This is a genomic window from Rhizobium sp. TRM96647 (genome assembly GCF_025780115.1).
Classification (GTDB): domain Bacteria; phylum Pseudomonadota; class Alphaproteobacteria; order Rhizobiales; family Rhizobiaceae; genus Mycoplana.
The window spans coordinates 224,720-279,863 of record NZ_JAOXHF010000001.1; the positions used below are offsets into that span (position 1 = coordinate 224,720).

General features: G+C 66.0%; 57 protein-coding genes, 1 tRNA gene and 1 riboswitch (2 of these 59 cut by a window edge). Of the genes, 32 read left to right on the forward strand and 26 right to left on the reverse strand.

Annotated features, from left to right (window positions below):
• A protein-coding gene (locus tag OCK02_RS01050; RefSeq protein WP_263811424.1) for a DUF475 domain-containing protein crosses the window boundary here: on the forward strand, positions 1-225 show its final stretch. The gene continues 864 nt to the left of window position 1, outside the view; 225 of the gene's 1,089 nt are visible here — the last part of the coding sequence; the start codon falls outside the window, past its left edge; its stop codon occupies positions 223-225.
• A gap of 175 nt (positions 226-400) precedes the next feature.
• On the opposite strand, the gene OCK02_RS01055 is transcribed toward OCK02_RS01050, so the two are convergent.
• The 5 genes from OCK02_RS01055 to OCK02_RS01075 all read right to left on the reverse strand — a co-directional run bounded on the left by OCK02_RS01055 (position 401) and on the right by OCK02_RS01075 (position 4,968).
• Entirely contained in the window at positions 401-562 is a 162-nt protein-coding gene (locus OCK02_RS01055) for a hypothetical protein (RefSeq protein ID WP_263811425.1), read from the reverse strand.
• A gap of 175 nt (positions 563-737) precedes the next feature.
• The gene (locus OCK02_RS01060; protein WP_263811426.1) at positions 738-2,255 is read right to left on the reverse strand and encodes a tripartite tricarboxylate transporter permease; all 1,518 of its coding nucleotides are present in this window, start codon (positions 2,253-2,255) and stop codon (positions 738-740) included.
• A gap of 13 nt (positions 2,256-2,268) precedes the next feature.
• Complete coding sequence (locus OCK02_RS01065) at positions 2,269-2,760, reverse strand: tripartite tricarboxylate transporter TctB family protein (protein ID WP_263811427.1); 492 nt, start codon at positions 2,758-2,760, stop codon at positions 2,269-2,271.
• Positions 2,757-3,701 carry a Bug family tripartite tricarboxylate transporter substrate binding protein gene (locus OCK02_RS01070; protein WP_263811428.1) on the reverse strand — a complete coding sequence of 315 codons (945 nt, stop codon included), beginning with the start codon at positions 3,699-3,701 and terminating at the stop codon, positions 2,757-2,759. Before OCK02_RS01070 ends, OCK02_RS01065 begins: the two co-directional genes overlap by 4 nt.
• Positions 3,702-3,921: 220 nt before the next feature.
• Entirely contained in the window at positions 3,922-4,968 is a 1,047-nt protein-coding gene (locus OCK02_RS01075; protein WP_263811727.1) for an ABC transporter substrate-binding protein, read from the reverse strand.
• A 194-nt stretch (positions 4,969-5,162) separates the two neighbouring features.
• On the opposite strand from OCK02_RS01075, the gene OCK02_RS01080 reads away from it, so the two are divergent.
• A complete protein-coding gene (locus tag OCK02_RS01080; RefSeq protein ID WP_263811429.1) occupies positions 5,163-5,837 on the forward strand; it encodes a response regulator transcription factor in 675 nt (224 codons plus the stop codon).
• Positions 5,834-7,219, forward strand: coding sequence for a sensor histidine kinase (locus OCK02_RS01085; RefSeq protein WP_263811430.1), 1,386 nt, complete (start codon positions 5,834-5,836; stop codon positions 7,217-7,219). The genes OCK02_RS01080 and OCK02_RS01085 overlap by 4 nt, the downstream gene beginning before the upstream one ends.
• 25 nt (positions 7,220-7,244) lie before the next feature.
• On the opposite strand, the gene OCK02_RS01090 is transcribed toward OCK02_RS01085, so the two are convergent.
• Both OCK02_RS01090 and OCK02_RS01095 read right to left on the reverse strand, forming a co-directional pair.
• Complete coding sequence (locus tag OCK02_RS01090) at positions 7,245-7,886, reverse strand: LysE family translocator (protein WP_230806036.1); 642 nt, start codon at positions 7,884-7,886, stop codon at positions 7,245-7,247.
• A 167-nt stretch (positions 7,887-8,053) separates the two neighbouring features.
• On the reverse strand, positions 8,054-9,277 hold the full coding sequence (locus OCK02_RS01095) for an argininosuccinate synthase (protein WP_263811431.1): 1,224 nt from the start codon (positions 9,275-9,277) through the stop codon (positions 8,054-8,056).
• Positions 9,278-9,457: 180 nt separating this feature from the next.
• On the opposite strand from OCK02_RS01095, the gene OCK02_RS01100 reads away from it, so the two are divergent.
• On the forward strand, positions 9,458-10,108 hold the full coding sequence (locus tag OCK02_RS01100; RefSeq protein ID WP_263811432.1) for a LysE family translocator: 651 nt from the start codon (positions 9,458-9,460) through the stop codon (positions 10,106-10,108).
• Between the two features lie 38 nt (positions 10,109-10,146).
• On the opposite strand, the gene OCK02_RS01105 is transcribed toward OCK02_RS01100, so the two are convergent.
• From OCK02_RS01105 to OCK02_RS01135, 7 genes are all read right to left on the reverse strand, one after another.
• The gene (locus OCK02_RS01105) at positions 10,147-10,941 is read right to left on the reverse strand and encodes an ABC transporter ATP-binding protein (protein WP_263811433.1); all 795 of its coding nucleotides are present in this window, start codon (positions 10,939-10,941) and stop codon (positions 10,147-10,149) included.
• Positions 10,938-11,819 carry an ABC transporter permease gene (locus OCK02_RS01110; protein ID WP_263811434.1) on the reverse strand — a complete coding sequence of 294 codons (882 nt, stop codon included), beginning with the start codon at positions 11,817-11,819 and terminating at the stop codon, positions 10,938-10,940. The genes OCK02_RS01105 and OCK02_RS01110 overlap by 4 nt, the downstream gene beginning before the upstream one ends.
• 124 nt (positions 11,820-11,943) lie before the next feature.
• Positions 11,944-12,897 (reverse strand): ABC transporter substrate-binding protein, encoded by a 954-nt coding sequence (locus tag OCK02_RS01115; RefSeq protein WP_263811435.1) that lies wholly within the window; start codon positions 12,895-12,897, stop codon positions 11,944-11,946.
• 180 nt (positions 12,898-13,077) lie between these two features.
• Positions 13,078-14,250 (reverse strand): 23S rRNA (adenine(2503)-C(2))-methyltransferase RlmN, encoded by a 1,173-nt coding sequence (gene rlmN / locus OCK02_RS01120; protein WP_412178745.1) that lies wholly within the window; start codon positions 14,248-14,250, stop codon positions 13,078-13,080.
• Between the two features lie 288 nt (positions 14,251-14,538).
• Positions 14,539-15,042: an invasion associated locus B family protein gene (locus OCK02_RS01125; RefSeq protein WP_230806050.1), complete on the reverse strand. Its 504-nt coding sequence runs from the start codon at positions 15,040-15,042 to the stop codon at positions 14,539-14,541.
• A gap of 327 nt (positions 15,043-15,369) precedes the next feature.
• A complete protein-coding gene (locus OCK02_RS01130; RefSeq protein WP_263811437.1) occupies positions 15,370-15,753 on the reverse strand; it encodes a YkvA family protein in 384 nt (127 codons plus the stop codon).
• 79 nt (positions 15,754-15,832) lie between these two features.
• Positions 15,833-16,132, reverse strand: a complete 300-nt coding sequence (locus tag OCK02_RS01135; RefSeq protein ID WP_230806053.1) for a 4a-hydroxytetrahydrobiopterin dehydratase — start codon at positions 16,130-16,132, stop codon at positions 15,833-15,835.
• Between the two features lie 72 nt (positions 16,133-16,204).
• Between OCK02_RS01135 and OCK02_RS01140 the strand changes: the two genes are divergently transcribed.
• The gene (locus OCK02_RS01140; protein ID WP_263811438.1) at positions 16,205-16,711 is read left to right on the forward strand and encodes a low molecular weight protein-tyrosine-phosphatase; all 507 of its coding nucleotides are present in this window, start codon (positions 16,205-16,207) and stop codon (positions 16,709-16,711) included.
• On the opposite strand, the gene thpR is transcribed toward OCK02_RS01140, so the two are convergent.
• The gene (gene thpR / locus OCK02_RS01145) at positions 16,630-17,211 is read right to left on the reverse strand and encodes an RNA 2',3'-cyclic phosphodiesterase (protein ID WP_230806058.1); all 582 of its coding nucleotides are present in this window, start codon (positions 17,209-17,211) and stop codon (positions 16,630-16,632) included. The genes OCK02_RS01140 and thpR overlap by 82 nt on opposite strands.
• A gap of 87 nt (positions 17,212-17,298) precedes the next feature.
• Positions 17,299-17,907, reverse strand: coding sequence for an arylesterase (locus OCK02_RS01150; RefSeq protein WP_263811728.1), 609 nt, complete (start codon positions 17,905-17,907; stop codon positions 17,299-17,301).
• 161 nt (positions 17,908-18,068) lie between these two features.
• Here OCK02_RS01150 and OCK02_RS01155 point away from each other — a divergent pair, with 161 nt between their 5' ends.
• The 5 genes from OCK02_RS01155 to OCK02_RS01175 all read left to right on the forward strand — a co-directional run bounded on the left by OCK02_RS01155 (position 18,069) and on the right by OCK02_RS01175 (position 24,590).
• Positions 18,069-18,782: an ABC transporter ATP-binding protein gene (locus tag OCK02_RS01155; protein WP_263811439.1), complete on the forward strand. Its 714-nt coding sequence runs from the start codon at positions 18,069-18,071 to the stop codon at positions 18,780-18,782.
• Positions 18,779-21,337, forward strand: a complete 2,559-nt coding sequence (locus tag OCK02_RS01160) for an ABC transporter permease (protein ID WP_263811440.1) — start codon at positions 18,779-18,781, stop codon at positions 21,335-21,337. Before OCK02_RS01155 ends, OCK02_RS01160 begins: the two co-directional genes overlap by 4 nt.
• 253 nt (positions 21,338-21,590) lie before the next feature.
• Positions 21,591-22,337: a Bax inhibitor-1/YccA family protein gene (locus OCK02_RS01165; protein ID WP_263811441.1), complete on the forward strand. Its 747-nt coding sequence runs from the start codon at positions 21,591-21,593 to the stop codon at positions 22,335-22,337.
• Between the two features lie 154 nt (positions 22,338-22,491).
• Positions 22,492-23,337 carry a DeoR/GlpR family DNA-binding transcription regulator gene (locus tag OCK02_RS01170; RefSeq protein WP_263811442.1) on the forward strand — a complete coding sequence of 282 codons (846 nt, stop codon included), beginning with the start codon at positions 22,492-22,494 and terminating at the stop codon, positions 23,335-23,337.
• Between the two features lie 62 nt (positions 23,338-23,399).
• A complete protein-coding gene (locus OCK02_RS01175) occupies positions 23,400-24,590 on the forward strand; it encodes an MFS transporter (RefSeq protein WP_230806067.1) in 1,191 nt (396 codons plus the stop codon).
• A 54-nt stretch (positions 24,591-24,644) separates the two neighbouring features.
• On the opposite strand, the gene OCK02_RS01180 is transcribed toward OCK02_RS01175, so the two are convergent.
• Complete coding sequence (locus OCK02_RS01180) at positions 24,645-26,921, reverse strand: xanthine dehydrogenase family protein molybdopterin-binding subunit (protein WP_263811443.1); 2,277 nt, start codon at positions 26,919-26,921, stop codon at positions 24,645-24,647.
• Positions 26,922-26,923: 2 nt separating this feature from the next.
• Positions 26,924-27,382 carry a (2Fe-2S)-binding protein gene (locus OCK02_RS01185; RefSeq protein WP_263811444.1) on the reverse strand — a complete coding sequence of 153 codons (459 nt, stop codon included), beginning with the start codon at positions 27,380-27,382 and terminating at the stop codon, positions 26,924-26,926.
• A gap of 320 nt (positions 27,383-27,702) precedes the next feature.
• Here OCK02_RS01185 and ispG point away from each other — a divergent pair, with 320 nt between their 5' ends.
• Complete coding sequence (gene ispG, locus OCK02_RS01190) at positions 27,703-28,956, forward strand: flavodoxin-dependent (E)-4-hydroxy-3-methylbut-2-enyl-diphosphate synthase (protein ID WP_263811445.1); 1,254 nt, start codon at positions 27,703-27,705, stop codon at positions 28,954-28,956.
• A 1-nt stretch (position 28,957) separates the two neighbouring features.
• Here the strand turns inward: ispG and OCK02_RS01195 are convergent, their stop codons facing one another.
• The 3 genes from OCK02_RS01195 to OCK02_RS01205 all read right to left on the reverse strand — a co-directional run bounded on the left by OCK02_RS01195 (position 28,958) and on the right by OCK02_RS01205 (position 31,686).
• Positions 28,958-29,599: a LysE family translocator gene (locus OCK02_RS01195; protein ID WP_263811446.1), complete on the reverse strand. Its 642-nt coding sequence runs from the start codon at positions 29,597-29,599 to the stop codon at positions 28,958-28,960.
• Between the two features lie 109 nt (positions 29,600-29,708).
• Positions 29,709-30,764: a histidinol-phosphate transaminase gene (gene hisC / locus OCK02_RS01200; RefSeq protein WP_263811447.1), complete on the reverse strand. Its 1,056-nt coding sequence runs from the start codon at positions 30,762-30,764 to the stop codon at positions 29,709-29,711.
• A 4-nt stretch (positions 30,765-30,768) separates the two neighbouring features.
• Positions 30,769-31,686, reverse strand: coding sequence for a polyprenyl synthetase family protein (locus tag OCK02_RS01205; protein ID WP_263811448.1), 918 nt, complete (start codon positions 31,684-31,686; stop codon positions 30,769-30,771).
• 147 nt (positions 31,687-31,833) lie between these two features.
• Here OCK02_RS01205 and mtgA point away from each other — a divergent pair, with 147 nt between their 5' ends.
• The 3 genes from mtgA to rpmF all read left to right on the forward strand — a co-directional run bounded on the left by mtgA (position 31,834) and on the right by rpmF (position 33,705).
• Positions 31,834-32,610: a monofunctional biosynthetic peptidoglycan transglycosylase gene (mtgA, locus tag OCK02_RS01210; RefSeq protein WP_412178734.1), complete on the forward strand. Its 777-nt coding sequence runs from the start codon at positions 31,834-31,836 to the stop codon at positions 32,608-32,610.
• 79 nt (positions 32,611-32,689) lie between these two features.
• Entirely contained in the window at positions 32,690-33,337 is a 648-nt protein-coding gene (locus OCK02_RS01215; RefSeq protein WP_263811449.1) for a glutathione S-transferase family protein, read from the forward strand.
• Positions 33,338-33,519: 182 nt separating this feature from the next.
• Complete coding sequence (gene rpmF, locus OCK02_RS01220; RefSeq protein WP_097137963.1) at positions 33,520-33,705, forward strand: 50S ribosomal protein L32; 186 nt, start codon at positions 33,520-33,522, stop codon at positions 33,703-33,705.
• Positions 33,706-33,865: 160 nt separating this feature from the next.
• Here rpmF and phaR read toward each other — a convergent pair whose 3' ends face one another.
• Positions 33,866-34,444, reverse strand: coding sequence for a polyhydroxyalkanoate synthesis repressor PhaR (phaR, locus tag OCK02_RS01225; protein ID WP_230806083.1), 579 nt, complete (start codon positions 34,442-34,444; stop codon positions 33,866-33,868).
• 330 nt (positions 34,445-34,774) lie between these two features.
• On the opposite strand from phaR, the gene OCK02_RS01230 reads away from it, so the two are divergent.
• The 6 genes from OCK02_RS01230 (at position 34,775) to OCK02_RS01255 (ending at position 40,592) form a co-directional block, all read left to right on the forward strand.
• A complete protein-coding gene (locus OCK02_RS01230) occupies positions 34,775-35,956 on the forward strand; it encodes an acetyl-CoA C-acetyltransferase (protein ID WP_263811450.1) in 1,182 nt (393 codons plus the stop codon).
• Positions 35,957-36,067: 111 nt separating this feature from the next.
• Positions 36,068-36,793: a beta-ketoacyl-ACP reductase gene (locus OCK02_RS01235; RefSeq protein ID WP_263811451.1), complete on the forward strand. Its 726-nt coding sequence runs from the start codon at positions 36,068-36,070 to the stop codon at positions 36,791-36,793.
• 103 nt (positions 36,794-36,896) lie between these two features.
• Positions 36,897-36,975: riboswitch (SAM riboswitch) on the forward strand.
• 58 nt (positions 36,976-37,033) lie between these two features.
• On the forward strand, positions 37,034-37,957 hold the full coding sequence (gene metA / locus OCK02_RS01240; protein ID WP_263811452.1) for a homoserine O-acetyltransferase MetA: 924 nt from the start codon (positions 37,034-37,036) through the stop codon (positions 37,955-37,957).
• A gap of 4 nt (positions 37,958-37,961) precedes the next feature.
• Positions 37,962-38,411 carry a GNAT family N-acetyltransferase gene (locus OCK02_RS01245; protein ID WP_263811453.1) on the forward strand — a complete coding sequence of 150 codons (450 nt, stop codon included), beginning with the start codon at positions 37,962-37,964 and terminating at the stop codon, positions 38,409-38,411.
• Between the two features lie 129 nt (positions 38,412-38,540).
• A complete protein-coding gene (locus OCK02_RS01250; protein ID WP_263811454.1) occupies positions 38,541-39,557 on the forward strand; it encodes an aldose epimerase family protein in 1,017 nt (338 codons plus the stop codon).
• Positions 39,558-39,701: 144 nt separating this feature from the next.
• Positions 39,702-40,592, forward strand: coding sequence for an NAD(P)-dependent oxidoreductase (locus OCK02_RS01255; protein ID WP_263811455.1), 891 nt, complete (start codon positions 39,702-39,704; stop codon positions 40,590-40,592).
• A gap of 136 nt (positions 40,593-40,728) precedes the next feature.
• Here OCK02_RS01255 and OCK02_RS01260 read toward each other — a convergent pair.
• A tRNA-Gly gene (locus OCK02_RS01260) sits at positions 40,729-40,803 on the reverse strand.
• A 302-nt stretch (positions 40,804-41,105) separates the two neighbouring features.
• Here OCK02_RS01260 and OCK02_RS01265 point away from each other — a divergent pair.
• The 4 genes from OCK02_RS01265 (at position 41,106) to OCK02_RS01280 (ending at position 43,633) form a co-directional block, all read left to right on the forward strand.
• Complete coding sequence (locus tag OCK02_RS01265) at positions 41,106-41,627, forward strand: prolyl-tRNA synthetase associated domain-containing protein (protein WP_412178736.1); 522 nt, start codon at positions 41,106-41,108, stop codon at positions 41,625-41,627.
• 58 nt (positions 41,628-41,685) lie between these two features.
• The gene (trxA, locus tag OCK02_RS01270) at positions 41,686-42,639 is read left to right on the forward strand and encodes a thioredoxin (protein ID WP_263811456.1); all 954 of its coding nucleotides are present in this window, start codon (positions 41,686-41,688) and stop codon (positions 42,637-42,639) included.
• A 116-nt stretch (positions 42,640-42,755) separates the two neighbouring features.
• Positions 42,756-43,436: an LON peptidase substrate-binding domain-containing protein gene (locus tag OCK02_RS01275; protein WP_263811457.1), complete on the forward strand. Its 681-nt coding sequence runs from the start codon at positions 42,756-42,758 to the stop codon at positions 43,434-43,436.
• Between the two features lie 8 nt (positions 43,437-43,444).
• Positions 43,445-43,633 carry a Trm112 family protein gene (locus OCK02_RS01280; protein WP_230806104.1) on the forward strand — a complete coding sequence of 63 codons (189 nt, stop codon included), beginning with the start codon at positions 43,445-43,447 and terminating at the stop codon, positions 43,631-43,633.
• A gap of 32 nt (positions 43,634-43,665) precedes the next feature.
• Here OCK02_RS01280 and OCK02_RS01285 read toward each other — a convergent pair whose 3' ends face one another.
• Positions 43,666-44,886: a ubiquinone biosynthesis hydroxylase gene (locus tag OCK02_RS01285; RefSeq protein WP_263811458.1), complete on the reverse strand. Its 1,221-nt coding sequence runs from the start codon at positions 44,884-44,886 to the stop codon at positions 43,666-43,668.
• 83 nt (positions 44,887-44,969) lie between these two features.
• On the opposite strand from OCK02_RS01285, the gene OCK02_RS01290 reads away from it, so the two are divergent.
• From OCK02_RS01290 to OCK02_RS01315, 6 genes are all read left to right on the forward strand, one after another.
• Positions 44,970-45,854 carry an acyl-CoA thioesterase gene (locus tag OCK02_RS01290; RefSeq protein WP_263811459.1) on the forward strand — a complete coding sequence of 295 codons (885 nt, stop codon included), beginning with the start codon at positions 44,970-44,972 and terminating at the stop codon, positions 45,852-45,854.
• A 227-nt stretch (positions 45,855-46,081) separates the two neighbouring features.
• Positions 46,082-46,420: a P-II family nitrogen regulator gene (locus tag OCK02_RS01295; RefSeq protein WP_183803423.1), complete on the forward strand. Its 339-nt coding sequence runs from the start codon at positions 46,082-46,084 to the stop codon at positions 46,418-46,420.
• Between the two features lie 27 nt (positions 46,421-46,447).
• Positions 46,448-47,806, forward strand: coding sequence for an ammonium transporter (locus tag OCK02_RS01300; protein WP_412178737.1), 1,359 nt, complete (start codon positions 46,448-46,450; stop codon positions 47,804-47,806).
• 251 nt (positions 47,807-48,057) lie between these two features.
• Positions 48,058-50,700, forward strand: coding sequence for an FtsK/SpoIIIE family DNA translocase (locus tag OCK02_RS01305; protein ID WP_263811460.1), 2,643 nt, complete (start codon positions 48,058-48,060; stop codon positions 50,698-50,700).
• Between the two features lie 93 nt (positions 50,701-50,793).
• On the forward strand, positions 50,794-51,456 hold the full coding sequence (locus tag OCK02_RS01310; RefSeq protein ID WP_412178738.1) for an outer membrane lipoprotein carrier protein LolA: 663 nt from the start codon (positions 50,794-50,796) through the stop codon (positions 51,454-51,456).
• Between the two features lie 200 nt (positions 51,457-51,656).
• Positions 51,657-52,463: an exodeoxyribonuclease III gene (locus OCK02_RS01315; protein ID WP_263811462.1), complete on the forward strand. Its 807-nt coding sequence runs from the start codon at positions 51,657-51,659 to the stop codon at positions 52,461-52,463.
• A gap of 80 nt (positions 52,464-52,543) precedes the next feature.
• Here the strand turns inward: OCK02_RS01315 and OCK02_RS01320 are convergent, their stop codons facing one another.
• Complete coding sequence (locus tag OCK02_RS01320; RefSeq protein WP_263811463.1) at positions 52,544-52,999, reverse strand: cyclic nucleotide-binding domain-containing protein; 456 nt, start codon at positions 52,997-52,999, stop codon at positions 52,544-52,546.
• Positions 53,000-53,140: 141 nt separating this feature from the next.
• Positions 53,141-53,824 (reverse strand): response regulator transcription factor, encoded by a 684-nt coding sequence (locus OCK02_RS01325; protein WP_263811464.1) that lies wholly within the window; start codon positions 53,822-53,824, stop codon positions 53,141-53,143.
• A 158-nt stretch (positions 53,825-53,982) separates the two neighbouring features.
• Here OCK02_RS01325 and OCK02_RS01330 point away from each other — a divergent pair, with 158 nt between their 5' ends.
• Positions 53,983-54,531, forward strand: coding sequence for a L,D-transpeptidase family protein (locus OCK02_RS01330; RefSeq protein ID WP_263811465.1), 549 nt, complete (start codon positions 53,983-53,985; stop codon positions 54,529-54,531).
• A 161-nt stretch (positions 54,532-54,692) separates the two neighbouring features.
• Positions 54,693-55,144, forward strand: the 5' portion of a protein-coding gene (locus tag OCK02_RS01335; RefSeq protein ID WP_263811466.1) for an aldo/keto reductase. It continues 379 nt past the right edge of the window; 452 of the gene's 831 nt are visible here — the first part of the coding sequence; its start codon is at positions 54,693-54,695; its stop codon lies beyond the right edge, outside the window.

Sequence of the window (55,144 nt, forward strand, 5' to 3'; positions counted from 1 at the left end):
GACAAGGGCACGCTCGCCGAATACCGCTACCTGGAGCACGGCGCCTTCTACGCGATCCTGATCCTGTCGGTGATCATGTACTGCCAGACGCTGGTGCATATTCCAGAGGTCATCACCGGCCTCGGCGGTGCCGGCCTCATCGGCATCTCGCTCTGGTCCTCGATCCGCTATAACCGGCGGGAACTGGCCGAGGCACACGGCGCCCAACCGGTCGAAAACGTCTGACCCGGACGGCGGCGCCATCGCGGAGCCGCCGTTCCTTCACCGAGACAAGAAAAGGCCCGGCGATCTCGGATCGTCGGGCCTTTTGCTGAATATTGCTGTCACTGCCATGTGCCTCACGGGGCACAGGATCCGCCGTTGAGACCGGCCGGATCCTCCCGTCCTTTGCGGACGATGCTTACTTCGGGAAGTTCGCCGGGTCGATGCCGAGGGTCCGCAGGTCGCGATCCTTCGGACGACGGTTGCCTTCGACCGCTGCTGCAGCTGCACTTGCCGCGCCGAGAACCGCGAATGCGCGGCCCAGGAAACCGTGGCGAACACCATTGCGATTCTGGTTCATGGTCTTGCTCTCTTTTCTAGGGTTACAACCCTGTTGCGATGCACAATAGATGATACCAAACAGCCTTGCGTTCAATGGATAGATCAGCAGGGCAGCCATGCAACGAAAGCAGGCCGCAATCGATTGCGGCCTGCTTCTTGTGCAGATTCCTGTTTTTGCCGATGAGGCGGGCGGCTCAGTCCTCGCTCGCCGCCAGCTGCGACAGCACCTGTCCGCGGCCCCGCGCCCGCAGGATCAGCGGGATGACGAGGGCCGCAGCGGCGATCAGGAGCAGCACGACGGCCACCGGGGAGGCGACCAGCGTCGTAAGGTCGCCCTGGCTGATCGCCAGCGCCCGGCGCAGCTGCTGCTCGGCCAGCGGCCCGAGGATCAGCCCGACCACGACCGGCGCGATCGGGTAGCCGAAGATCCGCATGACATAGCCGAGCAGGCCGAACGCCAGAAGCATGCCGAGCTCGAACACCGACGGGTTGGCGCCGATCGTCCCGAGCGTGGCAAACAGCAGGATGCCCGCATAGAGCCAGGGCTTCGGGATCGTCAGAAGCTTCACCCAGAGCCCGATCAGCGGCAGGTTCAGCACCAGCAGCATGAAGTTGGCGATCAGGAGGCTTGCGATCAGGCCCCAGACGAGCTGCGGATTGGTCGCAAACAGCAAGGGACCGGGCTGCAGGCCGTATTGCTGGAAGCCGGCCAGCATGATCGCGGCCGTCGCCGTCGTCGGCAGGCCGAGTGTCAGAAGCGGCACCAGCGTACCGGCGGCAGACGCGTTGTTGGCGGCCTCCGGACCGGCAACGCCCTCGATCGCACCGTTGCCGAATTCCTCCGGATGCTTGGTCAGCCGCTTCTCGGCGGCATAGGACAGGAAGGTGCCGATTTCCGCACCGCCGGCCGGCATGGCCCCGATCGGAAAACCGATCGCAGTTCCACGCAGCCACGGCTTCCACGAACGCGCCCAGTCGGCGGCGTTCATCCACACCGATCCCTTGACCGCCTCGACCTTGTCCGGCCCCTTGTCGCCCTGCGCGGCGATGTAGAGCGTCTCGCCGATGGCGAACATGGCGACCGCGAGCGTGGTGACCTCGATACCGTCCAGCAGGTCCGGGATGCCGAACGACAGGCGCGCCTGGCCGCTCAGCTGGTCGATGCCGATGATGGCGAGCGTCAGGCCGACGAAAAGCGAGGTCAGCCCCCTAAGGGTCGAATCCCCGAAGGCCGAGGACACGGTGACGAAGGCGAGAACCATCAGCGCGAAATATTCGCGCGGCCCGAACACCAGCGCGACCTTGACGATGAAGGGGGCCACGAAGGCGAGCGCCAGTGTCGCGATCAGGCCGGCAACGAAAGAACCGATCGCAGCCGTCGCCAGCGCCGGTCCGCCGCGGCCGGCGCGCGCCATCTTGTTGCCCTCCAGCGCCGTGACGATCGACGCGCTCTCGCCGGGCGTGTTGAGCAGGATCGAGGTCGTCGAGCCGCCATACATGCCGCCATAGTAGATGCCGGCGAACATGATCAGCGAACCCGCCGGGTCGAGCTTGTAGGTGACGGGCAGCAGGAGCGCCACCGTCAGCGCCGGGCCGATACCCGGCAGCACGCCGACAGCCGTTCCGAGCGTGACGCCGATCAGGGCATAGAGCAGGTTCATCGGCTGGGCGGCGACCAGCAGGCCCTGCATGAGAAATTCGAAAGTACTCATTGGCTACCGCCCCTCAGAAGAACAGGTGCTCGAGCGGCCCGGCGGGCAGGGAGAGCTGCAGAAGCTTGGCGAAGATCGTCCAGACGACGAAGGAGAGAACGATGCCGACGGGAATGGTGATCCAGAGCTTGCGCTTGCCGAAGCCGGCGGCCGTCAGCGCGAACAGCAGGCCCGTCGCGATCGAGAAACCCGCGACTTTCAGGAGCAGCATCTGCGCGGCGAGCCCGCCGACGATCCAGACGACCGGGGCGACTTCCTGTCGCTCGCGTTCCGGAAACTCGCCGCGCCAGGCCTCGATCGCCGTCCAGATCGCAAGGCCGAGGAGACAGCAGGCGATCGCATAGGGCACGGTCGTCGGCCCGACCTGCGAATAGCCGGCCGCGCCCGCCAGGCGCGAAACGTCCCAGAAGATGAGGCCGGCGATCGCAGCCAGCACCACGGCGATGACGAACGCCGCCCCATCGGGGCGGCGCTTTGCGCTTGCGGGTTTCGTCCCGTCCGTCATTCGACCAGTCCGATGTCTTTGAGGATGCCCTCGGTGGCGGACACGTCCTTGGCCAGCTGTTCGTCGAAGGCTGCGCCGGAAAGATAGGTATCCTGCCAGCCCTTGGTCTTCAGCTGTTCCTGCCAGGCGGCCGACTTGACGAGCTTTTCGATATCGGCCGAAACGGCGGCCTTCTGCTCGTCGCTCAGCCCGGGGGCGGCGGCGACCATGCGCCAGTTCTCGACGACGACGTCAAGCCCGCTTTCCTTGATCGTCGGGGCGTCGATGCCTTCGAGCCGGTCGGCGCTGGAGACGGCGAGCAGCCGCAGCGTGCCGGCCTTCACCTGGGATTCGAACTCGCCATAGCCGGAAATGCCGGCGCTGACCTGGGCGCCGAGGATCGCAGTCAGCGCCTCGCCGCCGCCCGAATAGGCGATGTAGTTGATCTTCTTCGGATCGACGCCTGCCGCCTTGGCGATCAGGCCGACGGCGATGTGGTCGGTGCCGCCGGCCGAGCCGCCGGCCCAGGACACTGCGCCCGGATCCTTCTTCAGCGCCTCGACGAGATCGCCGAAGGTCTGGAACGGCGAGGACGCCGGCACGACGATCGCCTCGTATTCACCGGTCAGCCGCGCGATCGGGGTGACGTCCTTCAGGGTGACGGGCGACTTGTTCGTGAGGATGGCGCCGACCATGACGTAGCCGCCGACGATGAGCGCGCCGGCATTGCCCTTGTCCTGGCTGGCGAACTGGGCGAGGCCGATCGTTCCGCCGGCGCCCGGCACGTTGATCACCTGCACGTTGCCGGAAATGCCTTCGGACTGCATGACCGTCTGCAGCGTGCGGGCCGTCTGGTCCCATCCGCCGCCGGGATTGGCCGGTGCGATGATCTTGTAGTCGGCCGCAAACGCAGGCAGCGCCATGGCGCCGGCAAGAATGGAAGCAAGGAAAAACTGTTTCAAGGCATACCCTCCGTCAGGCGCGGCTACCGTGGCCGCGCATCGTTGCAATCTGTCGAGGGAGAAAACGCTCCGTGCCGGCATTCATGCCGGCCGCGCCGTGACGGCGGTTCTCCTCCCATTGCCCCGGCGCCGCCTCCACGGAACCACCGGGCTTTGCAAGCCACCACAAAAACCTGTCATCTAGCTGACATCCTAGCACAGTCTCGCCACGATCCTGCCCCTATTGCGTTCGCAGCACCTCGTTCCATCGGGCAATCAGCCGCGCCCGCTTCACCTGGTCGAGATAGACCATCAGCCCCGGGCTGACGGGCACCGGCTTGAGCTGCGCCCCCAGGAGCGCCTGCATCCCCGTCGCGGTATTGTCGCCGGCGACGTCGGGCGAGACGGCGGCGATCTGCAGTTCCCGGGCCATGATCGTCTGACCCTCCTTCGACATGAAGAACGACAGGTAGCGGCGACCGAGTTCGGGCGAGGCCGCCGCCTCCGGCACCAGCCCGATGCGCGACATGACGACCGTGTAGTCCTCCGGCAGGACGATGCCGACATCCGGGTGCCTGGACACCCAGTCGGCGGCATAGGAGCCGAGGATGTTGTAGCCGAGCACGAAGCGCCCGTCGGCGACCCGCTCGAGGATCGCCGAACTCGTCGAATAGAGCTTCACCCCGGCAGCCCCCATGGCCCGAATCACCGTCCAGATGTCGCCGAACTGCTCCTGGTCGCGCGCCATGAACAGGAAGCCGACGCCGGAGCGCTCGATGTCGTAGGTGCCGATCCGGCCGTAGATGTCGTTGCCATGGCGGTTGAGATAGTCGAGGAGTTCGGCGCGCGAGGCCGGCGGCTTCTCGTTCTTGAAACTCGGCTTGTGGTAGACGAAGACGGCAGGCTCGAAGGTCAGCGCATAGGCCGTGTTGCGCCAGTTGGCCCATTGCGGCCAGCGCTCGCTCATCGGCAGGTCGCTGCGCTGGGCGTAACCGTCGTTGCTGAGCTTCACCTGCAGGTCCATCGCCGAGGAGAACGCGAAGTCGGCCGTCTTCTGCCCGGCGTCGGTCTCCCTGACGACGCGGTCGTAGACCTCGCCGGTCAGCATCTCGTCGTAACGCACCGCCACATCGGGGTTGGCCGCCTGGAAGCCCTTGATCATCGGCCGCGCCAGGGGCTCGTCCAGCGAGGAATAGACGACGAGGACGGGGGCGTCCGGCCGGCCCTCCGGCGCGGGATAGAACGTCTCTCCTGCCATGGCGGGAGAACAGAGGACGGCTGCAAGCATGAAGGCATGAAGGGTGCGCATGGCCGCGAGATTGCCTGACCGCGGCGGCGTTCTCAAGCCGGATCGGGCAAGCTGCGGAAAGCTATGAAGTTCGGTATCGATTTTCCGCAAGGTTTGTGCACAAGGTCAAGGCGTGGCCACCCGCAGCACCGCCACCGTCGGCATGGAAGGGTGAGCCGGGAGGAAGGGACCAGGTGCGCATACTGCTCGTCGAAGACAACCGGACCCTGGCCGACGGCCTCTCCGCCATCCTGCGCGGTACGGGACACGCCGTGGACGTCGTCAGCGACGGTGCCTCCGCCGATGCCGCGATCTCGGCGGAAACCTTCGATCTGGTGATCCTCGACCTGACCCTACCGGAGATGGACGGGCTGGAGGTATTGCGCGCCATGCGCGCCCGCCAGAACCGGGCGGCCGTGCTGATCCTGACCGCGCGCGACGCGGCGGAAGACAAGGTGAAGGGCCTCGATCTCGGCGCCGACGACTACATGAGCAAGCCCTTCGACATCTCCGAATTCGAGGCGCGCGTGCGGATGCTGCTCCGCCGGCAGGCCGGCTTGCGCACCTCCGCACTCAGTTTCGGCAAGGTGGAATTCGACCTCAACTCGCGAACCTTCTCCGCCGGCGGCGTGCCGCTCGACATCCCGGCAAGGGAGCTCGGCCTGCTGGAGATCCTGTTCATGCGTGCCGGCAAGGTGGTGTCCAAGGAGGCGATCATGCAGTCGCTCGCCGCCTTCGACGACGATCTCAGCGCCAACGCCATCGAGCAGTATGTCAGCCGCCTGCGCAAGCGCCTTGCCCCGCACGAACTCACGGTGCGCACCGCCCGCGGCATCGGCTACTATCTGGACAAGGCGGCCCCGGCTTGACCCGCAATCCGGCTCCATCGCTGCGCCGCCAGCTTCTCGTCTGGCTCCTCGTCGCCACCGCCGTCTTCGGCGTCCTGGCCCTGATCGACACCTATCGCGAGGCGGTCAAGACGGCGAACACGGTCTCCGACCGCGTGCTCGCCGGCTCTGCGCTCGCGATCGCCGAGCGGGTCGTGGTCAACGAGAACGGCGCCCTGGAGGTGGACATTCCCTATGTGGCGCTGGAGATGCTGACCTCGGCTGCACAGGACCGTGTCTTCTATCGCGTCGAAGGCCCTCCCGGCCATTTCATCACCGGATACCAGGCGCTTCCGACGATCACGGGGGCGGGCAACCGGCCGACGGCCTATGCGGATGCGAGCTTCCGCGGCGAGGCGATCCGGGTGGCGGTGCTGCACCGCTCCGCCTCCACCGGCGTCAATTCGGTTCCCTTCGTCGTCACGGTCGCCGAGACCACGATCGCGAGGCGCCAGCTCGCCCAGGCCATTCTCTTCCGCTCCGCGCTCCGCCTCTCCCTCATGATCACGGGGGCCGCGGCCATCGTCTGGATCGCCGTCACGCTCGCCCTGCGCCCGCTCTACCGTCTCAGCGATGCGATCGCCGAACGCAGCCCCGACGACCTGCACCCGATCGAGCAACAGGTGCCGCAGGAGGTCGAGGGCCTTGTCGAGACTGTCAATTCCTTCATGGTCCGCCTGCAATCGGCGCTGAATTCGCTGCGGCATTTCTCCGGCAATGCCAGCCACCAGCTCCGTACGCCGCTGGCCATCATCCGCACCCAGCTCGCGCTCGCCACCCGGGCCGGCACGCTTCAGGAGGCACAGGATGCGGCGCGCAAGGGTGATGCGGTGGTGGCGCATGCCGAGCGCATCCTCGCCCAGCTCCTGCTGATGGCGAAGATCGACGCGGCAGGATCGGCAGAGCCGCGCCCGCTGGCACTGACCGACATCACCGCACTCGCCCAGGCGACGACCGCCGACTACGTGCCGCTCGCCGCCCAGGCCGGCATCGACCTCGGCTTCGAGGGCGAGCTGCCGGCGCCCGTGCGCGCCGAACCTCTGTTGTTCGGCGAGATGCTGCGAAACCTGATCGAGAATGCGATCGCCTATGCGGGAGCGGGTGCCGAGGTGACCGTCTCGGTCCGGGCGAAGGCGGGCGGGACCAGCCTGCAGGTGGTCGACAACGGCCCCGGGATTCCCGCCGACCGCCGCGCCGAGGTGCTGCAGCGCTTCGCCCGCGGCGGGAATGGAGATGCCCCCGGCATGGGGCTCGGCCTGCCGATCGTCCAGGACATCGCCGCCCTTTTCGGCGCGACGCTGTCACTGGAGGACAATCCGGGCGGACGGGGCCTGTGCGCCACCATCACCTTCCCTGCCGACTGATGCCGGGGCCGACCCGAGAAGTCCGCTATGCCCTGCGCCAGCCTGCAAGCCCCGGCGCCGCATGCCAGACGGCCTGCACGGCAAAACCCATGAACAGCACGCCCGACATCCGCACGATCGCCAGCTCGTGCCGGCGATAGAACCTGCGCACGAACGAAGCCCCGATGATCATGATCAGGACGATATCGGCCACCAGAAATCCCAGCAGCGAAACGGCAAGCAGCATGGGCAGGGACGAGAAGTCCAGCGCGCTGGAAGAGCCGGCGAGCAGCGCCGTGAAGGTCGCGAGCGCCACCGGATAGCCCTTGGGATTGGTCAGCCCGAAGATCAGCCCGCGCCGCAGCGGCCGCTCCACCGTCACGAGCGGCCTGTCCGCCCCGCGCGGCTTTGCCCTGAGCGCCGTCCAGCCGATCCAGGCGAGGTAGATCCCGCAGAGGAGGCCGAGCACGTCGAACACCAGCGTGCCGATCGCCCTTGCCCCGACGATTGCCACAAGGGCGAGCGTCGACCAGACGATATCGCCTGCCAGATGACCGCCCATGAACATCGCGCCCGCCTTCCGACCCTGGCCGGCGCCGATGCCGAGCAGCGCCAGAAAGGCCGGGCCGGGAATGAGGACATAGAACAGCGCGGCGAGAAAGGCGCCGAACAGCATCGAACCGGTCATGGGAATCTCCGCGGGAAAGAGCCCATCTGAGCCTGTCTCCCCGGCGCCGTCAAGCGTGGTCGGAGCGTCGTCCACCTTCGCACGGGCGGCCTCTGGCGCCAGCCAGAGAAAAGCCCGCCGAACCAAGTTCGGCGGGCTTTTCAGAGTAGCATCGTGGCCGGTTGCGCTTAGCCCTTGCGGTCGCGCGCGGCGAGCGTGCGCAGGCGCAGCGCGTTGAGCTTGATGAAGCCGGCGGCGTCCTTCTGGTCGTAGGCGCCCTGGTCGTCCTCGAAGGTGACGAGCTTGTCGGAATAGAGCGACTTGTCGCTCTGGCGGCCGGTGACCATGACGTTGCCCTTGTAGAGCTTCAGCGTCACCTCGCCCTCGACGTGCTTCTGGCTGAGGTCGATCGCCGCCTGCAGCATCTCGCGTTCCGGCGAGAACCAGAAGCCGTAGTAGATCAGCTCGGCATAGCGCGGCATCAGCTCGTCCTTGAGGTGCGCGGCTCCGCGGTCGAGCGTGATGCTCTCGATCGCGCGGTGCGCGGCCAGCAGGATGGTGCCGCCGGGGGTCTCGTAGACGCCGCGGCTCTTCATGCCGACGAAACGATTTTCGACAAGGTCGAGGCGGCCAATGCCGTTGTCACGGCCATAGGTGTTGAGCGCCGACAGCAGCGTGGCGGGCGACATGCGCACGCCGTTGATCGAGACGGCGTCGCCGCGCTCGAAGCCGACGGTGATGACGGTCGGCTTGTCGGGTGCACTCTCCGGTGAAATGGTGCGCATGTGCACGTATTCCGGCGCCTCGACGGCCGGGTCTTCCAGCACCTTGCCTTCCGAGGAGGAGTGCAGGAGGTTGGCGTCGACCGAGAACGGCGCCTCGCCCTTCTTGTCCTTGGCGACCGGGATCTGGTGCTGCTCGGCGAACTCCAGAAGCTGCGTGCGGCTCTTGAACGACCAGTCGCGCCAGGGTGCGATGATCTTGATGTCGGGGTTCAGCGCATAGGCCGACATCTCGAAGCGGACCTGGTCGTTGCCCTTGCCGGTGGCGCCGTGGGCGATCGCGTCCGCGCCGGTCTTCCTGGCGATCTCGATCAGGTGCTTGGAGATCAGCGGCCGGGCGATCGAGGTGCCGAGCAGGTAGACGCCCTCGTAGACGGCATTGGCGCGGAACATCGGGAAGACGAAATCGCGGACGAACTCCTCGCGCACATCCTCGATGAAGATCTCCTTGATGCCGAGCATCTCCGCCTTCTTGCGCGCCGGCTCGAGCTCCTCGCCCTGGCCGAGATCGGCGGTGAAGGTGACGACTTCGGCGCCGAGTTCGGTCTGAAGCCACTTCAGGATGATCGAGGTGTCCAGGCCGCCGGAATAGGCGAGAACGACCTTCTTGACTTGCTTGGGAGATGCCATGGTTTCTGTCCGTCTGTGTCAGGAAAAGCGGCCGGGCCGCACAGGATGCCGGCCGGCATCTTTTAGTCAGAACGCGCGCGGATACAAGCGCCCCCGCATCGCGGCGTGTCGATTTGCCTTTTCAAGAGGGACGCGGCGGAGTATCGAACGCAGACACCCGGTAAAATGCGGATCGGCCCGATGGACTACCTGCCCTCGCTTGCAACCCTGGTCGCCTTCACTGCCGCGAGCCTTCTGCTCGCCGCCACCCCCGGCCCGGACATGACCCTGTCGATCAGCCGCGCCCTGTCGCAGGGCCGCGGCCCGGCGCTGTTCGTCGTGCTCGGCACCTCGATGGGCATCGTGGTGCACACGCTGCTCGTCGCCTTCGGCATCTCGGCCTTGATCACCGCCTCGCCGACCGCCTTCATGATCCTCAAGACCGGTGGCGCGGGCTATCTTCTGTGGCTGGCGATCCAGGCGATCCGGGTCGGCTCCAGTTTCTCCGACAGGACCGGCGAGGCCCCGGCCATGCCGAAGGTCTCCGCGCTTGCCAACATCTCCACCGGCTTCTGGGTCAACCTCCTGAACCCGAAGGTCATCATCTTCTTCATGACCTTCCTGCCGCAGTTCGTCTCCGCCGGCGATCCCGATGTCACGGGCAAGCTCATCGTGCTCGGCATGCTGTTCATCATGATCGGCATGCCGGTGAACACGCTCGTGGTGCTGGCCGCAGACCGGCTGTCGGCCTGGCTGAAGGACAACAGGCGCTTCCTGCGCGGCCTCGACTACACCTTCGCCGGCGTCTTCTCGATCTTCGCCGTGAAGATCTTCATGACGCAGACGCGCTGAACGCCCGCAGAGGCGACAAGCCCGCGGGCGAGCACGCGTCAGCCGATCAGCAACGCGTCGTCGTCCAGCGTCTGGCCGCGCATCTTGCGGAACATGGCGATCAGGTCCTCCACCTGCAGCGTCTTGCGGCTGTCGCCGGTGACGTCGAGCACGATCTCGCCGCCATGCAGCATGATGGTGCGATGGCCATAATCCAGCGCCTGGCGCATGGAATGGGTGACCATCAGCGTCGTCAGCTTGCGCTCGGAAACGATCTTCTGGGTCAGGGTCATGATGAATTCCGCCATGCCCGGGTCGAGCGCCGCCGTGTGCTCGTCGAGCAAAAGCACGTCGGAACCAGCGAGCGTCGCCATCACCAGCGACACCGCCTGGCGCTGGCCGCCGGACAGAAGGTCCATGCGGTCGCCCATGCGGTTCTCCAGGCCGAGGTTCAGTTCGGCGATGCGTGCGCGGAACAGTTCGCGCCTGCGGGCGCCGAGCGCGGCGGCAAGGCCACGCCGCTCGCCGCGGCGGGCTGCCAGCGCCAGGTTCTCCTCGATCGACAGCGCGCCGCAACTGCCGGCAAGCGGATCCTGGAACACCCGCGCCACCCGGCCGGCCCGCGCCGCCGTCCCCTGCCGGGTCACGTCGACGGTGCCGATCCGCACCTGGCCCGATGTCGCGATCACGTCCCCGGCCAGGACCCCGAGAAGCGTCGACTTGCCGGCGCCGTTCGAGCCGATGACGGTGACGAAGGAGCCTTCCTCGATCGTCAGGCTGACGCCGTTCAGCGCCTGTTTTTCCAAGGGCGTACCGCGGCCGAAGACGACCTTGATGTCGGACAGCGCGATCATGACGTGGCTCCTCCCCGGCGCAGGCGCGGCAGCACGAGCGCCACGGTCACGAGCACGGCCGTCACCAGGTTGAGGTCGGACGCCTGCAGGCCGAGCACGTCAGACGACAGCGCAAGCTGGATGGCGATGCGGTAGAGGATCGAGCCGATCACGCAGCCGATCAGCGCTATCAGGATGCCGCGCGTGCCGAACAGCGTCTCGCCGATGATGACGGCAGCAAGGCCGACGACGATGGTGCCGACGCCGGAGGTCACGTCCGCAAAACCGTTGGTCTGCGCGAACAGGGCGCCGCCGAGGGCGACGAGCGCATTGGAGAGCGCGATGCCGAGATAGATCTGCCTGTCGGTGTTCACGCCCTGCGCCCGCGCCATGCGCGGGTTGGCGCCGGTCGCACGCATCGACAGCCCCGCATCGCTCTCGAGGAAGCGCCACACCAGAAACAGCGCGGCGACCACCAGCACGCCGATGAACAGCGGGCGAACATAGAAGTCGCGCAAGCCCAGCCCGAAGAACGGGCTCAGCATGGTGTCGGCATTGATCAGCGCGACATTCGGCTTGCCCATAACCCTGAGGTTGACCGAGAACAGCGCGATCATCGTCAGGATCGAGGCCAAAAGGTTGAGGATGCGGAAGCGGACGTTCAGCATCGCCGTGACGAGGCCGGCGCCGGCGCCGGCCATCATGGCGACCGCAGCCGCAAGCCAGGGATTGACGCCGGCGATGATCAGCACGGCCGTGACGGCGGCGCCGAGCGGAAAGGACCCGTCCACCGTCAGGTCCGGAAAGTCCAGCACGCGGAAGGCAAGGTAAACGCCGATCGCGACGAAGGCATAGACCAGCCCCAGTTCGACGGCACCCCAGAAGGCAATCAGGCTCACGGCTCTTGGCTTTCTTTTCTCACCCGTTCCGCAGTCTTCGCGGGAAGGGCCTTTCTAACAGATCAACCGCTGCCGGGCGATCCGGCAGCGGTTGATTCCGGTTTCAATTTTCCGGCGAACGGGATTATTCGATCACGCGTGTCGCGCGGCCGACGACGGCTTCCGGCAGGGTCACGCCCATTTTCGCCGCGGCCGCCTTGTTGACGACGAGGTCGGTGCCTGCGGCAACCTTCACCGCGATGTCGCCCGGGTTTTCGCCCTTGAGGATGCGCACGACGACTTCGCCCGTCTGCCGGCCGACGTCCTTGTAGTTGAAGCCGAGTGCAGCAACGGCGCCGCGCGAGACGGAATCCGTGTCGGCGGTGAACAGCGGGAGCTTGGCTTCCTCGGCAACGGCGACGGCGCCTTCCAGCGCGGAGATGATCGTGTTGTCGGTCGGAATGTAGATCGCATCGGCGCGGCCAACGAGCGCGCGGGCGGCACCCTGCACTTCAGCCGACTTCGTGGCAGCGGATTCGACGACGGTCAGGCCGGCCTTTTCGGCCTCGGCCTTCAAAACGGCGAGCAGCGAGACGGAGTTCGCCTCGCCGGAATTGTAGAGGTAGCCGATGGTCTTGGTCTCAGGGAGGATTTCCTTGATCAGCGCCAGGTGCTCGGCGACCGGCGACATGTCGGAAAGGCCGGTGACGTTGCCGCCCGGCTTGTCCATGTCCTTGACGAGCTGCGCGCCGAGCGGGTCGGAAACGGCGGTGAAGACGACCGGAATATCCTTCGTCGCGGAAACGACGGCCTGCGCCGACGGCGTCGAGATCGGCACGATGACATCAGGGCCTTCGCCGGCGAACTGGCGGGCGATCTGCGCGGCCGTCGCCGGGTTGCCCTGGGCCGACTCATAGAGGAACTTCAGGTTCTCGCCTTCCTTGTAGCCGGCCGCTTCCAGCGCCTCCTTGACGCCGTCGCGGGCGGCGTCGAGTGCGGGATGTTCGACGATGGCAGTCACGGCAACGGTGACGTCTTCCGCCCTGGCGGGCAGCGAAATCGCGACAGTGGCGGCAAGGGCGAGCAAGAGTGAGCGCATGAATGAACCTCCCAGAATGAATTGCGGCCAGCTTCTAGGCAAAACGGCCGGTCAAATCAATTCTTGGATTGCACTTGTTCAATCACACTTTCTGATGAGAGCGCTCGGACAACCCGGTTCAGGCTGCCCCTGCGGCCGGGGTCCAGCAACGAGCCCGCGCCGTGCCTCGGGCCAAGCCGCTCAGTCGTCCTCGCCGTGGCCGGCGATCATCATCGCCTCGTAGGCCATGCGGTCGACCTTGCGCATGCGCTCCGATTCCGACTTCAGCTGGCCGCAGGCGGCGAGGATGTCGCGACCGCGCGGGGTACGGATCGGCGAGGCATAGCCGGCCTGGTTGATGAAGTCGGCGAATTTCTCGATCTGCTCCCAGTCCGAACACTGGTAGTTCGTGCCCGGCCAGGGGTTGAAGGGGATCAGGTTGATCTTGGCCGGAATGCCCTTCAAGAGCTGCACCAGCAGCTTGGCATCCTCGAGACTGTCGTTGACGTCCTTCAGCATCACGTATTCGAAGGTGATGCGGCGGGCATTCGACAGGCTCGGATAGGCGCGGCAGGCCTCCAGCAGGTCCTTCAGCGGATACTTCCTGTTGATCGGCACCAGCATGTCACGCAACTCGTCGCGCACCGCATGCAGCGAGATCGCCAGCATCACGCCGATCTCCTCGCCGGTGCGGTAGATCTCCGGCACGATGCCGGAGGTTGACAGCGTCACCCGACGCTTGGACAGCGACAGCCCGTCGCCGTCGGTGGCGATCAGGAGCGCCTGCTTGACGTTCTCGAAATTGTAGAGCGGCTCGCCCATGCCCATCATCACGATGTTGGACACCTTGCGCCCGTCGCTCGGCACGATCGCGCCCGCCGGCGTCTCGCGGTCCGGGAAGTCGCCCAGCCGGTCGCGCGCCAGCAGCAGCTGCGCCAGGATCTCCTCGGCCGTCAGGTTGCGCACCAGCTTCTGCGTGCCGGTGTGACAGAAGGAACAGGTGAGCGTGCAGCCGACCTGGCTGGAGATGCAGAGTGTGCCGCGGCCTTCCTCGGGGATATAGACCGTCTCCACCTCGACCGGCCGGCCGGCGCCACGGGCGGGAAAGCGCAGGAGCCATTTGCGGGTGCCATCGTTGGAGACCTGCTCCTCGACGATCTCCGGACGGGCGATGGTGAAATGCGTCTTCAGCATTTCCCGCATGTCCTTGGAGACATTGAGCATGTGATCGAAGTCGGAGACGCCGCGCACGTAGAGCCAGTGCCAGAGCTGGCTGACACGCATCTTCACCTGCCGCTCGGAGACGCCCTTGTCGACCAGCGCCTTGCCCATGTCTTCGCGTGACAGGCCGATCAGCGACGGCTTTTCGGCCATCGGCGCCGTGCGTGTCGGCCGGGCCGTTGCAGGCTCCGCACCGTTGAGAAAATCCAAGCTCGCCATTCGTGCAATCCCGTTGCGCGTTCATGCTGCCGGGCTGCCCGCCCGATAGATCTGCCGCGTCTCGATCATGAAATCCAAGGAGCGCCCGGCGCATCGTCCTGCGCGCGTCTCCAGCCGTTGCCCGCGCCTTTAGCATCCTTCGGCGCGGAAGTCACGCCCGGCCCGAAAAGCGAAAAGGCCGGTCACAGGGACCGGCCTCTCGAAAAGGAAACGAGGGGTTGCCTACTTGCAGGTCTCGATCTGCTTCAGCGCTGCCGAGATGCCCGAAAGCGAATAGGAATAGGTCGTCCCCGTGCCGCGGCGCGAGGTCGCCTTGACCGACATGTCCCTGCCCGACTTCATCGCCGCGACCAGGGCCGGTTCCTCGGCGGCGTTTTCCACCCATGCCGAATTGCCCTTGGTGAACATGACGAAGGTGCGACCGTCGATCGTGACGTTGACCTTGGAGTTCTCCTGCAGCGGATAGCCCATCATCGCCTGCGGCTCGTAGGAAATGTTCTGGCCAGGGCGCTGGGAGACGAGGAAGAAGATGTCGCCGTGGTCGACGCCCGCCGGCGCCTTTTCCTTCGGCACGGAGAGAACGTAGCAGACCTTGCCGTTGTTGGCCTGGTAGGAGTAGGCGCCCCACGCGTTGAACTGCTGAATGCGCGTCGGAGACTGCGCCATTGCAACGCCGGCCGTTGCCACAACGAGGGTAAGTGCGGTTACGAATTTTCTTACAAACATGATTCCCTGCCGGTTGTCTTGCTGTCGTCGCCCGAGCGCGGACGTAACGGCTCGAATGATCACGATTTGATTTAATTTGACTTAATTCTGGTTACCAAATCGTCAACAAACCCTCATCCCGTCGATGCGGCGGTTACTATGAAACGGGCGGCAATGCAAATTGCCGCCGGACTTCGAGGCCGGATCGCCGAGGTGCCGATGAAGAAGCCCATCCCATCAGGGTGATGATGTCGGCAAAGATTCAGGCAAGAGTTTGACAATGCACCATCCTGGCACGAGCCTCCCGCCCCGGGAGGCTGCCGCGCAGGAACGCGCGCCGGCCAGGCTTCAGCCGGCTTCCTCGAGCCCGTCCACCAGGGCGCGATCCGCCTGGACGTAGTGATCCTCGCGGATATGGCCGCGGATGGCCGCGAAGGCCGCCGTCAGCACGGCGATGTCGTCGGAGAAGCCGACCACGGCCAGGAAATCCGGGATGCCGTCGATCGGCAGAACGAAATAGGCAAGCGCCGCAAGCAGGATGCCGCGCACGCGCGTCGGGGTGCGCCGGTCGAGCGCGCAGTAGTAGGCGGCAACGAGATCGCGGCTGAACGGGACCTGCCGGAAAGCGCGCCTGAGCACGGGCCAGAAGCGCTTGCGAACCCGCTCGCGCTGGCTCTCCTGCTCCTCTTCGTCACCCGGCAGCAGAATCTCTCCGATCTTCACATCGTCCATTCCGATACTCCTTGCGCAGCCCGACAATCCAGTCGGCGCGGTCCCTGATATGGGAAGTCCCGGCCCCGGCGGCAAGCGCTCAGCGCGTCCGCGCCGCCTTCTCCATCGCCTCCGCCAGCCGGAAGTCGAGCGCGGTGACGCCGCCGGCCGAATGGGTGGTGAGGCGGACATCGACCTTGTCGTAGACGTTGAACCATTCCGGGTGATGGTTCAGCCGCTCCGCCGCCTGTGCAGCCTCCGTCATGAACGCGAACGCCGAAGCAAACGTCTTGAACCTGAACGATTTCGCAATCGCCGCCCCGTCATCCGCGAGCTTCCAGCCCTCGAGCATGGCGAGACTGGAGGTGATCGCCTCGGTGCTGAGCTTGTCCTGCTTCATCGACAGTGTCCTCCGTTGCAGGCCCACCTCTTAGCAGATAATTTGCGGGCCATCACCTTTGCGGAGCCCTCCTTGTCCCAGATCTCGATCCTGTTCGTCTGCCTCGGCAACATCTGCCGCTCGCCGCTGGCCGAGGGAATCCTCCGCCATCTCGCGGCAAAGGCGGGTCGTGCCGACGAGTTCCTGATCGATTCGGCGGGAACCGGCGCCTGGCATATCGGCGATCCGCCGGACAGCCGCGCCATCGCCGTTGCCGCCGATCACGATATCGACATTTCGGGACTGAGGGCGCGCAAGGTCACGCCGGCGGACTTCGATCGCTTCGACCTCATCCTGGCGCTGGACCGCAACAACCTGCAAAGCCTTCGGGAACGGGCGCCCGCCGGCGCCACGGCCCGGATCGCGCTCTTCTCCGAGCACGCCTTCGCAACCGCGGAAGACGTGCCCGACCCCTATTTCGGCGGAAGGGACGAATTCGATGCCGTCTATCGCATGCTCTACCGGGGATGCGCTTCCATCGCCGAAAGCCCGAAGGAGGAGCCGCCCTCGTATAGCGGGAAGACCTCTTCCGTCACGTAGGGCCCGCCGCCGACCGATTCCTTGGACGACATCAGCACGAAGCGGTTGACCATGAACGGGGAGGAATAGAAGTTCCCGCGCCCGGAGAGATAGGACACCACGTCGTCCAGCCGGGCGTTCCTGAGCCGCGCCAGCGTCACATGCGGGGTGAACTTGCGCGGATCGGCCGGAAGTCCGAGCCGCTGGCAGATGCGCTCGATCTCCGCCTGGAGCGCATACATTTCAGGTGCTTGCGAGACGCTTGCGAAGATGGAATGCGGCTTCTTGGACCCGAAGGAGCCCACGCCCGACAACGACAGCTGGAACTCGGGCCTCTCGATGCGATCGAGCCGGTCGACGACCTCATCGGCGGTGCGGCCATCGATGTCGCCGATGAAGCGCAACGTGATGTGGAAGTTTTCGACGTCGATCCAGCGTGCTCCGGGCAGACCGCCGCGGAGCAGAGACAGGCTCATGGCGGCATTACGCGGCACTTCGAGGGCAACAAAAAGTCTCGGCATGGCGAGCTCCCCGAATCTGTGATCGTTTGCTCAGGGAATCACGCATTACCCGCATGCGCAACCCCAATTTCGCACCCGCGAAATCCCTCAGCCGCTTTCCCCCAGGCTTTTTAGGAACCGCTCAACTGTCGGCAGCATTCGCTCGACCATGACGGCGACGCCCTTGCTGTTGGGATGCATCCCGTCTTCGAGCTGCAGGTCGGCATGTGTCACGACACCGTCCAGGAAGAACGGGTAGAGCGGCACCTGGTGCTTCTCGGCGAGCCTTTCGTACATGGCGTTGAAGCGCTCGCCATACTCGCCGCCCATGTTGGGCGGTGCGAGCATGCCGACGAGCAGGACGGCGATCCCGCGCTCCTTCAGGCCGGAAACCATTCTGTCGAGGTTTTGTTCCGTCTGCTCCGGGGGGATGCCGCGCAGCGCATCGTTGGCGCCGAGTTCGAGGATCACGCCTTTCGTGCCGTCGGGCACCGACCAGTCGAGACGCGCGAGCCCCCCCGAGGTCGTGTCGCCGGAGACGCCCGCATTGGCGATCGCCACCTCCACGCCCTTTTCCCGCAGCGCCTTTTCCAGCTGCACCGGGAAGGCATCTTCGGCCGGAAGCTGGTATCCTGCCATCAGGCTGTCGCCGAAGCCGACGAGAGCCACGGGCTCGGCCGCGGCCGGCCGGACGACCTGGAACACCATGAGGGCCATGGCGATGAAAATTCCGTGAGCGGCTTTAAACGGCATTTCGCTGATCCTAAGTTGCTGCCGCAGCTCCTCGACTTTAGCGGAAACGCGCGGACTGCGGTCTGACTTCTGCGGGGCCTGCCCCTGCCGATCCCGCATTGCACCAAGATATAGGACAGATTTTCGTGGGCGAAACCATCATCGATCTCAAAAAGGCGGACCTTACGCTCGGCCATGACGCGGCATCGGTCCATGTGCTGAAGGGGATCGACCTGCAGATCGCCGCCGGCCAGTCGGTCGGCATAGTCGGCCCCTCCGGATCCGGCAAGTCCACCCTTCTTATGGTCCTCGCAGGCCTCGAGCGGCTCGACCGCGGCGAGATCCACATCGGCGGCGCGGCCCTGCACACGATGAGCGAGGACCAGGTGGCCGACTTCCGGGGCCGCAACATCGGTATCGTCTTCCAGTCCTTCCACCTCATCCCCAACATGACCGCCCTCGAAAACGTCGCCGTACCGCTGGAGCTCGCCAACGTCCGGGACGCCTTTGCCATCGCCCGGCGCGAGCTGGAGGCCGTGGGGCTCGGCGAACGCCTGTCGCACTACCCCGGGCAGCTTTCGGGCGGCGAGCAGCAGCGCGTCGCCATTGCCCGTGCGCTCGCCCCGCAGCCGCGCCTCCTGATCGCCGACGAGCCGACTGGCAATCTCGACGGCGACACCGGCCGGCAGATCTCCGACCTGCTCTTTGCCGAGCAGGCACGGCGCGGCATGACGCTCGTGCTCGTTACCCACGATCCGGCGCTCGCCGCCCGCTGCCAGCACCAGGTGCGCATGCGCTCCGGCGAGGTCGTCAGCGCCGAGGCCACCCCGGTGACGACCGGCCAGAAGGTTTCGGCATGACGGCGCCCGTGCGCTCTGCCGGCTGGCTGTCGCTCGCCTTCCGCCTCGCGCTGCGCGAGATGCGCGGCGGCCTGCGCGGCTTCTACATCTTCCTCGCCTGCATCGCGCTCGGCACGGCCGCGATCGCCGGCGTCAATTCGGTCTCCGGCGCCATCAGCCAGTCCATCGAGGCGCAGGGGCAGACGCTGCTGGCCGGCGACGTCCGCTTTCAGTTGCGCAACCGCGTGGCGACCGAGGCCGAACGCGCCTATTTCGACACGCTCGGCGACGTCTCCGTCTCCGCCGGCCTGCGCTCCATGGCGCGGTTGCCGGACGGTTCAGACCAGGCACTGGTAGAACTAAAGGCCGTCGACGGCGCCTATCCGCTCTACGGCACGGTCGAGACCACGCCGGCCGCCCCCCTGGACCGGCTGACGGCGAACGACGGCGGCACCTTCGGCGCGCTCGCGGCACCGCTCCTGCTCGACAGGCTCGGCGTGCGCGTCGGCGACGAACTGCTGCTCGGCACTGCGAAGGTCCGCATCACCGCGACGATCGACCGGGAGCCCGATGCGCTTTCCGACGGCTTCGGGCTGGCACCGCGCCTGCTGATATCCAACGACGCGCTCGCGGCCACGGGCCTCGTGCAGACCGGCAGCCTGGTGGAACACCAATACAAGATCCGCCTCGAAGAACCGACCTCCCGCGCCATCGCCGAGGTCCGCCGGCAGGCGGAGCGGCAGTTTCCCTCCGCCGGCTGGTCAATCCGCACCAGCAACAACGCCACCCCGTCGCTGACCAACAACATCACCCGCTTCTCGCAGTTCCTGACGCTCGTCGGCCTGACCGCCCTGATCGTCGGCGGCGTCGGCGTCGCCAATGCCGTGCGCGCCTATCTCGACACCAAGCGCGGCGTGATCGCCACCTTCAAGTGCCTCGGCGCGCCGGCCCGGCTGATCTCGGCGATCTACCTGATCCAGATCGTCCTGATCGCCGCCATCGGCATCCTGATCGGTCTGGTCCTCGGCATGCTGATCCCGATCGTCGCCGTGCGCTTTTTGGAAGGCGTCCTGCCGGTCCCCGCCGGGATCGCGATCTATCCCGGCGCCCTGGCGCTGGCCGCCGCCTTCGGCGTCATCACCGCGCTCGCCTTCGCCATCATGCCGCTCGGCCATGCCCGTGAGGTACCGGCGACGGCGCTTTTCCGCGAGCAGGGCTTCGAGCGCAGCCGCCTGCCTGCCTGGCCCTATATCGCAGGGGCGGGACTGTTCCTGGCAGCCCTCGGCGGGCTTGCCATCTGGACGGCCTACGACCGCTACATCGCCGTCATCTTCCTCGGCTCGATCGCGTTTGCCTTCGTCGTCCTGAGGCTCGTCGCCTCGCTCGTCACCGCGCTCGCCCGCCGCGCGCCGAGGGTCAACTCGCCCGCGCTGCGGCTCGCGATCGGCAACATCCACCGCCCGGGCGCGCTGACGCCCTCCGTCGTGCTGTCGCTCGGGCTCGGCCTTGCCCTGCTCGTCACCCTCACCCTGATCGACGGCAATCTGCGCCGCGAACTGACGAGCAGCCTGCCCGAACGCGCGCCCAACTTCTTCTTCATCGATATCCAGGGCAACGACCTCGAAGGCTTCCGCAAGGTCCTGACCGACACCATGCCGGACGGCAAGATCATCGAGGTGCCGATGCTGCGCGGCCGGATCACCGCCTTCAACGGCGAGGATGTCGCCCGCCGCGACGTGCCGCCCTCGGGCCGCTGGGTGCTGCAGGGCGACCGCGGCATCACCTATGCGAAGAACCTGCCGGAAAACTCGACGCTCTCCGAAGGCCATTGGTGGCCGGCCGACTACGCCGGCGAGCCGCTCGTCTCCTTCTCGTCCGAGGAGGCCGGCGAGCTCGGGCTGAAGCTCGGAGATACCGTCACCGTCAACGTGCTCGGCCGCAACCTGACCGCCCGCATCGCCAATTTCCGCAATGTCGAGTGGGAATCGCTGTCGATCAATTTCGTCATGGTCTTCTCGCCCAATACCTTCGCCGGCGCGCCGCATGCCTGGCTCGCTACCATGATCGATCCCGACGCCACGGCCGAGCAGGAGGCGGCGACCCTGCGCGCCGTCACCAATGCCTATCCGACCATCACCAGCGTGCGGGTGAAGGACGCGCTCGACATCGTCAACGAACTGATGGGCCAGTTGGCGACCGCCGTGCGCGCCGCCGCCGCCGTGGCGCTGATCGCATCGGTGCTGGTCCTCGCCGGCGCGCTCGCGGCCGGCAACAGGGCGCGAACCCATGACGCCGTGGTGCTGAAGACGCTCGGCGCCACGCGCACGACGCTGATCCGCGCCTTCAGCTACGAATACATCATGCTCGGCCTTGCGACGGCGATCTTCGCGCTCTTCTCCGGCGGCGTCGCCGCCTGGTTCGTCGTCAGCCGCATCATGACGTTGCCCTCGAGCTTCCTGCCCGACGTCGCGATCATGACGGTTCTCATCGCCCTGGCGATGACGGTCGGCATCGGCCTGGCCGGCACCTGGCGCGTCCTCGGCCAGAAGGCGGCAACTGTCCTGCGGGAGCTTTGAGCGAAGGAAAGATGCCGGATCGCCGTTGCGCCGCTCGCGCGAAACTGATCGCGCGCCCGGTATTGGTACTTGTACAACAGCAGCTTAGTGATCATATTGAAGGCAGGCATGCTGGGGCCCCGCAGCGGCGCCTGGGTGTTCGGCGCGACACCGGCTTAAGAGCCACGATCGGCCGAAACATCGCCCTGTCCGCAACAGGACCGGATGCGACACCCGACACCGTAACAACCAACGGGGCTTTCGAGAGGAAAAAATGTCAGATTTCCGCAACTACCAGACGCGAGTGACGAATACCGGCACGCAGGCCGGCGCCGTCGTCGACGAGGGCCTCCGCGCCTATATGCTGAAGGTCTACAACCTGATGGCGCTCGGTCTTGCAATCACCGGCGTGGTCGCGTTCTTCGCCTCCCAGGCCGCCTTCTCCGGCGGTCAGCTGACCGCTTTCGGCCAGGCGATCTATGTCAGCCCGCTGCGGTGGGTCGTGATCCTCGCACCGTTGGCGCTGGTGTTCTTCCTGAGCTTCAGGATCCACACCATGAGCGTTGCGGCGGCACAGACGACGTTCTGGGTCTATGCCGGCCTGATGGGCTTGTCGCTGTCGTCGATCTTCCTGATCTATACGGGCGCCAGCATCGCGCAGACCTTCTTCGTTTCGGCCGCGGCCTTCGGCGCCCTGTCGCTCTACGGCTACACGACGAAGCGGGACCTGTCCGCCATGGGCTCGTTCATGGTCATGGGCCTGTTCGGCCTGATCATCGCCTCGCTCGTCAACCTGTTCCTGCAGTCGACGGCGCTTGATTTCGCGATCTCCGCCATCGGTGTCCTGGTCTTTGCCGGCCTGACCGCCTGGGATACGCAGAAGATCAAGGAGATGTACTACGAAGCCGACGAGGCGGCGGTTGCCGGTCGCAAGGCGATCATGGGCGCGCTGACCCTGTACCTCGACTTCATCAACCTGTTCCTGTTCCTGCTGCGCTTCATGGGCAACCGCAACAGCTAAGCATCCAGCGGCCCGGCCGCACATCGAACCTGCAAGACAACCCCGCCGGCAACGGCGGGGTTTTTGTTTGCCCGGCGGCCAACTTCGAAAGACACTTGCCAATCATGCACGATCATGCGTATTTACGCGCATTGTTGCACGATTGGAAAATCGAATGTCGCTCAGCGAACTTCTTCTCGGCGAACGTCAGACGCTCATCAAGGCACGCCTTGCCGCGCACGGCCGGGTGATCGCGACGGACCTCGCGCAGGAGCTCGGCGTCTCGGAGGATACGATCCGGCGGGACCTGCGCGAAATGGCGGCGGCCGGCCTGTGCCGGCGCGTCTACGGCGGCGCACTGCCGACAGGCCCGTCGACCAGCTTCAGCGAGCGCGTCGGGACCGATGGCGACCGCAAGGAGACCCTTGCCCGCGCCGCAGCCGCCCTTGTCGAGCCGGGCGCCTTCGTCTTCCTCGATGCCGGCAGCACCAACCTCGCGATCGCCCGTGCCCTACCGGAAGACAAGCGCCTGACGGTGGCGACCAACACCCCGGCCATCGCAGCGGCGCTGATCGACAGGCGCGGCATCGAGATCATCCAGATCGGCGGTCCGATCGACCGCAAGACCGGCGCGGCGATCGGCGCCAAGGCGCTGCGCGACGCCGAGGTGCTGCGCCCCGATCTTTGCATCCTCGGCATTTGCGGGCTTCATCCGGACGTGGGCGTCACCGCCTTCGACTTCGAGGACGCCGAGTTCAAGCGCTTCGTGGCGATGCGCAGCCGCGCGGTGCTGACGGCCGTGACCAACGACAAGCTCGCCATGGCGGCGCCCTACGCGGTGATCCCGATCGGGCGGCTCGACCGGGCCGTCTTCGAAGCCGACGCCGACGAGCAGGAAGTCGCCGAATGCACGGCGGCCGGCTTGCGCGTGATCCGGGCCGATCCCGTGGAGCCGCGCCCGAACCGACGGTCGAAAAACAACGACATGGCTAGGCGCCAGGCACGCACCACCGAAATCTGATCGCATTTTTTTAGAACACCGGGCGCCACCAAAGTCGCGCCGCCACCGGACTGGAACAGCAAATGACCACACCAGAAAACGCAGCGACGGCACCCGTGCGATCGTCCTATTACCCGGCTTCGCGGATCGCCGTCTCCGGCCTGTTTCTCCTCAACGGCACGTTCATGGGCGCCTGGGCGCCCAAGATCCCCGAATTCGCAAGCCGCCTGTCCTTGAGCGAATCCCAGCTCGGGCTGATGATCGTCGGTTTCGGCATCGGCTCGCTCATCCTGATGCCGCTCGCGGGCATCCTCATCGCCCATGTCGGCACCTCGCGGGCGGTGCGCGGCGCCACGCTCGCCTTCATCCCGACGATGCTGCTGCTGTCGCTCGCCCCGAGCATCTGGACCGGCGCAATCGCCATCTTCCTCTTCGGAGGGCTGACCGGCGCGATGGACATCGCGATGAACGCCAATGCCGTGGAGGTCGAAAGGTCGATGCGGCGGGCGATCATGTCGTCCTGCCATGCCTTCTGGAGCCTCGGCGCGTTCATCGGCGCCACGACGGGCGGCTACCTGATCGAGACCATCGGCGTCCTGGGACATGCGGCCCTGCTGACGGTGCTGGCGCTTGCCGGCCTCGCGGCCGTCTGGACCTCCATCCTGCACGACCGGCCGCATCCGTCCGAAACGCGCCAGAAGGTTCGCCTGCCGATGTCGCCGCTGCCGTGGCTGATCGGCATCATGGCGCTGTTCACGATGATCCCCGAAGGCTCCATCCTCGATTGGGGCGCGCTTTACATGCGCGACGAACTCGGCGCGTCGCTGGCGCTGTCCGGCTTCGCCTTCGGCGCCTTTTCCGCCACCATGGCCATCATGCGCTTTGCCGGCGATCATGTACGCGACCGTTTCGGCGCGGTCAGGACGCTGCGCGTCTCCACCGTGCTTGCCATCATCGGCATGGTGATCGCAGGCTTCGCCCCCAACGCCTACGTGGCGATGACGGGCTTCGCCATCTGCGGCATCGGCATCTCCAACATGGTCCCGATCGCCTTTTCCGCGGCCGGCAACCTGCCGGGCTTCGCCCAGGGCGTGGCGCTGTCGGTGACGACGGTGATGGGGTATTCCGGCTCGCTCTTCGCCCCCTCCTCTATCGGCTTCATCGCCGAGTACACGAGCTTCGCCTGGGTCTTTTCCGTCCTTCCGGCCCTGCTCCTGGTCGTGCTGCTGCTGTCGAAGCACGCCGTGCATGCGGACGTGCATGGGCGCCACTGACCGGGCTCCTGCCCGGCGCGGCACCCCAGTCCCGTGAGCGCCTTGCGCAGGTCGTTACAGGAACTCCACCTCCTTCGACAGTGGCATCGAGCGGATGCGCTTTCCGGTGAGCGCATGGACCGCATTGGCGAGCGCGGGAATGGAAGGCGGTGTGCCCGGTTCGCCGGCCCCGCCCATGCGATGTGCGGTCTCCAGCAGACCGATCTCGATCTGCGGGCACTGGTGCATTCGCATCGGCGTGTAGTCGTGGAAATTGGACTGCTCGACGGCGCCGTCGGCAAAGGTGATCTCCTCCCCGATCGCCGACGACAGGCCGTAGACGATGCCGGACATCATCTGCGCCGCGAAGATCGCCGGATCGATGACCTCGCCGGGATCGGCCGCGCACCACACCTTCTCGATGCGGATCCGGCCACCGACATCGGCGACCTGCACGACCTGCGCGACCCAGGTACCGAAGGACAGCGTGAAGGCGAAGCCCTTCGCAGTCCCCGGCGGCAGCGTCTCGCCCCAGCGCGACATGGCGCCGACCTTGTCGACCACGTTGACGGCCGTCGGATAGGCCGCCATCAGTTTTCGCCTGAGCTCCAGCGGATCGACACCGCCGGTAACGGCGATCTCGTCCATGAAGCCCTCGTGGAAGAACCCGTTGAACGAATTGCCGACCGAGCGCCAGAAGCCGACCGGTACCGAGACCGGCGCCTTGATGCCGCCCACACGGTAGTTTTCGATCGTGTAGGGCTGGTTCGCCGAGCCGTCGGTGATCGACTTGTCGGGCCCGATCGGCGAGAGGCTCGGAAAGTAACGCGGCAGGATGCTGCCGATGATCGAGGGCGCGGCAATGCGCATGTCAACCGCGACCGGCATTCCGTCGTCGCCGAGCCGCGCCCGGAAACGGCCGAGCGCTGCGGGGCGATACATGTCCTGCTGCACGTCCTCCTCGCGCGTCCAGGTCACCTGCACCGGCCGCCCGTCGGTCCTGCTGGCGACGATCGCGGCATAGATGGCGTAGTCGACGTCGCCGCGGCGGCCGAAGCCGCCACCGAGATAGGTGGTATGGACGAAGCAGTTTTCGGTCTCGATGCCGATGGCCGCGGCGGCGAGCTGGCGCACCATCGTCGGCATCTGGTTCGGGGCCCAGATGTCGAGCCGGCCGTCCTTGAGCCGGGCCGTGGCGTTCATCGGCTCCATCGTCGCATGCGCCAAATAGGGCACCCCGTAGTCCGCCTCGACGAGGCGTTCGCGCGGCGCATCGGCAAAGGCCGTTTCGACGTTGCCGTCGTCCCGGCCGTAGCTGGCATCGCCATCCCTGAGCGCCGTCTCCAGCGCCTGGCGGATGCCGGCGCTGTCCGGCGGATAGGCGCCCTTGCCCCATTCCACGCTCACAGCATCAGCCGCCTGAAAGGCCCGCCAGGTATTGTCCGCGATGACCGCATAGCCGTTGGCGATCCCGGTCTCGACCTTCACCACCTTGACGACGCCGCGCATCTCTTCGGCCTCCGCAGCGTCGAGGCTCGCGATGGGGCCGCCGCGATAGGGGTTCATCCGCAGCGTCGCGAACAGCATCTCGGGCAGGCGCACGTCGATGCCGAAGATCGGCGCGCCGGTGACCTTGGCGCGCATGTCGATGCGGGCCTGCGGCTTGCCGAGAATCTTCCACTCCGACTTCTCACGCAGCCGGATCTCGGCGGGCGGCGCCAGGGCCGCCGCCTCCTGCGCCAGTTCGCCATAGGTGAAGATCCTGCCGGACGCCGGGTCAGTGACGATGCCGTCCGCCGTCCAGAGCGATCCGGGCGCGACATCCAGCCGTTTCGCCGCGGCGAGTTTCAGCACCTCGCGCGCAGCAGCACCTGCCTGGCGCATCTTGTAGAAGCCGTCGACGATCGACGTCGAACCGCCGGTGCCCTGAAGGCCGAGGAATTTGCCGGCCACCGCCATGCCGGATCGCATCAGGTCCGCAACGGTGGATTCGTCGAAATGCGGAAAGGGCACGCCCTCCTCCAGCATCGTCGTATTGGCATAGGCATGGCCGGCCGGGCCGTGCTCCACGATCACCTGGTCGAGCCGGACGTCCAGTTCCTCGGCGACGAGGGCGGCAAGCGTGGTGGAGACGCCCTGTCCCATCTCCGCCCGCGGCGCGATCAGCGTGATCGTGTTGTCCGGCGCGATCTTGACGTAGGGATTGAACGTCGCCTCGCCCTCGGCGAGGTCGTCCTCGAGCGGGTTGGGATAGGGCTTGCGATAATAGTAGTAGCCGACCGCCAGGCCGCCGGCGATGAGCCCCGTGCCGATCAGGAAGGTGCGGCGCGCGATCTTTCCGAGCCTGCCCATCGTCACGCCCCCGCCGTCGCGCTGGCCGCGCGCTTGATCGCGGCACGGATGCGCGGATAGGTCCCGCATCGACAGAGATTGCCCGACATGGCGTTGTCGATGTCCTCGTCCGAGGGGTCGGGGATCGCCTGCAGCAGTGCGACGGCCGTCATCACCAGGCCGGCCTGGCAGTAGCCGCACTGGGCAACCTGCTCGTCGATCCAGGCCTGCTGGACCGGATGCAGGCGACCGTCCGCGGCGAGCCCCTCGATGGTCGTGACCGCGCCGGACACCTCGCCGACGGTGACCGAACAGGAGCGCACCGGCTCGCCGTCGATGAAGACCGTGCAGGCGCCGCACTGGGCGATGCCGCAGCCGAACTTGGGGCCGAGAATGGCAAGCTCGTCGCGCAGCGCCCACAGAAGCGGCATCTCCGGTTCTACGTCGATCTCGTGCTCGCTGCCGTTGACGTTCAGCTTCATCGTCGTCTCCTCGAGGGTCGCTGTGACGGTATCGGCCGGAAGGCCCGGCTGCCGGCTTTCGGCCCGCCTACGGGATGTGATATCGCCGTGGCGGGTTTCAACACCTTTAACACAACAACGTGTGCCGCTCGTATCGACGGCGGCGGGCACACGATGGACGCCCCCGCCGGGCCGGACTGCGGCACCGGCACCGGCATTGACGGCCCCGGCAGTTGACAAGCCACATTTCCTGTTCCACCTGAGGGACGAACGTTCCGGCAACGGGCTGTCATGATCAACGGCCGGGGTGGAACCACAGCGAGGCCACGACGAGGCTTACCATGTCCTTCTCCTTCGATTTCGAGCCCAAGCCGCGCCGCCAGTCCGTCGGCGTCGATGTCGGCGGCATCATGGTCGGCGGCGGCGCGCCGGTGGTCGTGCAATCGATGACGAATACGGACACCGCCGATGTCGATGCGACCGTAGCGCAGGTCGCCGCCCTCTCCCGCGCCGGCTCGGAACTCGTGCGCATCACCGTCGACCGCGACGAGAGCGCTGCCGCCGTGCCGAAGATCCGCGAGCGCCTGCTCAGGCTCGGCATGGACGTGCCCCTGGTCGGTGATTTCCACTATATCGGCCACAAGCTGCTGGCCGACCATCCGGCCTGCGCCGAGGCGCTGGCGAAATACCGCATCAATCCCGGCAATGTCGGCTTCAAGGACAAGAAGGACCGGCAGTTCGGCGCCATCGTCGAGACGGCGATCCGCTACGACAAGCCCGTGCGCATCGGCGTCAACTGGGGCTCGCTCGACCAGGAGCTCCTGACCCGGCTGATGAACGAAAACCAGGAGAAGGGATTTCCGCTTACGGCTCAGGAGGTCATGCGCGAGGCGATCTGCGCCTCGGCGCTGCTATCGGCCGAACTGGCCGAGGAGATCGGCCTGCCGCGCAACCGCATCATCCTGTCGGCCAAGGTCAGCAATGTCCAGGATCTGATCGCCGTCTATGCCATGCTGTCCGCCCGCTCCGACCATGCGCTGCATCTCGGCCTGACCGAGGCCGGCATGGGCACCAAGGGCGTCGTCGCCTCCTCCGCTTCGCTCGGCATCCTGATGCAGCAGGGCATCGGCGACACGATCCGGATCTCGCTGACGCCGGAGCCGGGCGGCGACCGCACCCGCGAGGTGCAGGTGGCCCAGGAACTGCTCCAGGTGATGGGCTTCCGCCAGTTCCTGCCGGTCGTCGCCGCATGTCCCGGCTGTGGCCGCACCACCTCCACCGTGTTCCAGGAGCTCGCCCAGAAGATCCAGGACGACATCCGCAAGAACATGCCGGTGTGGCGCGAGAAATATCCGGGTGTGGAAGCGCTGAAGGTCGCTGTGATGGGCTGCATCGTCAATGGCCCCGGCGAGAGCAAGCATGCCGACATCGGCATTTCGCTTCCCGGCACCGGCGAGCTGCCGACCGCCCCGGTCTATATCGACGGCAAGAAGGCGATGACGCTGCGCGGCACCAACATCGCCGGCGAATTCGAGGCGCTGGTCACCGACTATATCGAGCAGCGTTTCGGCCAGGGCCAGGCGGCCGCGGAATAGCTCAGATCCGTGCGGTCAGGAGCTTGAAGCCGGCAAGGGCGAAGAAGGCCGCCATAGCACCCTCGATGAGGCGGCGCGAGCGCAGATAGGCGCGGTGGACGGGCTCGAGCGAGAACAGCAGCGCAAATCCGATGAAGGTCGCAAGCCCCAGTGCCATGCAGCCGGCGATGAAGACGGCCATCGTCCAAGGCGGCGCACCCGCCGGCATGCCGAGCGACGTCAGCATCATCCAGGCAAAGATTGCCTTGGGGTTGGTCAGGTGGATGCCGAGCCCCTTCAGATACTGCCGGCGCGGCGACAGCATCGGCAGGGCCTGCCGCGCGCCATAGGCTTCGCCGCTGCGCAGCGCCGAGCGCAGGGCATTCCACGCGAGCCAGAGCAGATACAGGCCGCCTGCGATCTTGAGCACGATGATCGCCTGGCCATAGGCGCGGATCAGGGCGGAAAGGCCGGACGCCGTCAGCATGGCCCAGACATAGGATCCCGTCAGCACGCCGAGCGCCAGCGCCAGCCCCGCCTTGCGTCCCTGGCTGATAGAGGTGCCGATGATGGCGAGGATCGCCGGTCCCGGCGAAGCAGTCGCGATCAGATAGGCCGTCCATCCGACTGCAAGCTGCGGCAGATAGGGCAGGATGTCGCTCATCTCTTCACCTCGATGTGTCCGAACGAGCAATATCCTGTCGCAGACACCAGGCGCAACATCCGGCCTGTCCGCCTGTGACGCTTCTGCAGCCGTCCATCGCCAGCGGAACCTAGACGAGTTCGTCGAGGGCAGCCACCAGCCGGTCGCATTCCTCCGGCGTGCCGATCGTGATCCGCAAGAAGTCCGAGATGCGCGGCTTGCCGAAATGCCGCACCAGCACCGCCCGTTCCCGCAGGCCGCGGGCGATGTCCGCGCCGCTATGGCCGGGATGGCGGGCGAAGACGAAATTCGCCTGCGACGGCAGCACCTCGAAGCCTCGCTGGCGCAGGGCGCCGGCAACGCGTTCGCGCGCATCGATCACCTTGCCCCGGGTCTCGTCGAACCAGGCGACGTCCTCGATCGCGGCGGTCGCGCCGGCCTGCGCCACCCGGTCGAGCGGATAGGAATTGAAGCTGTCCTTGACCCGCTCCAGCGCATCGATCAGCGGCCGCTGGCCGATCGCATAGCCGACCCGGAGGCCGGCGAGCGAGCGCGACTTCGACAGCGTGTGCACGACCAGCAGGTTGTCATATCGGCGCGTCAGCGGCACGGCACTCTCGCCGCCGAAGTCGATATAGGCCTCGTCGACGACCACCGGCTGGTCGGAATGCTCCGAAACGAGCGTCTCGATCGCAGAAAGCGGCAGGCCGATGCCAGTCGGTGCGTTCGGGTTCGGCAGGATGATCGCGCCGCAGGACCGGCGGTAGTCAGCAATGTCGATCGTGTAGTCGTCATTCAGCGGCACCTCGACGGCCTCGATGCCGAACAGGCCGCAATAGGTCGGGTAGAAGCTGTAGGTGATGTCAGGATAGAGCAGCGGCTTCTCGTGCTTCAGCAGCGCTGCGAAAGCATGCGCCAGCACCTCGTCGGATCCGTTGCCGACGAACACTTCCTCCGGCTCGACGCGGCAGGCCCTGGCGATCGCCTGCCGCAGGCCGAGCGCCGAGGGATCCGGATAGAGCTTCAGGCTGTCGGTCACCGCCGCCTGCATGGCCGCGATCGCCTTCGGCGAGGGACCGTAGGGATTCTCGTTGGTGTTGAGCTTGACGAGATCGGCGATCCGCGGCTGCTCGCCGGCGACATAGGGCTTCAGCGTCTCGACGATCGGCGACCAGAACTTGCTCATGCCTTCAGCTCCTGCGATTGGCCACGAACCGGGCGGTCTCGATCAGGATGCCGGCCCGCTCGCCGAAGGGCGCAAGAAGCGTCTCGGCCTCCCCGACCAGTTCGTTCAGGCGCCGTTCCGCCCAGTCCTGCCCCTTCAGCGCCACCAGCGTCCCCTTGCCGCGCGCCATGTCCTTGCCGGTGGCCTTGCCCATCGTCTCGGCGTCCGCCGTCAGGTCGAGAAGGTCGTCGGCGAGCTGGAACGCCAGCCCGACCGTCTCGCCGTAGCGCCTGAGCACGCTCCGCGCCCCGGCATCCGCATCGGCGACGATCGCGCCGGCCTCGCAGGCAAAGCGGATCAGCGCTCCGGTCTTCATCGCCTGCAGCGTGACGATGTCCGCCTCGCCGGGCGCGGTCTTCTCGGCAGCCAGGTCCAGCGCCTGCCCGCCGGCCATGCCACCGATGCCGGCGGCCCGCGCCAGCGCCAGCACGAGTTCGGTCTTGATGCGGTCGGCAAGCACGGTCTCGGGAGCAGCGACGATATCGAAGGCCAGCGTCAGGAGGGTGTCGCCGGCCAGGATCGCCGTCGCCTCGTCATAGGCCACATGAACCGTCGGCTGCCCCCGGCGCAGGGCGTCGTCGTCCATCGCCGGCAGGTCGTCATGCACGAGCGAGTAGCAGTGCACGCATTCGAGCGCGGCCCCGACCCGGACCGCCGACGACGCGGGGCCTTCCCCGAACAGCGCCGCGGTCTCGATCACCAGAAAGGGCCTGAGCCGCTTGCCGCCGTTGAGGACGCCGTGACGCACGGCCGCCAGCAGCCGTTCGGGCCGTGCGATCTCGCCGGCGCGCAGATCGGCGGACAGCAGGCCGGCGAGCATGGCCTCGACGCGTTCGGCGTTCGATTTCAGGCGCTGCTGGAAAAGGGTGGACTGGCTGGTCATGCGCGCTCTTTGGCACGCGACGCAGCGTTAGGCAACGGCCGAGGCCGGCATCGCGCGATCAAAGCCGGCAAAGTTGGTCGCAACCACTGGCAAACCGGGCGGCATGACGGTATGAAAACCGGGAACGCGACAGGACGGACACCGCCCTTGGACATAACACCGGAAACACGCGGCAATGCGGAATTCGATGCGAGGCAGGGCGATGCCGCCATGGACGGCGCCGGCGGGAACGAGCGCTTGAGCCGGCGGCTGCGGCGCGGCTTTCGGAAGGTGGCCCTCCTCGTGGTGGCCCTTCTGATCCTGCCCTACCTGCTCATCCCGGTCTATGCCATCGGCCTCGTCCATCCGGTGTCGACGCTGATGCTGCGCGACCTCGTGACGCTCCGGGGATACGACCGCCAATGGGTGGATTTCGAGGATATCGCACCGGTCCTCGTGCAATCGGTGATGATGTCGGAGGACGGGCAGTTCTGCCGCCACGGCGGCGTCGACTGGGGCGAGATGCGCGCCGTCGTCACCGACGCGCTGGAAGGGGCGCAGACGCGCGGCGCCAGCACGATCCCGATGCAGACGGTAAAGAACCTCTACCTCTGGAACGGCCGCTCCTTCGTCCGCAAGGCCGCCGAGCTGCCGCTGGCTGTCACCGCGGACTTCGTCTGGTCGAAGCGCCGGCTGATGGAGATCTATCTGAACGTCGCCGAATGGGGGCCCGGCATCTACGGCGTGGAAGCCGCCGCCCGGCACCATTTCAACGTTCCCGCCAGCAAGCTGACACGGCGCCAGGCGGCGCTGCTCGCGGTGTCGCTCCCCAATCCGATCGAGCGCAATGCCGGCGAACCTGGACGCGGGCTGCGCCGCCTCGCGACCGTGATCGAGCGCCGCGCCAGCCGCTCCGGCGAATACATCAAGTGCCTTTATGACTGACTTCATGCCTTTTCATTGGCACCGGGACGCCCGGGCTTCTAGGGTTTCGCGGAACTGAAATCCGCAAGGAGAGCCGCGCATGTCCGACCTCGTCCTCTACATCGGCAACAAGAACTATTCGTCGTGGTCGCTCCGGCCGTGGATCGCGATGGAAGCGGCCGGCATCCCCTTTTCCGACCGGGTGATCCCCTTCGACTTCGCAGCCGGCAATCCGGCCTTCAAGGAACTGTCCCCGACCGGCCGCGTCCCCGTGCTCCATCACGGCAAGGTGCGGGTCTGGGAATCGCTCGCCATCATCGAATACGTGGTCGAACTCTTCCCGCAGGCCGGCATCTGGCCGGCGGACCGGGAGGCTAGGGCCGAGGCGCGTTCCGTCTCGATGGAGATGCTCGCCGGCTTCCGGGCGCTTCGCGGCGCCTGCCCGATGAACATTCGCCGACCGCAACGCGCCATCGACCTGCCCGATGGCGTGACCGACGACGTCGCCCGCATCGAGACGATCTGGCGCGATGCGCTGCAGCGGTCCGGCGGCCCCTTCCTCTTCGGCGCATTCTCCGCCGCCGATGCGATGTTTGCACCCGTGGTCAACCGATTCCATGCCTATCTTCTGACGACGGACCGCACCGCGCTCGCCTATATGGATCGCGTCATGGCGCATTCGGCCTGGAAGAAATGGCAGGCGGCGGCCCTTGCCGAAACCTGGATCGTGCCGGAAGACGAAGCCTGAGAGACCCGGCGCCGGGGCAGCCGGTACCGGACACTCCGGCAAAAGCGAAAAAATGCCGGCGGGGACTGGTCAAGCGGGTATTAGCCATGTATAAGCCCGCCAAATTTCCGAGATAGATGCACGTCTTTTTCGGCCATTTTCAGTGGCCTTGGATGTGTTTGCCCGTTCAGTGGAGTAGTGAAATGGCTGTACCGAAAAGAAAAACGAGCCCGTCCAAGCGCGGCATGCGCCGCTCCGCCGACGCCCTGAAGGCTCCGAGCTACATCGAAGACAAGAACTCTGGCGAACTGCGCCGCCCGCACCACATCGACCTGAAGACCGGCATGTACCGCGGTCGCCAGGTGCTGACGCCGAAGGAAAGCGCATAAGCGCTTTCGCACAGCGAGATTTCTTGAAGGCCCGGCTCGTCCGGGCCTTTTTCTTTCTGTGATGCCATTTTGAATATGGCCTGGCGATCCCGCGTGCATCCGGCCCGTGAGAACCACTGCGGCGGCCCGGCAGCAAGCGCCGGACCGGATCTTTCAGGCTTCAGCCCAGGTTGTCGAGCTTCGACTGCAGCGCGCGCAACTGCTCTTTCAGTTCGTCGATGTCCTTCGCCTCAGCCTTCTTCGTTTCCTTCGGCTGCGGCGCCGTCATGAAGGGCGAGAACATCTGCATCGCCTTGTGGAAGATCTCGGTGTTGCGGCGCACCTGCTCCTCGACCAGTTGCATCGGCATCTGCAGGTTCTTGGTCAGCGGGGTGTCGCCAAAGGCCTTGTTGATCTGCTCGCGCATCTGCGCCTGTTGGTCGGTAAAGGCCTGCATCGAATGTTCGAGATAGCTCGGCACGACCATCTGCATCTGGTCGCCGTAGAAACTGATGAGCTGGCGCAGGAAGGATATCGGCAAAAGCGTGTTGCCGGTCTTCGATTCCTGCTCGAAGATGATCTGCGTCAGGACCGAGTGCGTGATGTCCTCCCCGGACTTCGCGTCCTGGACGGTGAAGTTCTCCCCCTTCTTCACCATCACTGCGAGATCGTCGAGCGTCACGTAGGTGCTCGTTCCGGTATTGTAGAGGCGCCGGTTCGCATATTTCTTGATCGTGATCGGGCTGTCGTTCTTGGCCATCTGGGTCTCCTCCTCCCCGTATTCCAATCCGCTCCATGCATTTGCGAGTATCCGCAAAAACAACGTTATTACAAACGCATTGTGCGTTGCAGTGAAAAAATGCTGCGCAAAATCATTTTCGCCGGTCACGGTCGCTCTGCTTGGGCCCGGAATTGCCGAGACAAGTTGTTTGACTCTCCCCCAAAGCTTTGACAGTTTTGCCTTGAGGCGGTTGTTCGCGCCGGCCTTCGTCCGGCGATACAATCGAAAAGGGCAGCCTCGGAACCGGGCGGGCCGCGACGGCCCGAAACCGCCGGTTCCGGCACCAAGAACAATGTGAGGAGACGCTTCATGGCCACCCCGTCCATCGTCATCGCCAGCGCGGCCAGGACCGCCGTCGGCTCCTTCAACGGCGCCTTCGCCAATACGCCCGCCCATGAACTCGGGGCTGCGGCGATCACGGCCGTGCTCGAGCGGGCCGGCGTCGCCGCCGAGGAGGTGGACGAGGTGATCCTTGGCCAGGTGCTCCCCGCCGGCGAGGGCCAGAACCCGGCCCGGCAGGCCGCGATGAAGGCCGGCGTGCCGCAGGAGAAGACCGCCTGGGGCATGAACCAGCTCTGCGGCTCCGGCCTGCGCGCCGTGGCCCTTGGCATGCAGCAGATCGCGACCGGCGACGCCGGCATCATCGTCGCCGGCGGCATGGAATCCATGTCGATGGCGCCGCACTGCGCCCACCTGCGCGGCGGGGTGAAGATGGGCGATTTCAAGATGATCGACACGATGATCAAGGACGGCCTGACCGACGCCTTCTACGGCTATCACATGGGCATAACCGCCGAGAACGTCGCCAAGAAGTGGCAATTGTCCCGCGAGGAGCAGGACAGCTTTGCCGTCGCATCGCAAAACAAGGCCGAGGCCGCCCAGAAGGAGGGCCGCTTCAAGGACGAGATCGTCCCCTTCACCGTCAAGAGCCGCAAGGGAGACGTGATCGTCGACAGCGACGAATACATCCGCCACGGCGCGACCCTCGACTCCATGGCCAAGCTGCGGCCTGCCTTCGACAAGGACGGCACCGTCACGGCGGCAAACGCATCCGGCCTCAACGACGGAGCGGCGGCAACGCTGCTGATGAGCGAGGCCGAGGCCGGCCGCCGCGGCATCCAGCCGCTCGCCAAGATCGTCTCCTGGGCGACCGCCGGCGTCGATCCGCAGATCATGGGCACCGGCCCCATTCCCGCATCCCGCAAGGCCCTGGAGAGGGCCGGCTGGAAGATCGGCGACCTCGACCTCGTCGAGGCCAACGAGGCCTTCGCCGCCCAGGCCTGCGCCGTCAACAAGGACCTCGGCTGGGATCCGGCGATCGTCAACGTCAATGGCGGCGCCATCGCCATCGGTCATCCGATCGGCGCGTCCGGCGCCCGCGTGCTCAACACGCTGCTCTTCGAAATGAAGCGCCGCGGCGTATCCCGCGGCCTTGCCACGCTCTGCATCGGCGGCGGCATGGGCGTCGCCATGTGCGTCGAAAGAACGTAAGGAGGAACTTACCGACTGCCTTCACCGACAAGCCGCATCGGGGCGGCCCGTCAAGGTCCCGGCCCGGCCGAAGAACAACGATGGCAGCAATCTTTGGGGGGAGTGCACAATATGAGCAGGGTAGCTTTGGTAACCGGCGGCACGCGCGGTATCGGCGCGGCCATCTCGATCGGGCTCAAGGCGGCAGGCTACGCGGTCGCCGCCAACTATGCGGGAAATGACGAGGCGGCTGCGGCCTTCAAGGCCGAGACCGGGATCCCGGTCTTCAAATGGGACGTGTCCAGCTACGAGGCCTGCGCCGACGGCGTCGGGAAAGTGGAGGCCGCCCTCGGTCCGGTCGAGATCCTCGTCAACAATGCCGGGATCACCCGCGACGCCATGTTTCACAAGATGACGCCGCAGCAGTGGCGCGAGGTCGTCGACACCAACCTGTCGGGCCTGTTCAACATGACCCACCCGGTCTGGACCGGCATGCGCGACCGCGGCTTCGGCCGCATCGTCAACATCTCCTCCATCAACGGCCAGAAGGGCCAGATGGGACAGGCGAACTACTCGGCCGCCAAGGCGGGTGATCTTGGCTTCACCAAGGCGCTGGCCCAGGAAGGGGCTGCGAAGAACATCACCGTCAACGCCATCTGCCCGGGCTACATCGGCACCGAGATGGTCCGCGCGATCCCGGAGAAGGTGCTGAGCGAACGCATCATTCCGCAGATCCCCGTCGGCAGGCTGGGCGAACCGGAGGAGATCGCACGTTGCGTCGTCTTCCTCGCCTCCGACGATGCGGGCTTCATCACCGGCTCGACGATCTCCGCCAATGGCGGCCAGTTCTTCGTCTGATCACCTGGCTTGACGTCGGCGGGGCCGCCGGGCGCCGCCGGCTGTCAGCGCCGGCGCCTGCCGGACGCCGACATTGATTCTTTCCCGGACTGGCGCTATGTAGGGCCCGTCCCGTGGTGATTTGGCCGGCCGGCTTGCAGCCACGTTAAACAAGTCGCTAAAGGGGCCGCGAGAAGAGACCTTCCGTGGACCGGTTGCGACTGCCGTCGCTGCCGGTTTTTTTGTTTGATCGAGTGAAAGATGCCCATCAAGATTCCCGATACGCTCCCCGCATTCGAAACCCTCGTCCATGAGGGTGTGCGGGTGATGACCGAAACGGTGGCTGTCCGGCAGGATATCCGCCCGCTGCAGATCGGGCTTCTCAACCTCATGCCGAACAAGATCAAGACCGAGATCCAGATGGCGCGCCTCGTCGGCGCCTCGCCGCTGCAGGTCGAACTGTCGCTCGTGCGCATCGGCGGCCACAAGGCCAAGAACACTTCCGAGGACCACCTGCTCGCCTTCTACGACACCTGGGAGGAGATCAGGCACCGCAAGTTCGACGGCTTCATCATCACCGGCGCCCCGATCGAGACGCTCGACTACGAGGACGTAACCTACTGGGACGAGATGAAGCGCATTCTCGACTGGACCGTCACCAACGTCCATTCCACCCTGAACGTCTGCTGGGGCGCGATGGCGGCGATCTACCATTTCCACGGCGTGCCGAAATACACGCTCGACGAGAAGGCCTTCGGCGTCTTCCGCCACCACAACCGCAATCCGGCATCGGTGTTTCTCAGCGGCTTCTCCGATGACTTCCAGATCCCGGTCTCCCGCTGGACCGAGGTGCGCGCGGATGACATCCGCAAGCGGCCCGGACTGGAGATCCTGATGGAATCCGACGAGACGGGCGTCTGCTTCGTGCAGGAAGAGTGCGGCAAGCGCCTCTACGTCTTCAACCACGTGGAGTACGATTCCACTTCGCTGGCCGACGAGTATTTCCGCGACGTCGATGCCGGCGCGCCGATCAAGATGCCGAAGAACTATTTTCCGCACAACGATCCCGCAATCGCGCCCTTGAACCGCTGGCGCAGCCATGCGCATCTTCTGTTCGGCAACTGGATCAACGAGATGTACCAGACGACGCCCTACGACCTCGACCGGATCGGCCCGCAAGGATGACACCATGAGCGGCCTCGAAATCAGAGCCCTCACCCCGTCTGACGAGGCCGACTGGCGACGCCTCTGGACCGCCTATCTCGCCTTCTACGAGACCGTCCTGCCGGAGGAGATCTTCCGCACCACCTTCGCCCGGCTGACCGGCGACGGGGCGAACGACTATGCGGGCCTGCTCGCCGTTCTGGACGGCAGGCCCGTGGGCCTCGCCCACTACCTGTTCCACCGCAGTTGCTGGACGATCGGCGACATCTGCTACCTGCAGGATCTCTATGCCGATCCGGCGGTCCGCGGCACCGGCATCGGCCGCGCCCTGATCGAGGCGGTCTATGCCAGGGCTGCCGAGGCGAATGCCGCTGAAGTCTACTGGATGACGCAGGAGTTCAACGCCACCGCGCGGAGCCTCTACGACAGGATCGCCGACAAGACGCCCTTCATCATCTACCAGAAGACGCTCTGACGATCATGGCCGTGCAGGCGCGGCCCATTGCCCGCACTGCCGCATCCATTGGTATGATTTTTCCGTTGCCCCTGCATCGGTTTTGCCGCAGTTTGCGGCGCGGATTTGGCAAGGCCGGGAGGGACATCGGTGAACGCGCGCAATGAACAGTTCGGCCTGCTGGAAACGGGCGAACCCGTCGAGCTCGTCGTCCTGACCGGAAGCGGCCTGAAGGCGAAAGTCATCACCTGGGGCGCCGTGATCCAGGATCTGCGGCTTGACGGGCACGAGCCGCCGCTGGTCCTCGGGCTGGAAGGCCTTTCCGACTACATCGCCCATTCCCCCTATTTCGGCGCCACCCCCGGGCGCAACGCCAACCGGATCGCGGCCGGCCGTTTTGCGATCGACGGCACGTCCCACCAGCTCGAACTGAACGAGCGCGGCGTGACCCATCTCCATGGCGGCAGCGACGGGCTCGGCCGGCGCAACTGGCAGATCGTCGACCAGTCCGAAAGCCACGTGACGCTGCGGATTGTCGATCCGGCGGGCCGCGCCGGCTATCCCGGCAACTGCACGGTCACCTGCACCTACCGGCTCCAGGACCCGGGCACGCTGTCGGTCGTCTATGAGACCACGACCGACGCGCCGACCATCGCCAATCTCTGCCAGCACAGCTATTTCAACCTCGACGGCGAGGCCGATGCGCTGGGACACGAGATCAGCATCGCAGCCGACCGCTACCTGCCGGTGGACGAGCGCCTGATTCCGCGCGGAGAGACCAGGCCGGTCGAGGGCACGCCCTTCGACCTTCGGAAGATGACGCCGATGCGTCGCCAGACCGAGGCCGGCGGCGTCGCCTACGACCATAATTTCTGCCTGGCGGAGGAGCGTCGCGCCAAGACCCCGGTCGCGCTCGCCCGCAGCAGCGGCTCCGGCGTGGCGCTCGAAGTGCGCACGACCGAACCGGGCGTGCAGCTTTACACCGGTTCCATGGTCAGCGTCCCCGTTCCGGGCCTCGAGGGGCGCCGCTACGGTGCCTTCGCCGGCTTCTGCCTCGAAACGCAGATCTGGCCGGACGCGGTCAACCACGAGGGCTTTCCGAACGCGGTCCTGCGACCGGGCGAGACCCTGCGTCAGGAGACCGACTACATCTTCACGATGGGCTGACCCTCGATCGTGTCTGCCGGGCCGGCGGCGGGCTAGCCTGCAGGAAAGCGAACGAGGAATGCAGCCTCGCCAAAGGTCTGTCGTGTCGCGACGACTGCCGGCGGACCGCACGTCAACAAGCATCTGGAAGGGAGGCCAACTGTCATGACGAAACAAACGGTGGGATTTATCGGGCTCGGCTACATGGGCCAGGGCATGGCCGCCAACATTCTGACCAAGGGCTTTCCGCTGGTCGTGATGGCGCACCGCAATCGGGCGCCGCTCGAAGCGCTCGTCGCCAAGGGCGCCCGCGAGGCGAAGACGCCGCGCGAGATGGCGGCGCAATGCGACGTCATCGTCTTGTGCGTCACCGGCTCGCCCGAAGTGCTCGCCGTCGTCGAGGGTCCGGACGGGATTGCGGCCGCCGGCCGGCTGCTGACCATCGTCGACTGCTCGACATCAGACCCCTCGGTGACGACCGCGCTGGCCGCGCGGCTGGCACAAAAGGGCATCACCCTGCTGGATGCCCCGCTCGGGCGGACGCCGGCGGATGCGGCCGCGGGCACGCTGGACGTGATGGTCGGCGGGTCGGACGCGGATGTCGCCCGCGTCCGACCTATCCTCGACACCTTCGCCGGTCGCGTCATCCACACCGGCCCGACCGGCACCGGCCACACGATGAAATTGCTCAACAACTTCCTGTCCATGGGCTATGCCGCGCTCTATTCCGAGGCGCTGATGCTCGGCCGCAAGGCCGGCCTGACCGCCGAGACCTTCGACAGCGTCATCCGCGGCGGCCGCATGGATTGCGGCTTCTACCAGACCTTCTTCCGCTATGTGCTGGAGCGAGACCCCAATGCCCACAAGTTCGCGATCCGCAACGGCTTCAAGGACATGAGCTACCTCGCAGCCTTCGCCAACGCGGCAGGCGCCGCCAACCCGATCGGCGCCGCCGTCCGCAACACCTTCGCCCAGGCCGTCGGCGCCGGCCGTGGCGAGGACTTCGTCCCGATGCTGTCGGATTTCGTCGCCGAGACGAACGGATTGAAGGAGTAGAGGTCGCTGGGGGATTCTACGTCGCCGGGGGCGGAGCCCCCCGGAACATACCAGGCGGAAAACCCGCGCCCCATCGTCACCGACGCCAGAAACACAAAAGCCTCGGCGAACCGAGGCTTGCAGCGTCTTGGAAGAATGGAGCGGGTGAGGCGATTCGAACGCCCGACCCCAACCTTGGCAAGGTTGTGCTCTACCCCTGAGCTACACCCGCTCATCGTCGACGGCCTGGGGTAGTCGGTGGCCGAAGGTCGCTGCGTTGCGGCGACGGGCGCTATATGGCCCAAGCGATTTTCAAATGCAACAGGGAAATGACGCGATGTTCCAGAAATTTTCGGGCCGACGGCGCAAGACTCTGCCGGTTGCCCCGGCCAGTTCTCCCGCCAGTTCTCCCGTCGCTTGCCATTCCCGTTGCCTGCCCGCCTGGAAGGCTTTATTCCATGCGGCGACAGGGTGACGGGTCAGCGATGACGGGGCGGGCTTGCGCTGGCACGAAAGTGACGATTGGGAACAGACATGGACATGACCTCCGATATTCAGCCGCCGAAGACCGACGGCGATCTTTTCGCCTTTCTCGACAGCCTCGGCATCGGGCATGCGACGAAGACCCATCAGCCCGTCTTCACCGTCGCCGAATCCGTGGCGCTGCGCGACGAGATCCCGGGCGGGCACACGAAGAACCTCTTCCTCAAGGACAAGAAGGACAACTACTTCCTCCTGACGGTCGAGGAAAACGCCAGCGTCGACCTGAAGACCATCCACACGGTCATCGGCGCCGCCAGCCGCGTCTCGTTCGGCAAGCCGGAGAAACTGATGGAGTATCTCGGCGTCATTCCGGGCGCGGTCACCGCCTTCGGCGTCATCAACGACGCCGGCCGGAAGGTGAAGCTGATCCTCGACGAGGACCTGATGCAGAACGACATCATCAACGCCCACCCGCTCAGGAACGACGCGACCACCTCGATCGCCGCGGGTGACCTGTTGCGATTCGTCGAGGCGACCGGCCACGAACCGCTTGTCTTGAAAGTGACCTCCTGACATACGATCTTCAGGCAGCATTGAACGAAGCCGGGCGGCGGTCCGCAGGAGCAGGAAGATGAGCGACAATCCCTATGCGACGTCGTTTGGCGGACAGATGAGCGGCGCCGTCAACTATGGCACGGAAACGGCGGCCGACCTCGTCAAGGACACGACCACGGCCACCTTCGCGCAGGACGTGATCGAGGCCTCGCGCCAGCAGCCGGTCCTCGTCGATTTCTGGGCGCCGTGGTGCGGCCCCTGCAAGCAGCTGACGCCGATCATCGAGAAGGTGGTCAAGGAAGCCGGCGGCCGGGTGAAGCTCGTCAAGATGAACATCGACGATCATCCCTCCATCGCGGGCCAACTCGGCATCCAGTCGATCCCCGCCGTCATCGCCTTCGTCGGCGGCAGGCCGGCGGACGGGTTCATGGGCGCCCTGCCGGAAAGCCAGGTCCGCGCCTTCATCGACAAGGTCGCCGGCCCCGCCGACGCCGACCAGAAGGCCGAGATCGCGGCGATCCTCGAAGAGGCGAAGACGCTCCTCACCCAGCATGACATCGGCGGCGCCGCCGATCTCTTCGGCGCCATCCTGCAGGCCGAACCCGACAACGCTGCGGCACTTGCCGGCATGGCGCAATGCATGATCGCCGCCGGCCAGCTCGACAACGCCCGCCAGATCCTCGCCTCCGTGCCCGAAGAGGCGGCCGCCGATCCGGCGATCGCCGCCGTGCGCAAGCAGCTGGAGCAGATCGAGGAGGCCCGCAAGCTCGGCGATCCGCAGGCGCTCGAGCAGGCCCTTGCCGCCGAGCCTAACGATCACGCCGCCCGGCTGAAGCTCGCCAAGATCCGCAATGTCGAGGGCAACCGCGACGCGGCCGCCGACCATCTGCTGACGATCATGAAGCGCGACCGCACCTTCGAGGACGACGCCGCGCGGCGCGAACTCCTGCAGTTCTTCGAGGTATGGGGACCGAAGGATCCGGCCACGATCGCCGCCCGGCGCAAGCTGTCGTCGATCCTGTTTTCCTAACGCATCGCCCGCGTACACCTTGAGAAATCCACTCCGGACCCCATTTCAGAAGCCATGATGCTGCCAACCGCCGCAAGCGCGGCTGGCCATGCCGAATGCGACGGGAAGGCGATGCAATGCATGTCGGGAATGCGCGCTATCTGAAGCCGGGCGACCTTCCGGGAACGATCCCGGTGTTTCCACTGACGGGCGCCCTGCTTCTGCCGGGCGGACAGTTGCCCCTCAACATCTTCGAGCCGCGATATCTGGCGATGTTCGACGACGTGCTCGCGGGCAGCCGGCTGATCGGCATGGTCCAGCCGGTGTTCGGCGATCACGTCGATTCCGATCCCTCCTCGGAAGCCCCCGCACTCTGCCAGGTCGGCTGCCTCGGCCGCGTCACCTCCTTCGCCGAGACCGGTGACGGGCGATACATCACCTCGCTCACCGGGATCTGCCGCTACCGGCTGATCGGCGAGGTGCGCACCGGCAAGGCCTATCGCTCGTTCAAGATCGCCCCGTTCATCAGCGACCTCTCCGGCGCCGACGACGAGCGCGGCGTCGATCGCAAGGCGCTCTTGTCCGCCTTCCGCGCCTATCTCGACGCCAACAAGCTGGAGGCCGACTGGGAGAGCGTCGAGCGGGCCAGCAACACCACCCTCGTCAACTCCATGTCGATGATGTCGCCCTATGGGCCGGCCGAGAAGCAGGCCCTGCTGGAAGCGCCGGACCTGAAGACGCGCGCCGAAACGCTGATCGCCATCACCGAGATCGTGCTGGCCCGCAATTTCGGCGACGTCGACACCCGCCTGCAATAGACTGACCGATGGAAAACAAGACCAACAGCGTCGACACCAAGCTCCTGGAGCTTCTGGTCTGCCCTCTGACGAAGGGCCGGCTGAGCTGGAATGCGGAGACCGGCGAACTCGTCTCCGAGCGCGCAAAGCTCGCCTATCCGGTTCGCGACGGCATTCCGATCATGCTCGTGTCGGAAGCGCGGGAACTGAAAGACTGAAACAACGCGACACCCGCGGCCCTGCCGCCGGCTCAGATCGCCTCGCCGACGAGCATCCGCGGCTGGCCGCTACCGGCGAGCCCCTCGGCCTGGCGGATGAAGAAGGACTTCAGCCCCGGAAGCCGGTCGACGATCCCGAGCCCCAGGTCGCGCGCGACGCGCACCGGCGTGATGTCGTTCGAAAACAGCCGGTTGAGCACGTCCGTCGTCACCCCCATGCGGAAGGTGTCGAAACGCCGCCATGTCTCGTAGCGCTCGAGCACCGAAAGCAGGCCGATGTCGAGGCCGAGCCGGTCCGCCTCGATCAGCGTTTCGGCAAGGGCCGCCACGTCCTTGAAGCCGAGATTGAGGCCCTGTCCCGATATCGGGTGGATGCCGTGGGCGGCGTCGCCGGCGAGCGCGAAACGGGGGGCGACGAAGGAACGGGCGAGCGTGAGCCCGAGCGGGAAGGCCCTGCGGCCGCCCACCACCCGCAGCGGCCCGAGCTTGTGGCCGAAGCGGCGCTCCAGTTCCTCCTCGAAGACCAGATCGTCGCTTTCGACCAGGCGATTGGCGTCCTCGGTCCGCTCCGTCCAGACGAGCGACGACCGGTTGCCCCTCATCGGCAGGGTGGCGAAAGGCCCGGCCGGCAGGAAATGCTCTTCCGCCGTGCCCTCGTGCGGCCGTTCGTGTTCGACGGTGGTGACGATTCCCGACTGCCCGTAGTCGAAACGGACCGTCTTGATGCCGGCGATGTCGCGCAGCCTGGAACGCACGCCGTCGCAGGCCACGAGCAGGCGGGCCTTTCGCGTCTCACCGTTCGACAGGCGGATCGTGCTCGCATGCGGATCGGTGGAGAAATCCACCACCGAGGTTGCCCAGCTTATGGACAGGCCCAGCGGTTCCGCCGCCGCCACCAGGCTTCCCGTGACAGCACGGTTCGGCACCATGTAGGCAAACGGCGCGCCGTCCTCGGTCGTCCCCGCGCCTTCGAAGGTGAGGAAGACCGGGCGGACGGGGTCGGCCGTGCGCGAATCGGTGATCACCATCTTGCGGATCGGCTCCGCCTCCGGCGCGATCTCGTCCCAGACGCCGAGAACATCGAGGAGGTTGCGAGCGGCGGCGACCAGTGCCGAGGCACGCTCGTCGCGCCTCCAGGCATCGGCCGGGGCCGGGTCGACGAGTTCGATCTGCAGATGCGGCGCGGCCTTCTTCAAGGCCACCGCAAGCGACAGTCCGACATATCCGCCGCCCGCCACAAGAATGTCGATCATCGCTGGTCTCCGTACCCTTGAGCCGTCCTTGCATCCTATATAGAGGACGCAGGCAGCGTTTCCTACAGCGAGAGAATGTCCAAATGTCGCGTCCGGTCGAACATGGCTCCCCCATGGAGGAACTTCTGTCCACGCTCGATCTCGAGACGCTGGAGGAAAACCTCTTTCGCGGCCGCAGCCCGCAGGTAGGCTGGCAGCGGGTGTTCGGCGGCCAGGTGATCGGCCAGGCGCTGGTCGCAGCAAGCCGCACCGTCGCCGAGGATCGCTTCGTTCACTCGCTCCACGCCTATTTCATCCGTCCCGGCGATCCCGCCGTCCCGATCATCTACGATGTCGACCGCATTCGCGACGGGGCGGGTTTCACCACGCGACGGGTCATCGCCGTCCAGCACGGCAAGCCGATCTATTTCATGACGGCGTCCTTCCAGGGCGACGAACCCGGCTTCGACCACGCCATTGCGATGCCGGATGTCCCGCCGCCGGAGCAGGTGCTGCAGGACGACGAAGAGCGCCGGCGCTTCCTTGCCGCCGCCCCAAGGGCCATTCGCGAATACTGGGAACGGCCCCGGCCGATCGAGCTTCGCCCGATCGGGTTCGCTAGCGATGCCGGCCCCGCCGCCGGCACGACCAGCCGCAACGTGTGGATGCGCGCCACCGGCCCGGTGCCGGACAACCGCCGCCTCCAGGCCGCCGTCCTCGGCTATCTCTCCGACCTGACGCTGCTCGACACCGCCCTTTTCGCGCACGGTACCTCGGTTTTCGACCGGTCGCTGCAGGTGGCGAGCCTCGACCACGCCATGTGGTTCCATCGCCCCTGCCGGCTCGACGATTGGCTGCTCTTCGTCCAGGACAGCCCCTCCGCGTCGGGCGCCCGCGGGATGACCCGCGGCAGCCTCTTCACGCGCGAGGGCCTGCTGATCGCCTCGGTCGCCCAGGAGGGGTTGATCCGCAAAAAGGCAACTGAATAAATTTAGAGCAGTTTCTAAAAATTGCCTATTATTTGCGCTCACTGACTGGCGCTTTTTTGACACCCGGCGCAGACCGTCAATAAAATCAATATTTAACAATGCGTTACGAGACGCATCGAATCTGGCACGCCCCTTGAATGTGTAGGCTTGGCAGCTGCAGCATGATGCCTGCGGCAGCAAGGAGAAACGGCTTCGGCCGTGGGCGAACACGAAGGATGGGAATCCAGATGAAAATCGTGATGGCAATAATCAAGCCGTTCAAGCTCGATGAGGTCCGAGAGGCCCTCACCGCAGTGGGTATCCAGGGGCTCACCGTGACCGAGGTGAAGGGATACGGGCGCCAGAAGGGACACACCGAAATTTACCGCGGTACCGAGTATGCCGTTAGCTTCCTCCCGAAACTGAAGATCGAGATCGCCGTTCCGACCGAGACCGTCGACAAGGCTGTCGAGGCGATCGCGTCTGCCGCCAAGACCGGCCAGATCGGCGACGGCAAGATCTTCGTCTACTCGATTGACCACGCCGTCCGCATCCGCACCGGCGAAACCGATTCAGAAGCTTTGTAAGAACGGCTGCTAGGGGAGTTCTCTCTGATGTCATTTACCAAATTCACTACCGCGCTCGGCGTCATCGGCGCGGCCGCAACCAGCCTGCTGGCGCCGGCGATCGCCTTTGCCCAGGAGGCCGCGCCCGAAGCGGCTGAAGCCGTAGCCGAGGTCGTGCCGGCCATCGACTCCGGCGACACCGCCTGGATGCTCATGTCGACCGTCCTCGTCCTGTTCATGATCCTGCCGGGCCTCGCCCTGTTCTATGGCGGCCTGGTCCGCAGCAAGAACATGCTGTCGGTTCTCATGCAGTGCCTGGTCGTCTCCGCGGCGATCATGATCGTCTGGGTCGTCTACGGCTACAGCCTCGCCTTCACCAATGGCGGCGGCCTGAACACCTACATCGGCGGCTTCGAGAAGCTGTTCCTTGCAGGGGTCAATGCCGAAAGCGTATCCGGCACCATTCCGGAATACGTCTTCATCTGCTTCCAGATGACGTTTGCCTGCATCACGCCCGCGCTGATCGTCGGTGCCTTCGCCGAACGCATCAAGTTCTCGGCCGTGGTCCTCTTCTGCATCCTCTGGGTCACGTTCGTCTATTTCCCGATGGCCCACATGGTCTGGTCCGGCGACGGCGCCCTGATGTGGGACTGGGGTGCGCTTGACTTCGCAGGCGGCACCGTCGTCCACATCAACGCAGGCATCGCCGGTCTCGTCGGCGCGATCATGGTCGGCAAGCGCACCGGCTACGGCAAGGACATGATGGCTCCGCACTCGATGACGCTCACCATGGTCGGCGCCTCGATGCTCTGGGTCGGCTGGTACGGCTTCAACGCCGGCTCCGCCGCCGCCGCAAACGGCGTCGCAGGCCTGGCGATGGTGAACACCTTCACCGCGACTGCCGGCGCCGTCGTGACCTGGTGCCTGATCGAGACCTTCACGCGCAACAAGGCATCCATGCTCGGCGCTGCCTCGGGCGTCATTGCCGGCCTCGTGGCCGTCACCCCGGCGGCCGGCGCGGTCGGCCCCATCGGTGCCATCCTGCTCGGCGCCATCGCCTCAGCCCTGTGCTACTTCTTCGTGTCCGTCGTGAAGAACAAGTTCGGCTACGACGATACCGCTGACGTGTTCGGCGTGCACGGTGTCGGCGGCATCGTCGGCGCCATCGGCACCGGCATCTTCGCCGCCTCCTCGCTCGGCGGTGCAGGCTATGCCGAAGGCGTGACCATGGGCGCCCAGGTCTGGGTCCAGATCAAGTCCGTCATCGTCACCATCCTGTGGTGCGGCATCGGCTCGGCGATCCTCTACAAGATCGTCGACGTAATCGTCGGCCTGCGCGTCACCACCGAAGCCGAGCGCGAAGGTCTCGACCTCGCCTCCCACGGCGAAGCGGCCTACCACTCCTGATGCACCCCGGTGGCGCCGGTCCAGGCCGGCGCCATCCGATCCTCCCGACACGGCCTGTGCAAGCAGGCTCGGCCCGGACCTCACGGTCCGGGCCTTTTTTGTGGGCGACGCCGGCCTTTTTTCGTGCCGAGGCCGCTCTGCGCGCCATGGTTAATACGCCATTAACGCTTGTCCCGTTAGGGTCGCATATCATCCATGCCCTCCGGCTGGACGACCTCACCGGGACCTATCGCGCGACAGGCTGAAGACACATGGCGAGAAGCACAACGGCAATGCTGGACAATCGTCCCGAACGATTTGTTCTGTCGGCCTTCCTGTGGCGGCAGATCCGGGCGCTCCTGGGCTTCGGCCTGTTCATCGCGCTGGCGCTGGCAGTGGCGGCGCTCTCGACCTGGAACGTCTCCGACCCGAGCTTCTCCTATGCATCCGGCGGCGAACCCACCAACGCGCTCGGCTACACCGGCGCCGCCTTCGCCGACATCTTCATGCAGTTCTTCGGGCTCGCCTGCGTGATCGCCCTGCTTCCGGTGGTCGCCTGGGCCCTGGCGCTGATCCGGAACCGTCGCATCACCCGCATCGTCAAGCGGCTCGGCTGCTGGTTCGTCGGCGCCGTGCTCGCCTCGGCCGCGCTCAGCTGCATCCCCGCCCCGATCACCTGGCCCCTGCCGAACGGCCTCGGCGGCGTCTTCGGCGACATGATCCTGCGCTTTCCCGCGCTCTTCACCGGCGCCTATCCGACCGGCATCCTGGCCAGCATCCTCGGCGCGATCGTCGCAGTGCCGGCCGGCTGGCTGCTCGTCTTCAGCGCCGGCCTGATCGGCAATGATCCGGTGGACGAGGACGAGATCGCCCCGCCCGCCAGCGTCGAGCGGACGCGCACGGTCAGTGAGCCCGACGAGGAGGACGAGGCCGAGGGTCCGCTGATGGTGATCGCCGGCGCGCTGACCCATGCCTGGTACACCAACCAGGCCCGCCTGCGCCGTCTGTTCGGGCTCTCGGGCCGCGGCAAGACCCACGCGCGCGCCGTCGAGCAGCCCTATGATTTCAACGATGACGAATTCGGAACGCTGAATGAGCCGACCCGCGCCAAGGTCGCGCCGCGGATGTCGGAGCGTGTCGAGCCGTCTCTCGACGGCGGCGCCCGTCGCAATGTCGCGCCGCCCGCGATGGACGGCTACGACGGCGACGATCTGGACGAGGACGACCTGCCGCGCCCGGCCGGCATCCTGCCGGACGACGTGGACGACGATTGGGCGCCGCGCAAGGCGCCGGCACCTGCGGGCCTGCGCTCGCGGATCGCCGCAGCCGCCCCGAAGCCCAAGGCGGGCGCGCGGATCGAGCGCGAGGCGCAGGCCTCCTTTGCCGCCCCGGGCGGCTTCCAGCTTCCGTCGCTGCATCTTCTGGCCGAGCCGCGCAACGTTGCCCGCGACGCCTCGCTCTCCGCCGACGCACTGGAACAGAACGCCCGCATGCTCGAAGGGGTTCTGGAGGATTTCGGCGTCAAGGGCGAGATCATCCATGTCCGCCCGGGCCCGGTCGTCACCCTCTACGAGCTGGAGCCTGCACCGGGCATCAAGTCCTCCCGCGTGATCGGGCTTGCCGACGACATCGCCCGCTCGATGAGCGCGATCGCCGCCCGCGTCGCCGTCGTGCCCGGCCGCAACGCGATCGGCATCGAACTGCCCAACCAGAGCCGCGAGACCGTCTTCCTGCGCGAATTGCTCGCCGCCCGCGACTTCGAGACCAGCAAGGCCAAGCTCGCCATGGCGCTCGGCAAGACCATCGGCGGCGAGCCTGTCATCACCGACATCGCCAAGATGCCGCACCTGCTCGTCGCCGGCACCACCGGCTCGGGCAAGTCGGTCGCGATCAACACCATGATCCTGTCGATCCTCTACCGGCTGAAGCCGGAGCAGTGCCGGCTGATCATGATCGATCCGAAGATGCTCGAACTCTCCGTCTACGACGGCATCCCGCACCTGCTCTCCCCCGTCGTCACCGATCCGAAGAAGGCGGTGGTGGCGCTCAAATGGACCGTCCGCGAGATGGAGGAGCGCTACAAGAAGATGTCGAAGATCGGCGTGCGCAACATCGACGGCTTCAACAGCCGCGTCGAGCAGGCGCTGGCCAAGGGCGAGCAGATCACCCGCACCGTCCAGACCGGCTTCGACCGCCAGACCGGCGAGGCCATGTACGAGACGGAGCAGTTCGACCTGCAGCCGATGCCCTACATCGTCGTCATCATCGACGAGATGGCCGACCTGATGATGGTCGCCGGCAAGGACATCGAAGGCGCCGTCCAGCGTCTGGCGCAGATGGCACGCGCCGCCGGCATTCACGTCATCATGGCGACCCAGCGCCCCTCGGTCGACGTCATCACCGGCACGATCAAGGCCAACTTCCCGACCCGCATCTCCTTCCAGGTCACCTCCAAGATCGACAGCCGCACGATCCTGGGCGAACAGGGCGCCGAACAGCTGCTCGGCATGGGCGACATGCTCTACATGGCCGGCGGCGGGCGCATCCAGCGCGTGCACGGCCCGTTCGTCTCCGACAACGAGGTCGAGGCCGTCGTTGCCCACCTGAAGGCACAGGGCGCCCCGCAATATCTCGACGCGATCACCCAGGACGACGAGGACGACATGGACGGCGCAGGTCCCGCCGGCACCGCCAACCTGGACGATTCCGACGACCCTTACGACCAGGCCGTCGCCGTGGTCCTGCGTGACGGCAAGGCGTCCACGTCCTATATTCAACGCAGGCTCGGGATCGGCTACAATCGGGCCGCCTCGCTCATCGAGCGGATGGAGCAGGAGGGCCTGATCGGCCCGGCCAACCATGCCGGAAAGCGCGAGATCCTGGTTCCGACGGAAGACGACGTCACGGGCCGTTGACGAGAACAGGCACCGCTCTACCTGTGCCGAAACGGCCGCAGGCGTCCGGCTCGCGCCATGATCACGCCGTACTTGGCGGACATTCAGAGCGGCATGAAGGAGACCACGATGAACGCTGACGACACGACCCCGGCCGGCCACATGACGCGCAGGAACTTTGCCGGACTGCTGGCGCTGCTTCTGGCCGGCGGGCCGGCCCTGCTGGCGTCGGATCCGGCTGCGGCCCAGGCCTCAAGCACGGCGCAGCGGATCGCCAATCACTTCGCGTCGGTGAAGACAATGATGGGCGAGTTCGTGCAGTTCGGCCCCCGCGGCGAGCAGACCGGCGGCAAGTTCTTCATCAGCCGCCCCGGCAAGATCCGCTTCAACTACGAGGATCCCTCGCCGATGCGCGTCATCTCCGACGGCCGCACGGTGGTCATCGGCAACCGCAAGCTCAAGACCTGGGACGTCTATCCGCTGTCGAAGACGCCGTTGAAGCTGCTTCTCGGCAACCAGATCGATCTCTCCACCAAGATGGTCCGCGGCGTGAAGGAGGAGGACGACCTCATCACCATCGTGCTGGGCGACCGCAACATGTTCGGTTCCTCGACCATCACCATGATGTTCGATCCGAAGACCTACGACCTTCGCCAGTGGACGATCAGGGATGCCCAGGGCAAGGACACGTCGGTGATGATCTTCAACGTCAGGAATGGCGTGCCGCTCGATCCCAAGGTTTTCGCCGTTCCGTATGACGAGATCCACGGCCGCTGACGGTCCCACGACGAAGCCGGTATCGAGCCGCAGCGTCGACGCTTGCGGCTCTTTCCTTGCCATTCTTGCAACCCGCCGTCGCCATATCTGCCGCAACGGCCTGAATTCGCACAATAAGAGCCCGAAACCGATTCCGGTCCGGGCGCTTATCGGCTAAGAACCTCGCGTCCTGCCACCCGGCACCACGAGGAAAAGCCCGAATGACCCTTTCGATCGCGACCTGGAACATCAACTCCGTCCGTCTGCGGATCAGCCTGGTCGAGCATCTCCTCAAGACCCATGCGCCGGACATCCTCTGCCTGCAGGAAACCAAGTGCCCGAACGACCAGTTTCCCTCCAAGCCGCTGCGGGCGCTCGGTTACGAGCACATCGTCATGCACGGCCAGAAGGGCTACCATGGCGTCGCGACGATTTCCCGCCTGCCGCTGACCGAACTCGTCGAGCGTCGCGACTATTGCGGCGTCGGCGATGCACGGCACGTTTCCGTCGTCTTCCGTCACGGCGGCAAGTCGATCCGGCTGCATAACTTCTACGTGCCGGCCGGTGGCGACGAGCCCGACCGGACGATCAATCCGAAATTCGGCCACAAGCTCGATTTCATCGAGGAGATGAAGGTGCTGCATGCCGAGGCGGAGGCGGGGATCTCGTCGATCCTCGTCGGCGATCTGAACATCGCCCCTTTGGAACACGATGTCTGGTCGCACAAGCAGCTTCTGAAGATCGTCAGCCACACGCCGGTTGAGGTCGAGGGCCTGACCGAGGTGATGACCAGGGGGGCATGGGTGGACCTGATGCGCCGCAAGGTCCCGGCCGACCAGAAGCTCTACACTTGGTGGAGCTACCGGGCCCGGGACTGGGCCGCAGCCGACCGCGGCCGCCGGCTCGACCACATCTGGTCGTCCGCCGATCTGGATACGCATCTGTCGGAAATCACCGTGCTGCGCGAGGCCCGCGGCTGGGAGCGCCCGTCCGACCACGTCCCGGTCATCGCCACCTTCGATCTCTAAAGCATGTCGCGCAAAACTGTGCAGCGGTCTTGCGACAACGACATGCGAGAAACAAGACGTGAGGCGAAGGCGAACGGGCCTCAGGCGAACCGCCCGGCCATGCCGGAGGCGCCGTCGATCATCGCCGCCAGGTTGGCGCGGATCCGCCCCTGCACCATCACGGCCACGTCCGGATATTCCTCCAGCATGCGCCGGAAGAGCGGGCGGTTGATGCGGATGACCTCGCTGTCCTCGACCGCCGTCGCCGTGAACTTCCGCTCGATGACGGAAATCATCGCAAGCTCCGAAAGAAGCGTTCCGACGGCTGCCACGCCCTCGTGGCGGACCGATCCGTCCCGCGCCGTCGACGACAAGCGAAAGCTTCCCGAAGCGACGACGTAGCCGCAATCGGCCGACGCCCCTTCGCGAAAGAGCGTCTGGCCCTCGACGATGCGCCGCCGCTCAGCACCGAACGCCATCAGCCGCAGCTTGTCCTCGGACAGGCCCGCAAAGAGCGGCACCTGGGCGAAAAGCCTGATATCGTCGATGAGAGCCAAGCGGCGCCTCCGTCATCCGGCCGAGGGCTGCCCCGGCCTTGATCTGTTGCCCGCATGAATAGCCGACAAGGCCGGGCCGCGTCCAGCGTCCGGCCCGGAAATCCCGGGGCTATCCCGGCAATGACGGATCGCGATGCGCCCTCAAGGGACGATCTTGTAGCCGCCGTTCTCGGTTACGAGGATCTGCGCATTGGACGGATCGCGCTCGATCTTCTGGCGCAGCCGGTAGACATGGGTCTCGAGCGTATGGGTCGTGACACCGGAGTTGTAGCCCCAGACCTCTTCCAGCAGCACGTCGCGCGTGACCACCTTCTGGTCCGCCCGGTAGAGGTAGCGGATGATCGCCGCCTCCTTCTCCGTCAGCCGGATCTTCTGGCCGTTCTCCATGGTCAGGAGCTTCTGGCCGGGCTTGAACGTGTAGGGACCGACCGTGAAGGTGGCGTCCTCGCTGCTTTCGTGCTGGCGCAGCTGCGCGCGGATGCGGGCGAGCAGCACCGCGAAGCGGAACGGCTTGGTGACATAGTCGTTCGCGCCCGCTTCCAGGCCGAGGATCGTATCCGAATCGGTATCGTGGCCGGTCAGCATGATGATCGGCGCCTTGAAACCGCCCTTGCGCAGCAGCTTGACGGCCTCGCGGCCGTCCATGTCCGGCAGGCCCACATCCATGATGAGCAGGTCGACCTGGCTGGCGCGGGCGGCCTGGATACCCTTCGCCGCGGTCGATTCCTGCTGGATCGTGAACTCCTCGTAGAGCGCAAGCTGCTCGACCAGCGTCTCGCGCAGGTCGTTGTCGTCATCGACAATGAGGATCGTTCGCGATGTCATATGCTTCCCTTCGAATATTGAACTGAACCTATGCGAAATTGGCCTTTTGGCAAGTCCGCCAAGGATATATGCAATCCCGACGCCCACCGGCGAGCATATGCTTGGACCCGGTTTTCCGGGCAACGCACATTCGCGTGAGCAATGGATAGGCACCGGTGATGAGACGGGCAAAAGCGACAGCACCAGACAATCGCGGCACAATCGTGGTCCGACGCGCGCCTCGGACGAAAAGCCGCGCCATCCTGCAATACGGCATCCTGTCCATCCCCGCGGCGATCGGCCGGAGCGGTACCACCACCCGCAAGCGCGAGGGCGACGGCGCCACGCCGATCGCCGCGATGCGGCTGCTTGGCGGCTTCTTCCGCGGCGACCGGATGCGGGGAATGTCCACCCGCCTGCCGATGCGGCGCATCCGTCCGGACATGCTCTGGTGCGACGATCCGCGCGATCCGAACTATAACCGCCTCGTCCGCAGCCCCTTCGGGCCGAGCCACGAGGAGATGAGGCGCAAGGACGGGCTCTACGACGCCTGCCTGGTGCTCGACTGGAACGTCACCTCCCGCCGTCGGAACCTGGGATCGGCGATCTTCTTCCACCTGATCCGTCCCGGCTTCGAGCCGACGGCTGGATGCGTCGCCATCCGCGCCGCCGACATGCGCCGGCTGCTGCCGCATCTTGGCCGCGCAACGATGCTGAAGGTGGTCTGATCCCGCGCCGCGCATCGCCCCGGCCTCCTGCCGACCGAGGTGGAAACCTTGGACCGGGTTCCTATATCTTTCTGGTCGCGCCAGGACCTGCGGCCTCCCCGCGGGCGTTCCGCACCGGCGCCTGTCATCCGTTTTGACGCATTCATACATGGAGACCTTTCGTGACCCAGACCCCTGCCATCTCCCTTAGCGACGGCCACACCATCCCCCAGGTCGGACTCGGCGTCTGGCGCACGCCCGACGACGTGGCGGCTCCGGTGGTCAAGACGGCTCTCGCCGCCGGTTACCGCCATATCGACACCGCGGCCATCTACGGCAACGAGGAAGGCGTCGGCGAAGGCATCCGCTCGTCCGGCGTCGACCGGAAGGACATCTTCCTGACCACCAAGCTCTGGAACGACAGCCAGGGCTTCGATTCCACGCTGAAGGCCTTCGACGAAAGCCTGAAGCGTCTCGGCACCGACTATGTCGATCTCTACCTGATCCACTGGCCGGCGCCGCAGAAGGGCCTCTACGTCGACACCTGGAAGGCGTTCGTGCGCCTGAAGGCGGAGGGCCGCGCCCGGTCGATCGGCGTCTCCAACTTCTATCCCGAGCATCTCGAGATGATCAT

Coding starts and splice junctions, on each gene's coding strand:
- OCK02_RS01055 (WP_263811425.1), bottom strand. CDS start 562: ATGAACCAGAATCGCAATGGTGTTCGCCACGGTTTCCTGGGCCGCGCA.
- OCK02_RS01060 (WP_263811426.1), bottom strand. CDS start 2,255: ATGAGTACTTTCGAATTTCTCATGCAGGGCCTGCTGGTCGCCGCCCAG.
- OCK02_RS01065 (WP_263811427.1), bottom strand. CDS start 2,760: ATGACGGACGGGACGAAACCCGCAAGCGCAAAGCGCCGCCCCGATGGG.
- OCK02_RS01075 (WP_263811727.1), bottom strand. CDS start 4,968: ATGCTTGCAGCCGTCCTCTGTTCTCCCGCCATGGCAGGAGAGACGTTC.
- OCK02_RS01090 (WP_230806036.1), bottom strand. CDS start 7,886: ATGACCGGTTCGATGCTGTTCGGCGCCTTTCTCGCCGCGCTGTTCTAT.
- OCK02_RS01095 (WP_263811431.1), bottom strand. CDS start 9,277: ATGGCATCTCCCAAGCAAGTCAAGAAGGTCGTTCTCGCCTATTCCGGC.
- OCK02_RS01100 (WP_263811432.1), top strand. CDS start 9,458: ATGGACTACCTGCCCTCGCTTGCAACCCTGGTCGCCTTCACTGCCGCG.
- OCK02_RS01105 (WP_263811433.1), bottom strand. CDS start 10,941: ATGATCGCGCTGTCCGACATCAAGGTCGTCTTCGGCCGCGGTACGCCC.
- OCK02_RS01115 (WP_263811435.1), bottom strand. CDS start 12,897: ATGCGCTCACTCTTGCTCGCCCTTGCCGCCACTGTCGCGATTTCGCTG.
- rlmN (WP_412178745.1), bottom strand. CDS start 14,250: ATGGCCGAAAAGCCGTCGCTGATCGGCCTGTCACGCGAAGACATGGGC.
- OCK02_RS01125 (WP_230806050.1), bottom strand. CDS start 15,042: ATGTTTGTAAGAAAATTCGTAACCGCACTTACCCTCGTTGTGGCAACG.
- OCK02_RS01130 (WP_263811437.1), bottom strand. CDS start 15,753: ATGGACGATGTGAAGATCGGAGAGATTCTGCTGCCGGGTGACGAAGAG.
- OCK02_RS01135 (WP_230806053.1), bottom strand. CDS start 16,132: ATGAAGCAGGACAAGCTCAGCACCGAGGCGATCACCTCCAGTCTCGCC.
- thpR (WP_230806058.1), bottom strand. CDS start 17,211: ATGCCGAGACTTTTTGTTGCCCTCGAAGTGCCGCGTAATGCCGCCATG.
- OCK02_RS01150 (WP_263811728.1), bottom strand. CDS start 17,907: ATGGCCCTCATGGTGTTCCAGGTCGTCCGGCCGGCCGCGGCCGAGCCC.
- OCK02_RS01160 (WP_263811440.1), top strand. CDS start 18,779: ATGACGGCGCCCGTGCGCTCTGCCGGCTGGCTGTCGCTCGCCTTCCGC.
- OCK02_RS01165 (WP_263811441.1), top strand. CDS start 21,591: ATGTCAGATTTCCGCAACTACCAGACGCGAGTGACGAATACCGGCACG.
- OCK02_RS01170 (WP_263811442.1), top strand. CDS start 22,492: ATGTCGCTCAGCGAACTTCTTCTCGGCGAACGTCAGACGCTCATCAAG.
- OCK02_RS01175 (WP_230806067.1), top strand. CDS start 23,400: ATGACCACACCAGAAAACGCAGCGACGGCACCCGTGCGATCGTCCTAT.
- OCK02_RS01180 (WP_263811443.1), bottom strand. CDS start 26,921: ATGGGCAGGCTCGGAAAGATCGCGCGCCGCACCTTCCTGATCGGCACG.
- OCK02_RS01185 (WP_263811444.1), bottom strand. CDS start 27,382: ATGAAGCTGAACGTCAACGGCAGCGAGCACGAGATCGACGTAGAACCG.
- ispG (WP_263811445.1), top strand. CDS start 27,703: ATGTCCTTCTCCTTCGATTTCGAGCCCAAGCCGCGCCGCCAGTCCGTC.
- OCK02_RS01195 (WP_263811446.1), bottom strand. CDS start 29,599: ATGAGCGACATCCTGCCCTATCTGCCGCAGCTTGCAGTCGGATGGACG.
- hisC (WP_263811447.1), bottom strand. CDS start 30,764: ATGAGCAAGTTCTGGTCGCCGATCGTCGAGACGCTGAAGCCCTATGTC.
- OCK02_RS01205 (WP_263811448.1), bottom strand. CDS start 31,686: ATGACCAGCCAGTCCACCCTTTTCCAGCAGCGCCTGAAATCGAACGCC.
- OCK02_RS01215 (WP_263811449.1), top strand. CDS start 32,690: ATGTCCGACCTCGTCCTCTACATCGGCAACAAGAACTATTCGTCGTGG.
- rpmF (WP_097137963.1), top strand. CDS start 33,520: ATGGCTGTACCGAAAAGAAAAACGAGCCCGTCCAAGCGCGGCATGCGC.
- phaR (WP_230806083.1), bottom strand. CDS start 34,444: ATGGCCAAGAACGACAGCCCGATCACGATCAAGAAATATGCGAACCGG.
- OCK02_RS01230 (WP_263811450.1), top strand. CDS start 34,775: ATGGCCACCCCGTCCATCGTCATCGCCAGCGCGGCCAGGACCGCCGTC.
- OCK02_RS01235 (WP_263811451.1), top strand. CDS start 36,068: ATGAGCAGGGTAGCTTTGGTAACCGGCGGCACGCGCGGTATCGGCGCG.
- metA (WP_263811452.1), top strand. CDS start 37,034: ATGCCCATCAAGATTCCCGATACGCTCCCCGCATTCGAAACCCTCGTC.
- OCK02_RS01245 (WP_263811453.1), top strand. CDS start 37,962: ATGAGCGGCCTCGAAATCAGAGCCCTCACCCCGTCTGACGAGGCCGAC.
- OCK02_RS01255 (WP_263811455.1), top strand. CDS start 39,702: ATGACGAAACAAACGGTGGGATTTATCGGGCTCGGCTACATGGGCCAG.
- OCK02_RS01265 (WP_412178736.1), top strand. CDS start 41,106: ATGGACATGACCTCCGATATTCAGCCGCCGAAGACCGACGGCGATCTT.
- trxA (WP_263811456.1), top strand. CDS start 41,686: ATGAGCGACAATCCCTATGCGACGTCGTTTGGCGGACAGATGAGCGGC.
- OCK02_RS01275 (WP_263811457.1), top strand. CDS start 42,756: ATGCATGTCGGGAATGCGCGCTATCTGAAGCCGGGCGACCTTCCGGGA.
- OCK02_RS01280 (WP_230806104.1), top strand. CDS start 43,445: ATGGAAAACAAGACCAACAGCGTCGACACCAAGCTCCTGGAGCTTCTG.
- OCK02_RS01285 (WP_263811458.1), bottom strand. CDS start 44,886: ATGATCGACATTCTTGTGGCGGGCGGCGGATATGTCGGACTGTCGCTT.
- OCK02_RS01290 (WP_263811459.1), top strand. CDS start 44,970: ATGTCGCGTCCGGTCGAACATGGCTCCCCCATGGAGGAACTTCTGTCC.
- OCK02_RS01295 (WP_183803423.1), top strand. CDS start 46,082: ATGAAAATCGTGATGGCAATAATCAAGCCGTTCAAGCTCGATGAGGTC.
- OCK02_RS01300 (WP_412178737.1), top strand. CDS start 46,448: ATGTCATTTACCAAATTCACTACCGCGCTCGGCGTCATCGGCGCGGCC.
- OCK02_RS01305 (WP_263811460.1), top strand. CDS start 48,058: ATGGCGAGAAGCACAACGGCAATGCTGGACAATCGTCCCGAACGATTT.
- OCK02_RS01310 (WP_412178738.1), top strand. CDS start 50,794: ATGAAGGAGACCACGATGAACGCTGACGACACGACCCCGGCCGGCCAC.
- OCK02_RS01315 (WP_263811462.1), top strand. CDS start 51,657: ATGACCCTTTCGATCGCGACCTGGAACATCAACTCCGTCCGTCTGCGG.
- OCK02_RS01325 (WP_263811464.1), bottom strand. CDS start 53,824: ATGACATCGCGAACGATCCTCATTGTCGATGACGACAACGACCTGCGC.
- OCK02_RS01330 (WP_263811465.1), top strand. CDS start 53,983: ATGAGACGGGCAAAAGCGACAGCACCAGACAATCGCGGCACAATCGTG.